The sequence below is a fragment of the Enterococcus infantis genome (assembly GCF_049166715.1).
In the GTDB taxonomy this organism is placed as follows: Bacteria; Bacillota; Bacilli; order Lactobacillales; family Enterococcaceae; genus Enterococcus_C; species Enterococcus_C leclercqii.
Genome location: NZ_JBMHFB010000002.1, coordinates 229,837 through 287,507 on the forward strand (window position 1 = coordinate 229,837; position 57,671 = coordinate 287,507).

The 57,671-nt window shown below is 43.4% G+C and carries 45 protein-coding genes and 1 other annotated feature (2 of these 46 only partly in view); of the genes, 39 read left to right on the forward strand and 6 right to left on the reverse strand.

Annotated features, from left to right (window positions below; all coding sequences use genetic code 11):
• The 10 genes from uxuA to ACOMA8_RS03720 form a co-directional block, all read left to right on the forward strand.
• Window positions 1–565 carry the 3' portion of a mannonate dehydratase gene (gene uxuA, locus ACOMA8_RS03675; RefSeq protein WP_421368608.1) on the forward strand. The gene continues 509 nt to the left of window position 1, outside the view, so only the last 565 of its 1,074 coding nucleotides appear in the window; its start codon lies beyond the left edge, outside the window; the stop codon is at window positions 563–565.
• A gap of 22 nt (window positions 566–587) precedes the next feature.
• Entirely contained in the window at window positions 588–1,223 is a 636-nt protein-coding gene (locus tag ACOMA8_RS03680; RefSeq protein WP_421368743.1) for a bifunctional 4-hydroxy-2-oxoglutarate aldolase/2-dehydro-3-deoxy-phosphogluconate aldolase, read from the forward strand.
• A gap of 139 nt (window positions 1,224–1,362) precedes the next feature.
• The gene (locus ACOMA8_RS03685) at window positions 1,363–2,085 is read left to right on the forward strand and encodes an HAD family hydrolase (RefSeq protein ID WP_421368610.1); all 723 of its coding nucleotides are present in this window, start codon (window positions 1,363–1,365) and stop codon (window positions 2,083–2,085) included.
• Window positions 2,086–2,090: 5 nt separating this feature from the next.
• Window positions 2,091–3,506 (forward strand): NADP-dependent phosphogluconate dehydrogenase, encoded by a 1,416-nt coding sequence (gndA, locus tag ACOMA8_RS03690; protein WP_421368613.1) that lies wholly within the window; start codon window positions 2,091–2,093, stop codon window positions 3,504–3,506.
• A 31-nt stretch (window positions 3,507–3,537) separates the two neighbouring features.
• Entirely contained in the window at window positions 3,538–4,488 is a 951-nt protein-coding gene (locus ACOMA8_RS03695) for a D-2-hydroxyacid dehydrogenase (protein WP_161899961.1), read from the forward strand.
• Between the two features lie 289 nt (window positions 4,489–4,777).
• Window positions 4,778–5,015: a binding site (T-box leader), on the forward strand.
• Between the two features lie 184 nt (window positions 5,016–5,199).
• Entirely contained in the window at window positions 5,200–5,868 is a 669-nt protein-coding gene (locus ACOMA8_RS03700; protein WP_421368615.1) for an amino acid ABC transporter permease, read from the forward strand.
• Complete coding sequence (locus tag ACOMA8_RS03705) at window positions 5,840–6,511, forward strand: amino acid ABC transporter permease (RefSeq protein WP_421368618.1); 672 nt, start codon at window positions 5,840–5,842, stop codon at window positions 6,509–6,511. Before ACOMA8_RS03700 ends, ACOMA8_RS03705 begins: the two co-directional genes overlap by 29 nt.
• Before the next feature lie 2 nt (window positions 6,512–6,513).
• A complete protein-coding gene (locus ACOMA8_RS03710; protein WP_161899958.1) occupies window positions 6,514–7,257 on the forward strand; it encodes an amino acid ABC transporter ATP-binding protein in 744 nt (247 codons plus the stop codon).
• A gap of 17 nt (window positions 7,258–7,274) precedes the next feature.
• Complete coding sequence (locus ACOMA8_RS03715; RefSeq protein ID WP_421368621.1) at window positions 7,275–8,126, forward strand: transporter substrate-binding domain-containing protein; 852 nt, start codon at window positions 7,275–7,277, stop codon at window positions 8,124–8,126.
• Between the two features lie 589 nt (window positions 8,127–8,715).
• Entirely contained in the window at window positions 8,716–15,600 is a 6,885-nt protein-coding gene (locus tag ACOMA8_RS03720; protein ID WP_421368624.1) for a Cna B-type domain-containing protein, read from the forward strand.
• 501 nt (window positions 15,601–16,101) lie between these two features.
• On the opposite strand, the gene ACOMA8_RS03725 is transcribed toward ACOMA8_RS03720, so the two are convergent.
• Window positions 16,102–17,589, reverse strand: coding sequence for an AcpB/EbpR/MafR family transcriptional regulator (locus ACOMA8_RS03725; protein ID WP_421368627.1), 1,488 nt, complete (start codon window positions 17,587–17,589; stop codon window positions 16,102–16,104).
• A gap of 1,108 nt (window positions 17,590–18,697) precedes the next feature.
• Here ACOMA8_RS03725 and ACOMA8_RS03730 point away from each other — a divergent pair.
• From ACOMA8_RS03730 to ACOMA8_RS03755, 6 genes are all read left to right on the forward strand, one after another.
• Complete coding sequence (locus ACOMA8_RS03730; RefSeq protein WP_421368630.1) at window positions 18,698–19,489, forward strand: AP2/ERF family transcription factor; 792 nt, start codon at window positions 18,698–18,700, stop codon at window positions 19,487–19,489.
• A gap of 337 nt (window positions 19,490–19,826) precedes the next feature.
• On the forward strand, window positions 19,827–20,012 hold the full coding sequence (locus ACOMA8_RS03735) for a hypothetical protein (protein WP_161899954.1): 186 nt from the start codon (window positions 19,827–19,829) through the stop codon (window positions 20,010–20,012).
• Window positions 20,013–20,395: 383 nt separating this feature from the next.
• Window positions 20,396–21,835, forward strand: a complete 1,440-nt coding sequence (locus tag ACOMA8_RS03740) for an MFS transporter (RefSeq protein ID WP_421368633.1) — start codon at window positions 20,396–20,398, stop codon at window positions 21,833–21,835.
• Entirely contained in the window at window positions 21,828–22,328 is a 501-nt protein-coding gene (locus tag ACOMA8_RS03745; RefSeq protein WP_237580445.1) for a YbaK/EbsC family protein, read from the forward strand. The genes ACOMA8_RS03740 and ACOMA8_RS03745 overlap by 8 nt, the downstream gene beginning before the upstream one ends.
• Window positions 22,325–22,651 carry a nucleotide pyrophosphohydrolase gene (locus tag ACOMA8_RS03750; RefSeq protein WP_421368635.1) on the forward strand — a complete coding sequence of 109 codons (327 nt, stop codon included), beginning with the start codon at window positions 22,325–22,327 and terminating at the stop codon, window positions 22,649–22,651. The genes ACOMA8_RS03745 and ACOMA8_RS03750 overlap by 4 nt, the downstream gene beginning before the upstream one ends.
• A gap of 162 nt (window positions 22,652–22,813) precedes the next feature.
• Window positions 22,814–23,230 (forward strand): DUF1801 domain-containing protein, encoded by a 417-nt coding sequence (locus ACOMA8_RS03755; protein ID WP_161899951.1) that lies wholly within the window; start codon window positions 22,814–22,816, stop codon window positions 23,228–23,230.
• 146 nt (window positions 23,231–23,376) lie between these two features.
• Here ACOMA8_RS03755 and ACOMA8_RS03760 read toward each other — a convergent pair whose 3' ends face one another.
• Window positions 23,377–24,777 carry a M24 family metallopeptidase gene (locus ACOMA8_RS03760; RefSeq protein ID WP_421368637.1) on the reverse strand — a complete coding sequence of 467 codons (1,401 nt, stop codon included), beginning with the start codon at window positions 24,775–24,777 and terminating at the stop codon, window positions 23,377–23,379.
• A gap of 291 nt (window positions 24,778–25,068) precedes the next feature.
• Here ACOMA8_RS03760 and ACOMA8_RS03765 point away from each other — a divergent pair, with 291 nt between their 5' ends.
• The 16 genes from ACOMA8_RS03765 to ACOMA8_RS03840 all read left to right on the forward strand — a co-directional run bounded on the left by ACOMA8_RS03765 (window position 25,069) and on the right by ACOMA8_RS03840 (window position 45,611).
• Window positions 25,069–25,515: a GNAT family N-acetyltransferase gene (locus tag ACOMA8_RS03765; protein WP_421368639.1), complete on the forward strand. Its 447-nt coding sequence runs from the start codon at window positions 25,069–25,071 to the stop codon at window positions 25,513–25,515.
• Window positions 25,512–26,141 carry a GNAT family N-acetyltransferase gene (locus ACOMA8_RS03770; protein WP_421368642.1) on the forward strand — a complete coding sequence of 210 codons (630 nt, stop codon included), beginning with the start codon at window positions 25,512–25,514 and terminating at the stop codon, window positions 26,139–26,141. The genes ACOMA8_RS03765 and ACOMA8_RS03770 overlap by 4 nt, the downstream gene beginning before the upstream one ends.
• Before the next feature lie 440 nt (window positions 26,142–26,581).
• Complete coding sequence (locus tag ACOMA8_RS03775; protein ID WP_421368644.1) at window positions 26,582–28,195, forward strand: glycoside hydrolase family 43 protein; 1,614 nt, start codon at window positions 26,582–26,584, stop codon at window positions 28,193–28,195.
• 12 nt (window positions 28,196–28,207) lie between these two features.
• Window positions 28,208–30,166: an alpha-glucuronidase gene (locus ACOMA8_RS03780; RefSeq protein WP_421368646.1), complete on the forward strand. Its 1,959-nt coding sequence runs from the start codon at window positions 28,208–28,210 to the stop codon at window positions 30,164–30,166.
• The gene (locus ACOMA8_RS03785; RefSeq protein ID WP_421368647.1) at window positions 30,159–31,319 is read left to right on the forward strand and encodes a GDSL-type esterase/lipase family protein; all 1,161 of its coding nucleotides are present in this window, start codon (window positions 30,159–30,161) and stop codon (window positions 31,317–31,319) included. Before ACOMA8_RS03780 ends, ACOMA8_RS03785 begins: the two co-directional genes overlap by 8 nt.
• A gap of 26 nt (window positions 31,320–31,345) precedes the next feature.
• Window positions 31,346–32,221, forward strand: coding sequence for a carbohydrate ABC transporter permease (locus ACOMA8_RS03790; protein WP_421368649.1), 876 nt, complete (start codon window positions 31,346–31,348; stop codon window positions 32,219–32,221).
• Window positions 32,221–33,105, forward strand: a complete 885-nt coding sequence (locus tag ACOMA8_RS03795) for a carbohydrate ABC transporter permease (RefSeq protein ID WP_161900039.1) — start codon at window positions 32,221–32,223, stop codon at window positions 33,103–33,105. The genes ACOMA8_RS03790 and ACOMA8_RS03795 overlap by 1 nt, the downstream gene beginning before the upstream one ends.
• Window positions 33,106–33,120: 15 nt before the next feature.
• On the forward strand, window positions 33,121–33,810 hold the full coding sequence (locus ACOMA8_RS03800; RefSeq protein WP_421368651.1) for a hypothetical protein: 690 nt from the start codon (window positions 33,121–33,123) through the stop codon (window positions 33,808–33,810).
• A gap of 19 nt (window positions 33,811–33,829) precedes the next feature.
• On the forward strand, window positions 33,830–35,152 hold the full coding sequence (locus ACOMA8_RS03805; RefSeq protein WP_421368654.1) for an ABC transporter substrate-binding protein: 1,323 nt from the start codon (window positions 33,830–33,832) through the stop codon (window positions 35,150–35,152).
• Between the two features lie 196 nt (window positions 35,153–35,348).
• Window positions 35,349–38,834, forward strand: a complete 3,486-nt coding sequence (locus ACOMA8_RS03810) for a glycoside hydrolase family 2 TIM barrel-domain containing protein (protein ID WP_421368657.1) — start codon at window positions 35,349–35,351, stop codon at window positions 38,832–38,834.
• Between the two features lie 24 nt (window positions 38,835–38,858).
• On the forward strand, window positions 38,859–40,490 hold the full coding sequence (locus ACOMA8_RS03815) for a glycoside hydrolase family 43 protein (RefSeq protein ID WP_421368659.1): 1,632 nt from the start codon (window positions 38,859–38,861) through the stop codon (window positions 40,488–40,490).
• A complete protein-coding gene (locus tag ACOMA8_RS03820; protein WP_421368661.1) occupies window positions 40,487–41,146 on the forward strand; it encodes an aquaporin in 660 nt (219 codons plus the stop codon). The genes ACOMA8_RS03815 and ACOMA8_RS03820 overlap by 4 nt, the downstream gene beginning before the upstream one ends.
• A 15-nt stretch (window positions 41,147–41,161) precedes the next feature.
• Complete coding sequence (locus ACOMA8_RS03825) at window positions 41,162–42,214, forward strand: Gfo/Idh/MocA family protein (RefSeq protein ID WP_421368662.1); 1,053 nt, start codon at window positions 41,162–41,164, stop codon at window positions 42,212–42,214.
• Window positions 42,211–43,287 (forward strand): Gfo/Idh/MocA family oxidoreductase, encoded by a 1,077-nt coding sequence (locus ACOMA8_RS03830; RefSeq protein ID WP_161899937.1) that lies wholly within the window; start codon window positions 42,211–42,213, stop codon window positions 43,285–43,287. The genes ACOMA8_RS03825 and ACOMA8_RS03830 overlap by 4 nt, the downstream gene beginning before the upstream one ends.
• A gap of 427 nt (window positions 43,288–43,714) precedes the next feature.
• On the forward strand, window positions 43,715–44,908 hold the full coding sequence (gene trpB, locus ACOMA8_RS03835; protein WP_421368665.1) for a tryptophan synthase subunit beta: 1,194 nt from the start codon (window positions 43,715–43,717) through the stop codon (window positions 44,906–44,908).
• A 364-nt stretch (window positions 44,909–45,272) separates the two neighbouring features.
• On the forward strand, window positions 45,273–45,611 hold the full coding sequence (locus ACOMA8_RS03840; RefSeq protein WP_421368667.1) for an ArsR/SmtB family transcription factor: 339 nt from the start codon (window positions 45,273–45,275) through the stop codon (window positions 45,609–45,611).
• Between the two features lie 78 nt (window positions 45,612–45,689).
• Here ACOMA8_RS03840 and ACOMA8_RS03845 read toward each other — a convergent pair whose 3' ends face one another.
• Entirely contained in the window at window positions 45,690–46,706 is a 1,017-nt protein-coding gene (locus tag ACOMA8_RS03845; protein WP_421368669.1) for an NADP-dependent oxidoreductase, read from the reverse strand.
• Between the two features lie 260 nt (window positions 46,707–46,966).
• On the opposite strand from ACOMA8_RS03845, the gene ACOMA8_RS03850 reads away from it, so the two are divergent.
• The 6 genes from ACOMA8_RS03850 to ACOMA8_RS03875 all read left to right on the forward strand — a co-directional run bounded on the left by ACOMA8_RS03850 (window position 46,967) and on the right by ACOMA8_RS03875 (window position 53,841).
• On the forward strand, window positions 46,967–47,650 hold the full coding sequence (locus ACOMA8_RS03850; RefSeq protein ID WP_421368671.1) for a metal-dependent hydrolase: 684 nt from the start codon (window positions 46,967–46,969) through the stop codon (window positions 47,648–47,650).
• Between the two features lie 101 nt (window positions 47,651–47,751).
• A complete protein-coding gene (locus ACOMA8_RS03855) occupies window positions 47,752–49,083 on the forward strand; it encodes a DRTGG domain-containing protein (RefSeq protein WP_161899933.1) in 1,332 nt (443 codons plus the stop codon).
• A 114-nt stretch (window positions 49,084–49,197) separates the two neighbouring features.
• Window positions 49,198–50,160, forward strand: coding sequence for a DHH family phosphoesterase (locus tag ACOMA8_RS03860; RefSeq protein ID WP_421368673.1), 963 nt, complete (start codon window positions 49,198–49,200; stop codon window positions 50,158–50,160).
• 195 nt (window positions 50,161–50,355) lie between these two features.
• On the forward strand, window positions 50,356–50,862 hold the full coding sequence (locus ACOMA8_RS03865; RefSeq protein WP_161899931.1) for a nucleotidyltransferase family protein: 507 nt from the start codon (window positions 50,356–50,358) through the stop codon (window positions 50,860–50,862).
• 434 nt (window positions 50,863–51,296) lie between these two features.
• A complete protein-coding gene (locus ACOMA8_RS03870; protein WP_421368675.1) occupies window positions 51,297–53,252 on the forward strand; it encodes a beta-N-acetylhexosaminidase in 1,956 nt (651 codons plus the stop codon).
• Window positions 53,253–53,322: 70 nt separating this feature from the next.
• Window positions 53,323–53,841, forward strand: a complete 519-nt coding sequence (locus tag ACOMA8_RS03875) for a GNAT family N-acetyltransferase (RefSeq protein ID WP_421368677.1) — start codon at window positions 53,323–53,325, stop codon at window positions 53,839–53,841.
• 134 nt (window positions 53,842–53,975) lie between these two features.
• Here ACOMA8_RS03875 and dapD read toward each other — a convergent pair whose 3' ends face one another.
• The 3 genes from dapD to dapA form a co-directional block, all read right to left on the reverse strand.
• On the reverse strand, window positions 53,976–54,692 hold the full coding sequence (gene dapD, locus ACOMA8_RS03880; RefSeq protein ID WP_421368745.1) for a 2,3,4,5-tetrahydropyridine-2,6-dicarboxylate N-acetyltransferase: 717 nt from the start codon (window positions 54,690–54,692) through the stop codon (window positions 53,976–53,978).
• Between the two features lie 42 nt (window positions 54,693–54,734).
• On the reverse strand, window positions 54,735–55,493 hold the full coding sequence (gene dapB, locus ACOMA8_RS03885) for a 4-hydroxy-tetrahydrodipicolinate reductase (protein ID WP_421368679.1): 759 nt from the start codon (window positions 55,491–55,493) through the stop codon (window positions 54,735–54,737).
• Between the two features lie 107 nt (window positions 55,494–55,600).
• Window positions 55,601–56,482 carry a 4-hydroxy-tetrahydrodipicolinate synthase gene (gene dapA / locus ACOMA8_RS03890; RefSeq protein ID WP_161899927.1) on the reverse strand — a complete coding sequence of 294 codons (882 nt, stop codon included), beginning with the start codon at window positions 56,480–56,482 and terminating at the stop codon, window positions 55,601–55,603.
• 241 nt (window positions 56,483–56,723) lie between these two features.
• Here dapA and ACOMA8_RS03895 point away from each other — a divergent pair, with 241 nt between their 5' ends.
• On the forward strand, window positions 56,724–57,671 hold the 5' portion of the coding sequence (locus ACOMA8_RS03895) for a M20 metallopeptidase family protein (RefSeq protein WP_421368682.1). The gene runs 210 nt beyond the window's last position; 948 of the gene's 1,158 nt are visible here — the first part of the coding sequence; it begins with the start codon at window positions 56,724–56,726; its stop codon lies off the right edge, out of view.

A 57,671-nucleotide genomic window follows, 5' to 3' on the forward strand; every position in this document is an offset into this window, starting at 1 on the left:
TGTGGCAATGTACGACGGTGTCACTGAAGAAGTCCTCTTTGAAAACTTGAAATACTTTTTAGAACGCATCATTCCCGTTTGTGAAGAGGTAGATGTCAAAATGGGGATTCATCCGGATGATCCACCTTGGGAAATTTTCGATTTCCCCCGGATTACGAAAAATCTCTCCGACCTGAAACGCATCATCGAAGCAGTGGATTCACCTTACAATGGCTTAACCTTCTGTACTGGCGCGCTAGGAGCTGATCCCAATAACGATATCCCGCAAATGATCCGAGAAGTCGGTCATCGTATCAATTTTGTTCATTTCCGTAATGTTGGCTTTTTGGGCGAACGGGATTTCATCGAAACGGCTCATCTGTCAACAGCAGGTTCGTTGGATATGGCAGCAATCATGGAAGCTTTGGTGGAGGTCGGTTTTGACGGAGTATTGCGTCCGGATCACGGGCGAACAGTCTGGGGGGAAGTGGCTCGGCCAGGTTATGGCTTGTACGATCGAGCGATGGGCCTGACCTATGCACAAGGGCTGCATGAAGCATTGACCAAAGCCAAAGAAAAGGCATAAGGAGGAAAAGACGTTGTTTGATATGAAACAGCATCCAGTGTATCTGGAGATGAAAGAAAAACGATTGCTGCCTCTTTATACTGTCACTCAGCTTGACCTGTTGCCGCTGGTAGAAAAAATTTTGGTAGACAATCAGTTACCGTTAATTGAAGTCACTTTCCGCAGCGAGTTAGCCGTTGAAGCAATCAAAATTTTAGCGAAATCTGGCAAGCTGCTAGTAGGTGCCGGAACGGTAAAAACTCTTGAGCAGGCTAAAGCGGCTGTCGAAAACGGCGCCAAATTTATCGTATCGCCGGCAATTGTTCCCGATGTTATCAGTTACTGTCAAGAACAGCAGATTCCGGTCTTTCCCGGCGTAGCCACACCAAATGACATTCAGCGAGCTTACGAGCTGGGATTAGATGTAGTGAAGTTCTTCCCGGCGGATATTTACGGCGGTTTGAAGGCAATCAAAGCTTTAGCGGGTCCATATTTTGAAATGGAATTTGTGCCCACTGGTGGTATTCATCAAGGCAATCTGCAAGATTACCTCGCCTTTGAAAAAATTCTGGCAGTCGGCGGTTCCTTTATCTTGTCTGAAGCACTCGTGGCCGCTGATGGTGGCGTCAAAGCCGCAGCTACAATTAAAGAATTGCGGCAGCTGACTAAAACCAATTAGGCAGAGGATGATTGGCTGACAGTGTCGAATCAGCGAGTCTTTGTAAAAATTTTAACCTCAGATGACTAGTGAACCATCAGACTTGATAGTAGTGGGGCAGATTCTGCCCCGCTGCTTTTGCTGCATAAAGGAGGAACAGATGAAAGCAATCGACTTATTGATTTTTGATATGGACGGCTTGATGTTTGAGACCGGCCGCTTGGCTTATCGAGCCTACCTGCGCTCAGCAGAAAAATACGATTACGAGATGAATCATCAAGTTTACTACCACCTAACCGGTCGAACGGAAGCTGCGATCCTTAAAGAGATGGCGGCTCTTTATGGAGAAGAGCTGCCTTACCAGCAGTGGCGTGGGGAAATGAACATCAACAAAGGCCTGATTTTTGCCGAAGAAAAACGAGTCTTCAAGAAAAAAGGCCTGGAGTCATTGTTACAGTATGCCAAAGCGTCTGGTCGCTTGGTGGCAGTGGCCTCTTCCAACCATTTAGAAAATATCCGCAACTATCTTGAGATTGAAGAGGTAGCCCCTTATGTCGATTTGATTATTTCAGGGGATGAAGTTAAAAAAGGCAAACCGGACCCGGAGATTTTCTTGACGGCCTGTAAAAAAGCCGAGGTAAAACCAGAACACGCCCTTGTATTGGAAGATTCCCGGGCTGGCATCAAAGCCGCCAAAGCTGCCGGGATTGCTTCAGTATTGATTGAAGACGATATCACCGATCTGCCGGTACGAAAAGGACGCTATCGACTGCAGCGGGATTTGGCCCAAGCGATGGTCTATGAAGCTGTTCCCGATTACATTTTTGAAGACTTGGATGAGGTAACGCACTTATTGCAAAAGACATTTGACGAAACGGAGTGAAGAAAATGGAACAACAAATTGGTGTCGTAGGGATGGCCGTAATGGGGAAAAATCTGGCCTTGAATATTGAAAGCCGCGGCTACTCAGTGGCATTGTACAACCGCAGTAACGACAAAACCGAGGAAGTCATCGCAGAGCATCCGGACAAACGTTTCAAAGCAACATACAGTATCTCAGATTTTGTTCAGTCTGTTGAAAAACCGCGGCGGATTCTGCTGATGGTCAAGGCGGGACCTGCTACTGATGCCACGATTAAGGACCTGCTGCCTTATCTCGATAAAGGAGATATCTTAATCGATGGCGGCAATACTTTTTTCCAAGATACCATTCGCCGCAGTGAAGAGCTGGCAGATTCGGGCATCAATTTCATCGGTACCGGCGTATCCGGCGGCGAGGAAGGTGCGTTGAAGGGACCGTCGATTATGCCTGGCGGACAAAAAGCGGCCTACGAACTAGTAGCGCCAATTTTGGAGCAGATTGCTGCTAAAGCCGAAGACGGGAGTCCGTGTGTCACGTATATCGGTCCTGATGGGGCAGGACATTACGTCAAAATGGTCCACAATGGTATCGAATATGGCGACATGCAGTTGATTGCTGAATCTTACGACCTGCTGCAACGAATTTTAGGCTTATCGGCAGCTGAAATGGCTCCGATTTTCAACGAGTGGAATCAAGGGGAACTGGACAGCTATCTGATTGAAATTACCGCTGACATCTTGACTCGAAAAGACGATTTAGGCACTGGTAAACCAATTGTTGAGCTGATTTTGGATGCCGCTGGTAACAAAGGCACTGGCAAATGGACCAGCCAGTCGGCTTTGGATTTAGGAGTGCCACTGCCGTTGATTACAGAATCTGTTTTTGCCCGCTTTATTTCTGCCTACAAAGAGGAACGAGTGAATGCTGCCACTCAGCTGACAGGCCCGACACCGAAAGGCTATGAAGGGGACCAACAAGAATTGATTGAAAAAATCCGCCAAGCGTTGTATTTTTCAAAAATTATGAGTTATGCTCAGGGCTTTGCTCAACTACGTACCGCTTCGAAGGACTATGGTTGGGAACTGGCGCCTGGAGAGATTGCCAAAATCTGGCGGGCCGGTTGTATCATTCGGGCACGTTTTTTGCAAAAAATCACGGAAGCTTATGAAACGACACCGGATCTGGAAAATCTATTATTAGATGATTATTTCAGTCAAATCACCGCCAACTATCAGCAGTCCTTGCGAGATGTGGTTGCCCTAGCTGTTCAAGCGGGTATTCCGGTGCCGACTTTCTCCAGTGCCATTGCTTATTTCGATTCTTACCGTGCCCCACAATTACCGGCCAATCTGATTCAAGCTCAACGGGATTATTTTGGAGCACACACCTATCAGCGAACCGATCGGGAAGGTATTTTCCACTATAACTGGTATACTGAGTAAATAAACCATCATCAAAAAATTGGAGGTAACTATGGAAAATATTCTCTTTTTACTCGGTATTGATGAAGACCAGCAGCTTGACTTCCAGCAACGATTTCCGCAAGCCCACTTCACCTTCACTGATAAGACTAGTGTAACGAAAGAACAGCTGGCAGAGGCAACGATCATTATCGGTAATCCGCCAGTGGGCCTGCTTTCAGATCAGTTGACGAATTTGAAGTGGCTGCAGTTGAACAGTGCCGGTTACGATGAATATTTGCAGCCGGGAGTTTTGCCGCCACAAACTATTCTTTCAAATGCGCGAGGCACCTATGGCTTGACGGTTTCTGAACATGCCTTGTCTTTGTGTCTAATGCTTATGCGCAAACTGCATCTGTATTTGCGAGATCAGCTGTCCCACGATTGGGCCAGAGAAGGCCGAGTAAAATCGGTTTTTGGTTCCCGTGTCGGAGTAGTGGGATTAGGAGACATCGGACGCAACGTCGCTACTCGTTTTTACAGCTTAGGGGCGACAGTGATTGGCTATGATATCGACTCTGAAATTCAACTAGAAGCAGTTGCCGAAGTTCGTCCCATGGCAACTATTGGTGAAACGGTAGCTGATCTGGATGTTCTCATCCTTTGTGCTCCTGCAACTGCAGAAACCCATCACTTGGTAGACACCTCGCTTTTGAATCAAGCCAAGGCTGATTTGATTTTGATCAATGTGGGTCGAGGCGATTTGGTGGATACCCCAGCTTTGATTGCCCATATGGAAAAAAACAGTGACTTTATGGCTGCTTTGGATGTGATTGATCCAGAGCCATTGCCTAAGGATTCCCCTTATTGGGATGTGCACAATTTAGTCCTGACACCCCACGTAGCCGGTGGTTTTCACTTGGATAAGACCAAGGAACTCTTCTTGGAAATCGCAGCAGGAAATCTCAAAGCCTTTTTCACCGAACCAGCAGCACTCCAAAACGTGATTCGTCGCGACAGTTAGTAAGCAGTGTGGTAGCAGTGCTTTTTCAAAATGAAACCAAGGAACACCGAACAATCGCTCGTTTCTAGAGCAGTTGTTCGGTGTTTTTTATATCCGAGGAAAAAGAGGGGCTGCGTTATTATCGAAGGAGAAATTAGGAAAATCAGTTTTATTTCTTTTAGATGTTGCGCTGATTTTTTGACAGAACTTAATGATAGGCAAAAACTATCACCAACGATAAAAAACACCAATCCCCCAGAGCGTTGCTTTTAAAATACTTGGATTATATAATAACTTCACAATCCAAATAGCAATCGCAGGGAACAGATGAGTACAAGACATAGCCTTTTAACAGAGAGTTTTCGTATGCTGAAAGAAAACAAAGGCATTTCTTGGAAGATGGTCTGGGAGCATTTTTTCGTAAGAGCACGTTTGCTTGAGCGAAAAGCGGAAGGGCCGTTATCCCTAGAAGTTGTCGCATAGTTCGGCACAAAGGCTGCAGTATTTGCGGCAAACAAAGGTGGTACCGCGACCAGATCGCCCTTTTAGATAAGGGGGTCTTTTTTTTATAGTTTTTTTGCAAGGGGGATTGGCTAGATAGGTTGGGTCAATTGCCTAAAACTACTATTAAAGAAGCTAGTTGGATGTTGGATGCACAAGAAGTCGGTACTCATCTAGTTTTAAAAAGACGGCAGGCTATAGACAAATGCCAGCTTAGAAAGGAAGTCGAACATGGATTTTCAACTCATTTTCCAACAGATACCACTGTTTGGAAAAGCATTAGTTCTTACGGTTAGTTTAGGAGTGGCGGGGATTTTCCTATCCTTAGTGGTAGGCTTTTTCGTAGCCGTCAGCCGCTTTTTCCAACTCCCGATTTTGGCTAGGCTGGGCACTATTTACACCGAGCTTTCCCGCAACACGCCATTATTGATCCAATTGTTTTTTCTGTATTACGGTCTGCCAAAAATCGGAATTTCTTTGGAGAAAGCAACTGCTGCCGTTATTGGACTCACCTTTTTAGGTGGTTCATATATGGCAGAAGCTTTTCGCGGGAGTTTTCAACAAGTTCCTAAAGTTCAAGTGGAGGCGGGGAAGTCTCTGGGCTTTTCCCGCTGGCAACTGGCTAGCCAAGTGATTTTACCGCAAGGACTTCCCTTAGCAATTCCTAGTTTAGGTGCCAATGCCATCTTTTTATTGAAAGAAACCTCGGTTTTTAGCGCCATCTCTATCATGGACTTGACCAATACTGCAAAAGATCTTATTGGCATGTACTACATGACGCGGGAGTTTCTCTTTTTGCTGGTGGTCAGCTACGGCGTAATCTTGCTGCCGCTGATTTTACCGCTGCATTTGTGGGAAAGGAGGGTCCGCCATGCCACAGGGAATCAGAATACTCTTTGAAGGAAACAATCTTCAGCGCTTGCTGCTAGCGTTGGTAGAAGTAATCAAGTTGTCAGCAATTTCGCTTGTGATTGGACTGCTGCTAGGTGTTTTTCTGGGAATCCTCCGAACAGGGAATAATTCCCTGGTTAAAGGGCTTCTCAAAATCTATCTGGAAATTTTTCGAATTGTGCCATTGCTGGTGTTGCTCTTTGTTTTCTATTACATCTTGCCGGAAGCTACCGGAGGCTCGATTTCAAAAGAAGTCGTCTCCCTTTTGGTCTTCGTTCTATGGATATCAGCGGAAATGAGTGACCTCGTCCGCAGCGGCATTCAATCGGTCAGTCTTTCTCAAGTCGAGAGTGGGCGTTCACTAGGGTTTTCTCGAGGACAGCTGTACCGCTATATTTTGCTACCCCAAGGGCTAAAGCAGATTATTCCCATGACGTTAAATCTAGTGACCCGGGTGATCAAAACTACTAGTTTACTGATGATGATTGGCGTGGCAGAGCTGATTCGAGTAGGTACTCAAATCATTGAACATTACACGGTTACAATTCCGACGGTTAGTCTGTGGATTTATGGTGTCATTTTTATCTTATATTTTATGCTGTGTTACCCACTGAGTTGGTTGGCGCAACGGTTAGAAAAAGAGGAGGGCTGACCATGGCAGAAATCATGTCTGGCAAGGGCATCACAAAAAAAATTGGCAATAAGGTGATTCTTTCTGAAGTGGATCTAGCCATCGAGGAAGGGGAAGTCGTGGCATTGCTGGGTCCTTCCGGCAGTGGTAAGAGTACCTTGCTTCGCTGCTTGAATGGGCTAGAAACGATTGCTTCTGGTGAACTGTTTTTTGATGGAAACAAGATTGAACGAAGCGAAAAGAATTGGCAACAGCTACGGCAGGAAATCGGAATGGTTTTTCAAAGCTATGATCTTTTTCCGAACAAAACAGTGTTGGAAAATCTCCTGCTGGGACCAGTAAAAGTACAAAAACGAGAGCCAAAGGAAGTTGAACGAGAGGCGCTGGACTGGCTGGCACGAGTTGGTCTGAAAGAACGGGCGCAGGATTATCCCCGCCAACTTTCCGGTGGTCAAAAACAGCGGGTCGCAATCATACGCAGTCTTTGCATGAAGCCCCGTCTGATGCTTTTTGATGAAGTAACAGCTTCTTTAGATCCAGAAATGGTGCGAGAAGTATTAGAAGTCATTTTGGAGCTGGCAAAAACAGATAAAACACTTTTAATCGTAACCCACGAGATGTCATTTGCTCAGCAAGTGAGCGATCGCGTTCTGTTTATGGCAGAAGGCAAAATTATCGAAAATTCAGCAACACCGGCCTTTTTTTCCGGGCCACAAACCAAACGGGCGCGAGACTTTCTCCAAAGTCTTGACTATACAAACTTATAAAAAGGGAGCGAATGAATATGAAGAAAAAGGTATTGTTGAGTATTTTGTCTATCCTCACCATCGGAAGTTTGGCAGGCTGTGGGTCAAGTACTGCGAAAGCCACCAAAAGCAATCAAGAAGAAGCGTCGTCTGTGACTGCTATCAAGAAACGGGACAAGCTGAAAGTTGCTGTTTTTGGAGACCTTTCCCCATACGGATACTTGGATGAAAAAGGTGAAAACCAAGGCTATGATGTGTACTTGGCTAAGCAATTGGCCAAAGATCTGCTGGGAGATGAAAATAAAGTTGAATTTGTGGTCGTCAACGCCGAAGAACGAGTAGACGCTTTGAAATCTAACAAGGTTGACATCGTGTTGGCCAACTTCACTAAAACACCCGAGCGAGAAAAAGTCGTGGATTTTGCTAATCCTTATATGAAAGTCGGCATCGGCGTGGTCTCTTTGAAAAAAGCGGCTATCACTTCTCCAGATGCCTTGTCAGGAAAAGAGCTGATCGTGACCAAAGGAACGACTGCTGAAACCTACTTTACTAAGGAATATCCTGACGTCCAGCTGGAAAAATACGAATCTAAAAGCCAGCAGTTCCAAGCGCTGACAGATGGTCGAGGGGCAGCATTGGCAGATGACAACACCTACTTGTATGCTTGGGTCAAAGAAAATCCTGACTATGAAGTGGGAATCAAAGAAATTGGCGAAGTCTCTACCATCAATCCTGCAGTGAAAAAAGGCAATGAGACACTTTTGAAATGGGTCAATGAAGACCTTGATAAACTTTCCGATGCCAATTTCTTTGAAACAGCCTATGACGCGACGTTGAAGCCGTTTTTTGGAGCAGATATCAAGGCCTCAGACGTCATTATTACCAAATAGTAACTAACAAATGCTTAATGAATAGCTGACTTATGATGGCTGAAATACAGGCTGAAATAACCACTGTGGTGAAAAAAAGAGTCCAGTTAATAATAAAAATCAGAGCTGCCACTTGTGAAAGTGGAGGGCTCTGTTTTTTTTTGTAGGAAGCTAATTCAACTGCTTTTAATGAAACAAAGCAGAGAAGCAAACAGAAGATGATAATTTTGCTATTTTCTTTGAATAGTAAGTGGTTTTGTCGTGTTATGGATTAGGAGTTTCTTTTGTGTTGTAAGGCTATCTAGAAAGTCAGGAGACGGCCTTTTCCTGGCTTGTACAGATTGAGTTGGCCCCGAGAAAGCTACAATTTTCTCGGGGCTGTTTTTTTATACTTTTTTTAGTTAAACATGCAAATTTCCGATAAAAACAATTGTTGAAATCGCGATATATATGATATGTAGCAGGTTTTCATAAGATGCTAGTCTCATCTTGGCTATTTGGGTCAATGGGAGCAGTGGCATCTTTTTTACTTTCTAAAAAAGAACAAGATGAGAGGAGAGCGTTTTATGATGAAAACTGTTGGTTCAAAACAAAGAGGGGATGAATTAAGGTGAAAAATAAGAAAAGCATTTCTATTTTATCAGTAATTCTATTGATGATTCCATTTATCCAGAATCTATTTACTGGAATCACTGCGATTGCGGCAACTAAGACAGCTCTGGAAAGTATCGCGCTTATTCACAATGATTATGGAGCCACGACATTGCGCTATGAAGTGAATACTGATGAAAAAGAGATTGATTGGCAGTATACAGTGACAAAAACAGCACAAACGACACCGACTCAGTTCGGAATGAAATTAGTATCTGCTGGTGAAACCGTTCCGATTCAAGCTCTTCAAATAGAAGATGGCAACTACGAAGTCAAAGATGGCTGGTTAACACAAAAACAGCCGACTTTCGAAGCGCTGACGAAGCAAGTGGTTCACTTTAAAACTAAATTAGTTGAAGAAGTAAATATCTCTTCAGCGATTTGGCAAAAAAATGACCAAGGAGAACAAGTCAATTTATTAGCGGATCAAAATCCGGTGAAGGTAGTGATTTCGTCTGCAAACGTGCAAACATCCTCCAAGTCAACAACGGAAACAACAAAAGAATCGATAACAGAGGAGTCAAAAACGACTGCCACTTCTGAAAAACAGGAACAAGCAACGGACGCATCAAAATCTCCTGAGAGCCAAAAGACCCGTGTTTCTGAGGATAAAAGAGAACAGGAAGAGGAAACTGGTTCAAGTGAGTTGGCAGATTCAGTTGCGCCGGCTTCTGAAGTAATTGCAAAAGCTGAAGGTCGAGACATTACTGAATTGCCAGGAGCAGAAGCCTTGTTTGACTCCGAGGAAGGCAAGACAATTTTTAGTGAGGCGGAGTTGACAAAGGATGGTCAGCCCATTGACGGGATGGATATCCAAGTAGATGATAATCTGCTTTTGCAATATGAATGGAGTTTGCCAGAAGAGCTGCGAAAACATATCCAAGCTGGCGACTATTTTGATTTTAAACTTCCTGACAAATTCGTTATTAACGCCGAACAGCTTACTGGATCACTGACTGATAGTGAAGGGCGTGTTTACGGAACCTTTGTCATTAACAAAGATGGTACCGTGCGAATTACGTTTACTGATGAAGTTGAAAAAAATTCCGGAATTAAAGGGAAATTGAATGTCGCCGGAAAAGTAGATAAGAATAAAATTGATGGACCCGGCGACACAGAAATCGATGTTCCCTTTGTTGATGGAAGTGATCATGAGACGCCTAACATCGTCGTTCCAAATACAAAAGCTATCTCTAAAAAAGTCGTTTCTCAGTCTAAGAACGATGAAATTGTCGACAACAAAGCCATGGTTCGTTGGGAAATAATTGCCAACCAAACAGCAAATACAATGACTAATGGTCAATTGACTGACTGCTTACCAAAAGGTGCCACCTATAAAGGTAATCTAACAGTGATGGAATATGATGTGGATTTAGCGACAGGAAAGCTGATTGAACCAGGAAAGGCCATTACCCTTACCCCGAGCTTTGATAGTAATGGCAATCCGGTATTCAAATTTCCGTCTCCGACTAAAAAAGCATATAAGGTGTCTTTTGATACGGCCATTGATTTGGATCAATACGAAAGTGCCGTGAATCCCGAAGATCTCAGTGCGACAGTTACAAATAAAGCAAATCTAACTTCAGAAGAAACAAAAGAAGTGGATGCTTCAGCTAGTGCTACTTTTGGGTCGTCTAGTGTAATTAAAAAGAGTGGGACTGGGATAAAAGATGGAGTGGCTTCTTGGCAGATTACGTTTACAAAATCGGGAATTGACATTCCTGGAGGTACGACTTTCATCGACAAAATTGGGCAGGGACAGATTATGACTGATCAAAATGGTCGTGAACTTTCAGTCAGTGAACTACAGGACATGCTCCAAGCAGAATTCACCAAAAATGGTAAAAATGCGGGTAAAACAATCAAAGTCAGCAAAAATTCAGATGGTTCTTACCGATTAGAATTTCCAGAAGGGATTGCTGACAGCTTTGATTTGACACTGTTTACTTCTGCTAAGGGGGATGCACACCAATATACCAATAGTATCTCTTGGAACGGGAATGACTCCCATGGCGAAAACAATGTTGAGCAGCCTAAATCTGGCATAGTCAAAGAAAATGACAAAGGACAAAATGCTGGAGGCGTCATTTCTTCAGATAAAAATGACGGCATCGTGAATTGGACGATTAAGATAAATTCAGAACATGCAACCTTAGACAAATGGCAGCTTACAGATAAACTAAAAAATTCGACATGGAGCAAAAAGCCGACTGATGTTCATCTTTTTGAAATCGTGAAGGGTGTAGAAAAAGAAGTAGACCCCGCAACATATACGTTGACTGAAATAACGGATACGGGATTCACCCTCGCTTATGATAAGAAAACGGCAAGTGAGTTTGTAATTCGTTTCCAAAGCATATATGACAAGAATAAGTGGGACCTGAATGTTTCAAATGATGCTGCCTATAACTTTACCCAAGGAGATAAGACGTGGTCTAGCGGTGATGACAGCAGTTTTAAGACACCGGGAGATCAGCGGGCGCAAGTGCAAGGAAGCAAAGGGGGCGAGTTTAACGCCATAAATAATACTGTTACTTGGCGAATCAAACTCAACACGAGTCATATTCCTTTAGGTGATCAAGCGAAGCTAACAGATCCGATTCCAGCCGGTCAAACCTACAATGGGGACGGAAAAGTTTACAAAGAAGATGGTCAGACCCAAGCAACAGGATTTTCTGTTTTGGAAGAAGCGGGTAAAATAGTAGTCACTGGTTTTCCAAAAGGATCAACAGCAGCTTACGAGTTTGTATTTACTACAACTGTTGCAACGGAAAATGGCGAAATTGCAGTGGGAAGCGCCAAGAACACAGCAACATACCAAGACGATCTCAATAAAAAATTGCAAGTATCTGCCAGTGTGGATTACACCAAAAATGCCGATTATGTAAGCAAAACGGATAATTATGATAGCAAGCAAGACCTATCCACGGTTCATTACGCTATTGAGGTAAACCCGGGAAAACTGACATTGAAAAACGTCAAGCTGGTGGACAGCAAGTGGGTGAATGTCAAAGTTATTCCTTCGACATTGAAAATTAGTGATAGTGAAGGAAACGATGTCACGGACAAGTTTAAAACGACTTTTGCTGAACAGCAATTTGAAATTGATTTTGGCAATATCAGTGAGCACTATAGGGTGACCTATGATAGCAAAATCAATTTTGTTGGAAATCCTGGTGAGAACGTTCCAGTAAAAAATACAGCTACAATCACTGGGGATAATATCGACAAAGAGTCTGGCTCAGACAGTGAAGAGTTGGTTGTCAAAGTACCAGATGCCGGCGGGACGGCGCAAGGTGAAGTACGTTCCTTATTGATAAAAAAAGTCGACCAAGATAGTGGCGAAGCAATATCAGATGCTGTTTTGGCATTGTATCGTGGTCCAGTTTCTAATGGTAAATTGGTAGCCACTTGTCAAACCGATGAAAAGGGAGAGGCGACTTTTGACAACCTAACATTTGATGACTATACCCTTATCGAAGAGACCCCGGCAAATGGGTACTATATTAGTGACGAGCTGAAAAAAGGAATCGTGGTAACTATCGACGAGAGCTCTGATCCTAAGGCCGGTCAGATGATGAAAGTAGTCAATCAGCGACTAGGCTCGCTTCATTTAACAAAAGTAGCAGCAGAAGATACCAATAAAGTGTTGGCAAATGCCACATTCAAACTTTATTATGCAGATGCAACGACGCAAGTCACAACGAATGGTCTCGGACAAGCAATCGGTGAAGGAGAAGCACACACCTTCACGACGGATGCAGAGGGTACTTTGTCGATCACAAACTTGATTCCGGGAAAATATTTGCTCAAAGAAATTAGTGCTCCTGACGGATATCATTGGACTGAAGTAGACACTCAGAGCACAGTTGCACCTGGTGAAACGACGGAAATCACTATCGAAAATCAATTGAATAAGGGCCGTATACAGCTTCAAAAAGTCGATCAAGACGGTCATAATTTAGCTGGAGCAAGTTTTACGTTAAGTGATGGTAATCCAAAAAATGACGTGATAAAGACTTCTGGACAAGATGGGATGGTCTCTTTTGATCTGGAAGCAAATAAAGTTTACACCATTACAGAAACAACAAATCCGACTGGCTATTCAGGTAGTTTTAAACTAGAAAATATTCGTGTAGTAGCAGACGGGAAAGTTGTCTATGGCGAACCTGCTGTCGAGTATTCCCCTGCTAATCCGCTCAAAGTGACAAACAACTTGCTTACCTTAGATATCAAGGGTGAGAAGACGTGGGCATTGGCTGGAAACGATGCTGCGTTAGTTTTGCCTGCCAGTTTAAAAGTTACTTTACTGCAAAATGACACAGTTTATAAAGAAGTCATCACAACTGCAGCCAAAAATTGGAAATATTCGTTTGCAGATTTACCAAAAGTGAATCAAAAAGATGGAAAAGACTATGTTTACAAGGTAATTGACAAGGTGGATGGCTATACGACAAAGTATGGGGACAATCCTTATGACCTCATCAACCAACTGGAGACAACTTCTCTTTCAGGAGAAAAAACCTGGGATCCTTTAGCAGAAACATTCGACGTGATTCCAGATGCCGTTACCATTCAGTTACTTTACAGTGAGGATCAGGGAGCTTCTTGGCAACCTTTCTTCCGAGATGGACAGGAGCTCAGCTATTCAGCTACCGCCACTGAAGGATGGAAGTACCACTTTGACAATCTACCGAAGTATAACGGCAGTGGTGACAGCTTGACCTATAAGGTACAAGAAATTGATGTGCCGGGCTTTACACCAGAGTCAAAAGATGGGCAAAACCTTTATAATAAAATGGAAACGACCTCAATTGCGATTAACAAATATTGGTCAGATTCTGATAACTATTACGGCACTCGACCAAGTGCGCTTGATTTTACCTTGATGGTGAAAGAAGGTGGCAAATGGAAGAGTTTTGCAGAAGTCTTCCATAGCGATAAAACCATTCATCTGAAGGGGTCTTCGACTACCTGGAAGGGGACGTTTAAAGAATTACCGAAATATGACAAGTCAGGTAACTTAATCCAGTATGGTGTGAAAGAAAATCTATCTGGTTTAACAAATGTCTATATTCCAAATGGCGGGAAACAAGGAGATAGCCAACAGCTTGAAGAAGCAGCCCAAGGGGCAACTAGTCTGTTCACCAATAATCTAGCGACGGTTTCAATAACAGTCAAAAAGTCCTGGTCAGATTTTGACAATCGCTTTGACAGTCGCCCGGATCGAATCGCCTTTCAGTTATATGCTTGGCACGAAGGTGAGTCTGAAGCAATGGCTAAAGCTTTTGGAACACCGACAAACCATTCCGGAATTTTCGATATTGCCGGCCCTAACTTTGAACCGCTGACCATCGTCGGATTGCCTGAATACGACCAGGAAGGCAATAAGATGCATTACAAGGTTGAAGAGATCAATATACAAGAAAATTATTCTCAAACGCCAGGTTATGAAACTGATGGATCGGATCTGACGATTGTTAATGAGTTATTGACTACGGATATTACAATTAACAAACAGTGGGATGACAAAGGAAACTCAAGTAGCAATCGTCCTGAAATTACGCTGGCACTTTATCGAAATATCCAAGGAGAAAAACCAGCACTTATGACAGACAATCTCGGGACGGACTACACCCGAAAAATCCCCGCTGGTTCTACTGCTGAAAACTGGCAGGTGACATTTGAAAATCTGCCTCGAAAAGATAAGTTAGGGCACGATTACATTTATTCTGTTAAAGAACTCACCACCACAAATAACTACCAACAAGACCAGCTTTCAGCCTTAACGGTCAAAAACAGTTTGCTGGTGACAGACGTGCCTGTTATCAAGCAATGGCAGGATAACGGAAACGATTTTGGTTCCCGACCGCAGTCTATTGAGTTTTCACTTTATTACAAAGTGGGGACCGCTGAAGAAAAACCATTTCTCAACGAAAAAGGTGAACCAGTCAAAAAGGTGATTGATGAAAGTACAGCTATATCAGACAGCCAATGGCAGTACACCTTTACGAATTTGCCAAAATTTGATATCCAAGGTACCGAGTATGAATACTTGGTTCACGAGACCCGTACAGACGAAAACGGGCAAGAAATTATGCCTAATTATGCGGGTCAGGAATCTGGAACAATCATGGTAAATCGACTGGTAACGACAGAGGTTACCGGAGAAAAGACTTGGCAGGATGAAGAAAATCGGTTTGCTTCCCGACCAGAAAGCATTTATGTGCAACTGTATCAAAACGGAAAATCATTAGGTACAGACTATCTTCAAGAGGTAAGTAAAGGGCAAAATGGTGGGTGGAAATATCGCTTTACTGATCTGCCAAAAAGGGACGATGCAGGTAAAGAATATAGCTATTCTGTTAAAGAAGTGAATCCCCCTAAAAACTACCAAGTATCAGCAGACGGAATGAGCCTAATCAACACCCTGATCACCACCGAAATTTCTGGAGAAAAGACCTGGAAGGATCAACAAGATGTAGATGGACTGCGACCAACTAAAATCACAGTGGCGCTACTACAAAATAATAAGATTATCCAGCGAACGGAAGCAAGTGAGACAAGTGGTTGGCGCTACTCTTTCGGGAAGTTGCCTACTTATGATCAAAACGGTCAGAAGTATCAGTATACAGTGATTGAAGAAAGTATTCCAAATGGTTACCAGGCAACAGTTGATGGATTCAATATTACCAATACCCACACGCCGGCAGGTAAGAAAGAACGTTTGACCTTACCTAAAACAGGTGAAGCAAACAGCAATTGGCTGCTGCTTACCGGTATTATATTGGTGAGTTTGGCTATTTGCTTGAAAATGGTTAAACGCAAAAAGAATTCTCAATAACGCTAAGAAGTATTAGAAACGGAGCGATGACAATAAGTTGAGTCACCGTCCTCTGCCACGAACACTACCAAATGTGAGATCCCAAAAGCCGATGACCTTCCATTAAAACTATTGGAAGATCGTCGGCTTTTCATTGCTAAAAATTTCAAATGTAGACTTTCTTTGATTTCATCAAGCTAAGTCAGTGTCATTCACTTTTTTGGGGATGTTCTCTTTTTGGACTAAGGCATAAAGAGTGTCACAAATTTTCCTCATTCATATACTTTATTGTTAATTGTGGTTAAACATAAGCTGTTTAGCACTTGGAAATTACGTATGTTACATTCCTTTTTTAGTATGGACTAATAAGCAGACTACTGAGCCTAACAAAGCCAACCGCTGCCAATGAGCTTTAAAAAAATCAGCTTGTCTTTTGTTTGTGGTTCACGTTTGGTAATGGTGCCTTAAAAGAAGAGGTAAACAGAGTTATCATCTATTTTTACTGAGCAGATTTTTAGCGACTTAAGTAAAATTTGTCAACTCCGTCAACAGTCGGTTTAGCGCCGCTAGATCAGTCGTGGTTCTCAACTCATTGGCTAGGTAAAGTCGTTTGTAATCATAGTCAGTGGCAAATAACATACTGTCGGTGATTAGCAAATCATAGAAAGTCTCTCGTTTGGCATTTTCACAAATCAGCTGGAACTTACCGGAAAATACATTACGAATACGCTCTGTCACGATATTTTCTTGAAGGGGATCTACACCATAAACAACACCGATTTTGAGGGTTCTTTCCGAAAATTTTTCCATCTGGTTAATGAAATATAAGTGGTTGCGTACAATAAATAGACGGCTAGCTGGAGGCAATGGTGTTTCCAAAAAAAGTTCTATTTGAGTAGTGATGGCCTCAGCAAGTTCAAGATTGGGGCTGGCGATGGTGTTATTGATAAAATAGCTGAACAGAAATTCTTCTTCAAAGAAGGTCATGATCCCAGAAAAATGGCAGAGACTGCTGTGAATCTGGGTCAAGTAATATTTCCAACTGCGCATGAAGTTTGAATCGATCCCAGCAAGCTCGATGCGGTAGGCTGTCTTCACTTGGTCAACTACTAAATCATTGAGCAGACGTACTTTCGGATCGAAGGTTGGCCAGTAGCTCTCTGGAGAAGCTGGCAAATCACCCGGTGAAAAGACCGACATGGAGGTGAGAAAAAGGTAAAGAAACTGTGTGAGTTTCTGATGGTTGCTAGCGATTAGTGAAGGAAGGCAGTCTTTTGCCGTCTGTCCGACAATATGATAAAGAGGATCAGTTTTGGCAGATTCTTGCCACTGTTCGACAAAAACAGGTCTATCCTCAGCGAATGGTTGACGCTGTTTCAATACTTTAATCCACAAAAAAAGTTTAATCCGATTGCTTTCAGAAAAGCGGTAATCCAGTCGCGTTTCCAACAAGTTAAGAAATGCGTAGCTTTCACGATCTACCAGTTGCAAATCTAATTGTTCAGCTGGGATTCCGCGCCAAAATAGTTGAAAAAAGAAATACACAATTTGTAATGGTTCGCCTGCCAGTTGCCGCTTTTTAATGGTGATATTGAATTCTGCCAGGCTTTGATTCAGGCGACCAATCTTACGATAGACAGCTGCTTCACTGAGAGCAAGGGTATCTGCCAAACCAAGAATTGAAAAGCGAGAGTGTTCGAAAAGATAGACGAGTAGCTGGTAATCCGCCGATCGTTGTAAATAAGCGTAATACAGTGGTCGTAAATCAGCATGATCACTCTTTTCAAAGCGTATGAGGTCTTTTTCAGGCTGTAATTGAATGGATAAAGGAATGTTATGGTTCTGAAGCTGTTCTCTCAGCCCTTCAATATTGTTTTTAAAAACGAAGCGAGAAATGGATAGCGCATCCATTATATCTTGGGAAGCTAGTTCCGGGCCGTTATCTAATAGATATTGCAGGATTGAGATTTGAATGCGATCATTCTTTTCGATTAATTGGATTAGATTCATTGGCATTCCTGCTTTCTGTTTATGGTGGTCATTGTCGGTAACCATACTCTATTTAAAATGTTACCTGTTTCCCAAGCATTTTGCTATTCTTTTAGACAAAGTTTTGAATTCTTGAAATGATCGGATATCTGGCAGCTGGACTTGTTGGCGTTAAAAAATGGAACAGTGAAATCTATTTTGAATTCATTGATTTTGGAAAATATTTGATAAAAAAAGGGGGGGAAAAGAAGCTATTCTAATATCAGATACCCGACCTCAGGGCATTACCTATGAAGCTAGTCCGTTATTTACCTTTCAGTCTCCCATTACTACTGATACCCTAACGGCTAGATGACAAGGCTGTCGGCGATTCCCCAGCTGACAGCTGTTTTTATGTTTAAGTGAGGCCGCCGCCACTGATAGAACGATTATTTTCCATAAAAATGCGTACATAAGTCAACTGAAAGCAAGCCAGGAAAAAAACTGGTGGGCAATGAACTAAGCATTTTAGTGAGAAGGATTTCTAGTGGGATGAGTGCTGTTTGCAAAGTCACCAACCGAGAAGGTATGGATAAAAAGCAAGGAGAATCGGGCAGTTTTGGTTAACTATCAGACTTTAGTTAAGGGGGTACCTGCTTGTGAAAAAAATTGCTGATAGAAAATGGATCGTTTACGAGCTGGCACTGTGGTCTATTTATGGGGGACTGTTGCTGCTGGCGTATGTTTTGATTCAATGAAAGGCAGTTGAGAATGATATCAACTTTTTAAATCAGTAGAAGTGGAGAATAGAGTAAGAAGCCTTACAAATAGCAACCTAGTATCCAGCGTATTCAGCAAATATCTTGAGCTTAAGAATGTCTCTCTCTTTGTGAGGGGCCCCTTGTGAAATCCGCTAATACAAAAGCAAGTCTTCATAATGTAAGCATTAATAACTGTTCTCAATGCTTAAAAATCATAGCTGTCACACTATCTCCTAAGTGACGGCTGATAGAGAAATTTGGAGGAAGCAATAAATGTTCAAAGCAGTCAAACTTCAGTTGAAAAACAGAAAACCAGCAGAGCCGAAACGTCCGGAAATTATCAAAGTATCTGGTGGTGTTGCCCGAAAAGGCACAAGGGGGACAAGCCGGTGACGTTGGCGTTAAGGGAGATTGTCGGTAGCCGTTTTAGCCATTTGACGGTCATATCGGCCTATCGCGATGAGAAGAGCCGAATCAAATGTCTTACACAATGTGATTGCGGAAGACAAAAAGAGTGCTTTTATACTAATTTAAAGGCGGGTCGGACCCGTAGTTGTGGACATTTGGAACGGGAATACCGTGAGAGCTGCATCGAGATGACTGGAGAACAGTTCGGCGAGTTGACGGTCCTTGGAAAAACAATGCACCGCAAAGAAGGCTGCATCGTCTGGCAGTGTCGCTGCAGCTGTGGTGAGGAAATCTATGTTTCTCGGAGACAGTTAATCCGAGGCTATGTTACCGCTTGCCCACACCATAAATTAAAACAGCTAATTGGTCAGCGTTTCAATGAATTGACTGTTTTAAAATTCAGCGAGAATGGCGAAGAAGTATTCTGCAGGTGCAGCTGTGGGAAACAGCTGTGGGTTGGCAAAGGTAATTTGCTACGAGGACATACCAAAAGCTGTGGGCATTTGGCATTGGCCGACAATCTTCCCCGAGTTGATGGTGTAGTTACCTGTGCATTGAGAAGAAAAATGCCCAAAAACAATACTAGCGGTGTCACTGGTATCAGTCAAACTCGCGACGGTAGATGGGCGGCCTATCTCACGTTTAAAGGTACTCGTCACTCATTGGGTCTCTTCGATGACAAAGAGGAAGCCGTGCGTCAACGTAAAAGTGCTGAAAGAAAATACTTTGAACCCTATCTTCAAAAGGAACAATCACAAAAAGATGCCAGTTGAGTTGCTATGGGTTTCTATAGATTCGATGCAATAAATGAGACAGCGTAGTAGCAAAAACACTTGGATTTGACGATAAAATAGTAAGAGTCGCTGACGAAAAGAACAGGCGGAAGGTTCCTGCTGTTCTTTTCATAAAAGTCGTGGTCCTGCATCAGGAGACGAGACGTTGCAAGCAATCTGGCAAAAGAGATATGTGGGCCAAGACGTCTACCGGCTCACTGTTCACAAAAAATCCATCAATCCATCTTCCAAAAATTGGTCGCTGCTGCGCTGCTTTCATTGCCATCACTAGGATTGTCCAGTACACTGATAAAAACGAGTGAAAGGAAGTGTCTTTGTGAAAGGAACGAAATATACTGTTCGCACGGTTATCGCAGGGATTTTATTTTACTTTATTTTGTCTTTGTTATTTCCTAAGATGAATCTGCTGGTGCAAATTTTGTGTGCATTCGCCTTTTTCTTTGCCATCTTGTGGTTTATCCCGGGAGTCCGAAAATTCTTCATAGGACCGCCGGATAAGTGATCGTCAAAGGATGATGAGTTTCGAGATGACCAGTTTTACTAAACACGAAAATAGGTTGTCACAAGAAAAAAACGTTTGATTTAAAATACTTAGTAGCCTCGGCTGACGAAATTAATGGTTGGCACAAAGAAAAAGAATACCCGGAAGAACCCGTCAAAAAGGCGGCGACTTCCGGGTATTCTTTTTTGATGGTCAAATCTTAGCATTCATTTTCATTAATGCTAAGAGAAAACATATGAAATTTTCTTGGAAATAAACTATACTATAACCTGCTCATGATACATAGTCTCACGAGTATGACGTGGAGCGGGGGTAGTTTGCAGGGCTGTGGCCATAAGCTATACTGTTCTTAGCTACACGGTCAATAGAAAGGAAGTCCTGTTATGCATAGTTATCAAGAAGATACGAAAGTTCAAAAAAATCGCTGGTGGATTTTGATTGCCGTATCTATGTTTACCTTCATGTCCACGCTGGACGGCAGCATTGTCAACATTGCACTGCCTACCATCTCAAATGACATGGGCGTGCCAATGAATCAAGCGGAATGGGTGGTATCCGTCTACCTGATGATCGTCTGTTCTTGTTTGCTGCTGTTTGGTAAAATTGGCGATAGCCGTGGGAAAATCAAAGTATTTCGGATCGGTACGCTGATCTTTGTCTTGGGCTCGCTGTTGTGTGGGTTCAATCATTCGCTGGGGTTTTTATTGTTCGCCCGGGTGGTGCAGGCCATCGGTGCCAGCATGACCATGGCTACAAATACCGGAATTATCACAGAAGTCTTCCCCATACATGAACGTGGCCGGGCATTGGGTGCCATCGGTGCGTTTGTTTCATTAGGCTCGATTGCCGGACCAGGTCTTGGCGGTGTGATTTTGTCCCAATTTTCTTGGGCGTACATTTTTTGGATCAATGTACCAGTGGGAATCATAACGATGTTGATTGCTGAAAAATTCTTACCAAAAGATATCACCATGAGCGGCCACGCAATCGACAGAGGGGGCTTTGCTGCCATTGCGGCTACGATTATCAGCTTTTTCGGAGCAATTTTTTTGGGGCAAGAAAGTGGCTTTTTCCATCCAGTCCCCCTTGTACTGTTCGCAATTTCAGTGATTGCCTTTGTCAGCTTTTTAAAAGTTGAAAAAAAAGCAGCCTTTCCATTGGTTTCTTTCGGTATTTTTAAGAACAAAATTTTTACCATGAGCTTGATTACAGCCTTGTTGATTTTTTCTTCCAACTTCTTCGTCAATGTAGTGATTCCGTTTTATCTGCAAAATGCCCGCGGGTTGAGTCCTAGCTATGCCGGACTGTTGATGATGGTCTTTCCTTTGATGATGGTCGTCGGGGCGCCTTTAAGCGGCTACCTGACCGATCGGGTTGGCCCGGAGATTTTGGTATTAGTAGGCTTGGGCTTATTGTCAGTGACCCAGGTTATGTATATGTTTTTGTCTGTGGACTCTCCTTTGTGGCTGTACATTGTCGCTACTGCTATCATGGGTGCCGGCAATGCCTTGTTCCAGTCCCCCAATAATACGATGGTTATGAGCTCGGTCACTATCGAAAATTTGGGACTGGCAGGCTCCATGAATTCCTTTGCCCGAAATTTGGGGATGGTTATCGGGATTTCGCTTTCTACGACGGTCTTATATCAAGCGATGTCTGCTAAGATGGGCCAACGAGTAACTAACTATATCGCAGATCGGCCGGATGTCTTTTTATATGGAATGAAGATTACCTTTTTAGGCAGCTTTGTTTTGTGTTTTGTTGCCTTTTTCCTGACTATCTGGCGTATCAAAAAACAAGGAGGTATTCAGAAAAATGTCTGAAAAAACTGCTGTTGAAGAATTTTTGGAAGCCAATGGAGCTGCGTATGAACGCGTGGAATTTCCCTGGACGATGGAAGACGAAGTGGCGCGTCTGAAAGCCGAGGAACTAGCTATCGACACGAGCACTATCTTTAAGACACTAGTGCTCAAAGGCAATAAGACAGGCCCTGTGATTGCTTTGGTACCATTAGATGCACGACTTGACTACAAAAAGACTGCGAAAGCCACTGGGAATCGCAAACTTGGCTTTCCACCGATGGACTACGTTTTAGAGGCTACCGGCTATGAACATGGCGCCAACACTCCCATCGGTATAAGAATGCAACATCCAGATTATGTCCAGATTTTCGATACTTCTGTCAAAAACCATCAAGAAATCTTAGTATCAGCCGGCGAAATCGGCGTCAGTGTCAGAGTCGCCGTGGATGAACTAATCGTTCTGGTAAAACCACTGGTGGCAGATATTTTGACTCAGGAGGAGGCAAAAGCATGACAGAAGATACTGCTACCAGCATGGCCAAGATTAATGCCTTTCGAGATGAACGCAACTGGCGTCCTTTCCACAATGAAAAAGACTTGGCGCTATCTATTTCGCTGGAAGCTGCTGAGCTCTTGGAGTTGTTCCAATGGAAGACTGCAAAAGAAGGAGTCGCTGATCTGGAGCGCGTCAAAGAAGAATTGGCGGACGTTCTGATCTATTCCTACATGATGGCTGATAATCTAGCCCTCGATATCGATGCCATCATCGCTGAAAAACTGGTAAAAAATGCCGTGAAATATCCGGCACCTGCAAACAAAAAAGTCGTAGAGCGTTGAACAAGCTCCTTGCTGCTAGTAGTTTCTTCACTAACTTGACAGCAAGGCGCTTTTTTGTAGCCTGCCGTAAATACTGGCTTAAAAAACTTGTGACGAGTAAGCTAATAATTACCGCAGCTCTATAAAGACCCGGTATACTGGTTATAAAAGGGGGAGAGGCAAATGACAGAACCGGTATTGCGTCCGTTGCAAGCAGACCCGGCAACTTTCATCGAAGAAATTGCACATGCCCGCAAGCAGGAGGAAGCTTGGCAGTTGACTGCGCTGTTTACTGAAGTTACCGGATTTGAACCGATTCTTTGGGGCGGTGGGATTATTGGTTTTGGAACGTATCATTACCGCTATGATTCCGGGCGCGAAGGGGATGCTCCCCTGGCAGCTTTTGCTCCCCGCAAAGTGCGGCACAGTATTTACGTAGAACCAAAATTTCCGGAAAAAGAGGAACTTCTCACACGTTTGGGGAAATATAAAGCCTCTCTGGGTTGCATCTATGTTAATAAATTAGCAGACATTGATTTAGCTGTTTTGCGGGAATTGTTGGTTGCTTCCACTGCTGAAACATTGCGAAGGTATGGCTGACAGCTAAGACACTTTTTTATTGAGCCAGCTGAAACTGGATTTATGCAGGCTTTGCTGGTCAAAGCATATCCTTTATAAAAAATAAGAAAGGTTAGTCTCCTTGGTACGTAACTGGTACAAACCAAAGAGACTAACCTTTTTAGTTACTACTGTGCTTGCCAAACCACCACTTGATCATGGGCCAAAAGAAATGGCGGCAGATAAGCTACCAGATCCGATAAAGGCAATAAATCTACGTGAATGGCAATGCCTAGTTCATTGATCAGATAGTTACGACGTTGCTGGATACGCTGCCAGAGGTGTGGGTACTCCTTTTGTAATTGGCTTTGCAGCTGTTCATCGGCCAATAAGAGACATTCTTCCGTACTTGTTCCCTGGTAACCCGCCACTGACGGAATGAGGTCTAGCTGCATCAGCATGCCACTTTGCAGCTTCTCAGTCGATTCTTCATACACTGGGGAAGCCAACCATTCTTCATCGGCTGTCAAATGGCCAGGATTTAAATGCCAGCCATAGACGGCTTTCGGATAAACAGTCTCTACTTGTTGATACAGCTGCCCGCCGGTGATACCGATTTTAGCAGACTCTAGCCAAGCACTTACAGCTGTGAAGTATGGATAAACCATTTTTTCCAAGTAATCTACCTGTGCTTTTGGCAATTGTGTAACATTTTCTACCGCAAATCCGGTTCGACTGGATAAGCCCCCTTTGTAGCTGACTGTCAAAGAGACGGGATCACCGATACGTACTTGCTTATCAGTGGGGTAAAAATTCGCATTTTCAAAACGTTGACCAGTAGCAGCAATCGTTACAACGTTGTTCAACTGCCCTTCTTGATTTAAAAGAGCCCCTAACTGTCTCTCTGATACGCCAACTTCCAATCGAGATAAAGCCGCATACATCCCTTTGGAAGCCAGTTGGGCGCCGTACTCGTAATGGGCGATTTCATTTGGGGTATTGCAGCGGCGAGCACCACCATCACCAATCAATAAGTGTATTCCATTGCTAAGTCCAGCTGTAGCAGCAGCTTGTTGCACTGCTGCTACGATGAAATAGGGCAAATCCAACATTGGTAGAGCAGATTCGTTTTTGGTCTGTTGTGGTGCTGTAAACATTTTCCAACCCACTAAGCCTAGTTTTTTCAACTGTGAGGTAATCCCACAAGCTTGTAAGATTTTTGTTAAATCCACTGGGCCATCCATTGGTTGGTTAGGCAATGAAAATAGCGGATAGTGGTGAAGCTCTCCTTTTAGACGAGCGTGCTTTACCATTTTGAGATTCTCGTTGCCCATAATATAATGGGCCGTTCCATCTGCGTGTAAGACCAGCAAAGCCTCTTCAAACCGAGGGAAAAAGCCAGTCAGATACTCAAAATTACTTCCATGTTCCTTATCCGCATAAAAGATCAATGCTTCAAATTCTGTTTGGCGCATCTGCCGCAAAACTTTTTCCAGCCGTTGCTTCATGGTCGCCTCAGTCAAGGGTACCGGCGCAATCTCGGAGAAAGCCGGTGGTGGGGCAACTTGTTTCAATTTTGGGGTCCTCATAGAAAGCCTCCTCATTTTTTTCTTATCTTAAAGATACCATGCTGTGAAAAACTTGGCGATGGTTTTTGGAGCCTGGAGGAAGAGTCCAAAGCTAAATTTTGCTCTTTTTGGTTTCTATGCAGCCGCCTATTACACCTCAGCACAACATTTTCTATATTTTGCTCTACTAGCGTATAATCAAGGGGAGGAATCGGACAAGTTTTTTAACAATGACAGTCGAGTGAAACTGCAGTAAATTTGCTCCTTTTGTCGATATGTAACTAACCCTGCCGCAAAATAGGAGGTATATAAATGCTAATCAAAAAAGACGCGCTGCAAGAGGACTATCCGGTACTGATAGAATTGTGGCAACGGTCGGTAGCCGCGACTCACGACTTTATTTCGAGAGAAGTATTGGCAGAAATCCGTCTAGAACTGCCACGCTATTTTTTGCAAGTAGATTTGCAGATGTGGTATGACAGAGAAGAACTGATCGGCTTTTCCGGAACCCTTGATGACCGTTTGGAAATGCTGTTTTTGGATCCGACAGTCCGCAATCGAGGGCTGGGCAGCCAGATTATCAGTCGATTGAAAGATGAAGCCGGTATTCAACAAGTTTCTGTCAATGAAGCGAACCGCGGGGCTCTTTATTTTTATGAAAAAAATGGTTTTATCGTAACTGGCCGCTCTGAAGAAGACGAACAGGGCCGTCCTTATCCAGTGTTGCATCTGTCACTAAAAATGGGAGATGAAAAATGACAAGTACAGAGATAGAAGAACGACCCGCTCCTTTGCCAGACAAGGTGGTTACTAAACGACTGCACTTGCGTCATTTTCAACAAACTGAAGGGGACATAAAAGCAATTCAGAAAATCTTCGGAAACAAGGAAATCAACACTTTCTTACCTTGGTTTCCTGTGAAAAACTTCGCAGCCGCACAGCAATTTTTTGAGGAGCGAATGGTGCCGGTTTATGATGAGAAGATAGGCGCATATTACGCAGTGTGTTTAAAGGAAGATCCCTCCGGCAGGCCCATCGGTTATGTGACTGTGTCAGGCATTGGTGACAGCCATGATTTGGGTTACGGTTTACTACCTCCTTGGCAAAATCAAGGAGTGATAACCGAAGCCGCAGCGGCAGTTATCAAAGAAATGACGAGTCATCACTGGCAATATGTTACGGCTACCCACGACATTAAAAATCCGGCCAGTGGACGTGTGATGGAAAAACTAGGACTGAGTTATCGTTATTCGTACAATGAACAATGGCAGCCTAAAAATAAGCGGGTGACCTTCCGTTTGTATCAAAAAAACTTTCATCAACAAGATTGGACCTACCAAGGCTATTGGAATCGTTACCCGGAACATTTTATTGAAGGGGTATAACATTAGAGAAAAGCTAGCTTTTAATTACCTAGTATTTTTTGGGGAATTATAATTTAAAGAATATAAAAATAGGAATAATGAGTGTATTGCTTGGAAGAGCGGAGAAATAATCTCTGCTCTTTTTTTTCGTAATCATAGTCTTCAGTCGATATCTGAAAATGAAAAAATCATCGAAACGGATACAAGTAAATAAGAGGTCAAAGTAAAAAACAATTGAAATAATCTATTAGGAACAAGATTAAAAATAGCTGAAAGCGCTTGACATTCTACCGGCAAACTTATATATTAGGATGTAAGTTAGTTTGGTGTACGAATTAACCTATTTGTGACTTTCTTATATCTTCGGCTATGAAGCAAAGGACGTTTTTGATGAAAGACGAATAACAGGTTTACCTATTTTTAATGAGATAAAGTAATCCAACACTTGGGAGAGATGTGAAATGAAAATTATCAACCCTGTATTGAAAGGCTTCAATGCTGATCCTTCGATTATCCGCGTCAAAGATACCTATTATATTGCAAACTCAACGTTTGAATGGTTCCCAGGAGTACAAATTCATGAATCTAAAGATTTAGTTCACTGGCAATTAATCACTCATCCTCTTGATCGGACTAGTCTTCTTGATATGAAAGGCAATGTAGATTCAGGTGGAATTTGGGCACCAGATCTTTCTTATGCGGATGGTCTTTTCTGGTTAATCTACACTGATGTAAAAGTAACAGAGGGGGCATTCAAAGATTGCATCAACTATTTGACCACGGCAAAAGATATTCGCGGACCATGGTCTGAACCAATTAGGTTAAACGGAGTCGGATTTGATGCTTCATTATTTCACGATGATGACGGCAAAAAGTATTTGTTGCAAATGGAGTGGGATCACAGAGAATACCATCACCCTTTCAATGGCATAAAACTAACGGAGTATTCAGTTGCTGAACAACGGTTACTTCCGGAAACAGCAAAAATCATTTATACCGGGACAGCTGTCAAGCTAACAGAGGGTCCGCATCTCTACAAAATACGCGGACAATATTATCTTTTTGCGGCTGAGGGTGGCACAGTTTACAGTCATCAAGAGATAGTTGCTCGCTCAAATCATCTGTATGGACCGTATGAAACGCAGCCTGAGACCTTTCTAACTGCTTTTTTCGATGGGGATAACCCGTTACAAAAATGTGGTCATGGCTCACTGATAGAAACACCTGAAGGAGAATGGTATTTCGCACATCTGACTGGGCGACCTTGGCATCATGCGACTGAATCACATCATGATCCGAGAGGTTGGTGCACGCTAGGACGTGAAACTGCTATTCAAAAAGTAATTTGGAACGAAGCTGGGTGGCCGATGATTGTAGGTGGTAAACAAGGCTCAGTGGAAGTTGATGCACCGAAGGGAGTTGTTTTCCAACCTTATCCAGAGGTTCAACCAATTCAAGACCATTTTGACGAGTGTACACTAAATATCAACTTTAATACTTTAAGGATTCCTTTTTCTGAAAGGATGGGATCTTTGGATGTAAACCCCGGCCACTTGAGATTAATTGGTCGTGATTCATTGAGTAGTTGTCATGAAGTCAGCTTTGTGGCGCGTAGATGGCAGGCATTTGAGTTTGAAGCTGAAACGAAGGTAGACTACCAACCATTTACTTACCAACAAATGGCAGGATTGGCTAACTACTATAACTCTAAACATTGGTCCATGATTCAAGTTACTTGGCACGAGACCCTTGGGAGGGTTATCGAGGTAACGGAGAATAACCGGGGCGTATTTACCAGCTATTTAAAAAATGACGCAATTCAAGTTCCTGAAGGAGCAAGTGTATGGTTTAAGGCAATCATCAAGCAGGACCATTATAACTATGCCTATTCATTTGATGGAATTACTTGGCAAAAATTACCAATTGATTTGGATGCAGCTGTGCTCTCGGATGATTATGTGCTGCAGACTTATGGAGGGTTCTTTACCGGTGCGTTTGTAGGTATGGTCAACATTGACTATTCAGGTTACGAATTACCGGCTGATTTTGATTATTTCAAATATGAAGAAAAGTAACAGGAGGAAGTCATGAAGCTGAATCGTGATGCATGTTGGCTAGAGACACAGGTAGCGTTGCCTGGTTTTGACAGCTTTTCAATCAACGGAAAAACTCCGGTAACGGCAGTAATCAGAGAAGAGATGCAACATTTGTTCCAAGGTATAAACGAAACGGATAAGGGAAAGCTCTCATTTGAACTCATTGAAGCACAGCAGTTGGGCAAGGAAGGCTTTCAAGTTGCTGTTTCCGATGAAGGAAAATTGAACATCCAAGCTCAAACTGAAATAGGTTTGCTTTACGGGATGTTTCAAGTTTACGAGAAATTGCGGTGTGAGGGGGGAATTTACCAAGATTTTCACAGCGTACCAGACCAAGCCCTTCGAATGATCAATCACTGGGACAATATGGATGGATCGATTGAACGAGGATATGCTGGTGACTCGATCTTTTTCAAAGATGGAAGCTTCCGTAGAGATTTCAATTTGGTCAGACAGTATGCACGGCTCTTGGCCTCTGTAGGAATCAATGGTGTAAGTATTAACAATGTAAATGTTCATCGACTAGAAACCCGCTTAATTACCGAAGAACATCTTCCAGAAGTAAAAATGATTAATGATATTTTTGCTTCATACGGAATAAAGACATTTCTGTCCATCAATTTTGCCGCTCCGAAAAAGATTGGTGGCTTGGATACAGCCGATCCGCTGGACAGTGGTGTAGTCGCATTTTGGAAAGAAACAGTGGCAAACATCTATCGTGTGATACCAGACTTTGGTGGTTTTGTTGTGAAAGCTGATTCTGAAGGAGAGCCTGGCCCCTTTGCCTATGGACGAGGACATGACGATGGCGCCAATCTTTTCGGCAGCATACTGAAAGAATATGGGGGATTGTGCATTTGGCGCTGCTTTGTTTATAACTGTGCTCAAGACTGGCGAGACCGCAGCATCGACCGCGCTCGTGCGGCATACGACCACTTCTTGCCGTTAGACGGTAAATTTGAAGATAATGTGGTTCTTCAGATTAAACTAGGACCGCTAGATTTTCAAGTAAGAGAGCCAATCTCACCACTGTTCGGTGCTTTACGAAATACGAATCAGATTATTGAGTTTCAGCTGACGCAGGAGTATACCGGTCAGCAAAAAGCTATTTATTACCAAGTGCCTGTCTGGAAAGAAGCGCTTGACTTTGATACTCACCATGACTACGAGCCTAGTGTAGTGAAACAATTGATAAAGGCTAACTCACCAGTGCCAGAACATTCCGGGATCTGTGCTGTTGGTGTCGTAGGGATGGATCGTAACTGGACGCATCACAAACTAATGCAGAGTAATCTTTACTCTTATGGACGGTTAGCTTGGAATAATCAGCTGACTAGTGAGTTGTTAGCCAAGCGATGGACCCAGTTGACATTTACTTCCAGCAGTCAAAAAGCACAAGAGAAGATTAGTGAACTCTTAGGGACTTCTCGCGAAACCTATGCACTGTATAACGCACCCAATGGCGTAGGTTTCATGTGCCGTCCGAATCACCATTATGGACCGGATATCGATGGTTACGAATACGACCGCTGGGGAACATATCATTTTGCAGACCGAAATGGGATTGGAAATGATCGTACTACTCAGGGAACCGGTTTTGTTGAACAATATGCACCTGCTCGTTGCCACGAGTTTAACGAGCTGACGACTTGCCCGGATGAATTGCTACTGTGGTTCCATCATGTAGGGTACGAACACCGACTAAAAAATGGTAAAACGCTGATTCAGGATATTTATGACAATCATTTTGAAGGAGTCGAACGAGTTGAAGCCTATCAAAAGACTTGGTCGGAACTGAAAAATGAAATTGCACCGGCAGATTTTAAAAATGTAGAAGAACTTTTGAAGGAACAACACCGCATGGCTATTGAGTGGCGAGATCAGATCAATACTTACTTCTACCGAAAATCCGGGATTGCCGACAATCAGGGACGTAAGATTTATGCATAAGCCAGTGCAAGAGGAATGGACGGATTTTTGGAGCGGCTGCCAGCAGGATTATCGCTCGTGGCCTTCGAAAATTTGGCAAGATCAACAACTGATTACATTGAAATTGTCAGTAGATACCGAACAGATCAGGATTCGTTTTTCAAATCGTTTCGGTGTAGAGCCAATTCACTTTCAATCTGTGCTGCTCTCTGTGCTTCTACCGAGTACAGGTGAAGTAGCGAAAGTGCCGGTTCTGATTGATGGAAAAGTAGAGATTAAAATTTGTCCCGGTTATCAACTTATCAGCGATCCTGTTGAAATAAAGATAGCAGCAGATACTGTCATAAGAATTGAGACAAAACTTGCTGAACCGGTGGCCCTTACCAGTGGACTAGTTATGTATTCTCGTCAAATCGCGAAGGTTTCAAACATTAGTAAGGAAAAAGAAGTTTCGCAAAAACACTTGTTTCGCATGGTAGCAGAAAATCCCAAAATGCAATTCATTTATGGGGTTGCAGGCATTGATTTGCCGCAAAAGATTGTGAAAAAGAAAGTCGTTTTCTTTGGAGATTCTCTAGTTCAGCAAGGGTTTATTACAGATGGCCTACAACTACGTATACCAAAAGATGACTATCTAAACATAGCTTTAGTAAATCGTGGGATCGGGGGTAGTCGGATTTTAACAGCATCCGATCCAAATATAGATCCATATGAGCGGCATGGTCGTTCTGGGTTGGAACGCTTCGAGACCGATACTTTCTCCACCGGCGCAGTGGACAGTGTGATCGTGTTGCATGGAATCAACGATATTCTCACGGCATATAATGATTCTGGAAAAGAACATTTTTCATTGGAAAATGTAATCTTTGGATTGAAACAATATGTAAAACTTGCTCATAGCCATGGAGCAGCTTGTCAGCTATGTACGTTAATGCCCTTTGGACGATCAATTTTTTACTCTGACAAATTGGAGACCTTGCGACAGTCTGTCAACGAGTGGATTCGAACAGCAAAATTTGCAGATGGATATTTTGATTTAGACCTGGCAGTGGCACAAGCGGGTAACCCGCAAAATTTGGATTTACGTTTTGACTCTGGAGATGGTATTCATTTGAACATGTCCGGTGGCCAAAAAGTAGCCGCCGCAATAGATATAGATAAACTACAGCAGTAGGGTGGATCAGAAGGGAGCAGATAAGAATGAAAAATGAAAAAATGGGGTATGTTTACATATTGCCCTGGATTATTGGTTTTTTTCTATTAACGATTTGGCCGTTTGTCAGTTCTTTGTACTATAGCTTTACCGATTACAACATGATTGCTGAACCAAGTATTGTAGGAATACAAAATTACTTGAAACTATTTAGTGATCAGGAATTTGTGAATTCGCTGATTGCAACATTGAAGTATACAGCAATCACGGTGCCGGTTCAGCTTGCGTTTGCATTGTTCATCGCCTTCATTTTGAACTTTAAGTTGAAAGCGATTAACTTGTATCGGACAGCGTATTATATTCCCTCACTTTTAGGGGGGAACGTGGCGATTGCGATCCTTTGGCGATTCATGTTTCAACCAGACGGCTTTATCAATACATTTTTGGAAACATTCGGGATTTCACCAGTTTCTTGGTTATCTACCCCAGGAGGTGCGATGGCAGTTATCGTCTTGCTGAAAGTTTGGCAGTTCGGTTCCTCAATGTTGCTGTTTTTGGCAGCACTTAAAGAAATTCCGCAAGACTATTACGAAGCAGCATCGATTGATGGAGCAAGTAAATTTAGAACCTTCTTCAGTATTACTGTTCCGTTGATTACACCGACGATTTTCTTCAATTTAATAATGCAGTTGAACAATGCATTACAAGAATTCAACGGTCCTTATCTGGTTACAGGGAAAGGCCCACTAAACTCGACTTACCTGACATCGATGTTCATTTACGATAAAGCTTTTAAATCCTTCGAAATGGGCTATGCCAGTGCAGCGTCATGGGTGCTCTTCTTGCTTATTGTAATTGTTACGCTAGTGGTATTTGGTTCTCAAAAACGTTGGGTATATTACTCTGACGGAGGTGGTAAATGATGGAAAGTAAGATTCAATATAGCCCTCGACAAAAAGCTGAGCGGCGTAAACGACGGTTGTCCTCCGCAGTTCGCTATCTGGTTTTGACAATCGTCGCAGTGGTTATGATTTATCCAATTCTATGGCTAGTGGGTGCATCATTCAAAACCAATACGGAGATTTTCACAGAAATTGGTTTTATTCCAAAACGAATTGATTTCACTCCGTATATTGAAGGCTGGCGAACGAGAACTGAGTACACGTTTACAACCTATTTTGCCAATACCTTCAAAATCGTTATTCCAAAGATTATTTTCTGTCTGATTTCTTCAACCTTGACTGCATATGGGTTTGCACGATTCAATTTTAAGTTTAAAAATGTCCTTTTCGCACTGTTGATGGCAACCATGTTTTTACCAGCGGTGGTTACCCGGATTCCCCTGTATATCTTTTGGAAACAATTTAACATGCTGGATACCTACATTCCGTTGATTGCCCCGACAGTCTTTGCTCAAGAACCATTCTTTGTTTTTATGCTGATTCAATTTTTACGATCAATTCCGAAAGATTTAGACGAGGCAGCAACTATCGATGGTTGTAACTCATTCCAAATTCTCTGGAGAATCTTGTTGCCACAATTGAAGCCGGCATTAATTTCATGTATCATTTTCCAATTTGTATGGAGTTTCAATGACTTCTTAGGTCCGTTGATCTATATTTCATCTGTTGACAAATACCCAGTAGCTTTGGCATTGAAGATGAGTATTGATACTTCCTCTGGTGTAGTGGAGTGGAATCAGATTTTGGCCATGTCTTTAATTTCATTGCTACCAGCGTTGATCTTGTTTTTCAGTGCTCAAAAATATTTTGTTGAAGGTGTCACTTCTTCCGGTATCAAAGGATAAAGAAAAGGTGAGTTTATGAAATCAGTTATGGATAACATCACAAAATGGACAGTGAATGGGGTAACAGGGTTCTATCATATTTTGATTGCGAACACTTACTTTATCTTGTCAAATCTGTTAGGTCTGTTGACACTGCTTTTGTTTCAGATGACAATCAATAATTTGGTGTTATTTGTTCTTCCACTTTTTCTGCTGCTGCAAAGTATTCTGATGCAGTTTCAGATTATGCCCGAATTAGAGAGCTATTCACTTAAGCGATATATGAAAATGTACCCACGAGTTTTGGGGAAAAATTGGCAAGTACTGGCGATAGCTACTGCGGCGATCTTATTAATCATAGCGGATATTCATATCCTGACTACGTTTCAAGATACCCAATTTTTAATTGCCGGTTTGTTGATTACGTCTTTCTTCTTAATTAACTGTATTTTGTTTGTACTTTTGATTCAAACGAGGAAAGAAGCTGAGGAGTTATCGCTAGCCAAAAAGATTCAATCTGGACTATTGCTGAGTTACCGTTTGCCATTAGTTACTCTTTTGAATATGTTTTATATCGGAATTGCATGTTTATCGATCCAATTTGTTGCTGTTTATTATGTTGTGTTTATAGGCGGATTTTTGAACCTGCTTATATGGAAAAATCTTCAAAGAAGATTTTCCTTAGCATTATATTTTGAACAGATTACTGTTCAAAATAAAAAATGAAAGAAAAGAGGAAGAGAACATGAAAAAATGGAAAAAGATTGGGATTACTTTGTTGACAGCTTTGACGATGACTGGTGCATTGACTGCTTGTGGATCCGCTAAAAAAGACAGTGCATCCTCCGATGGTGACGTTACTTTACGCTTTTGGTGGTGGGGAAATGATGATCGCCACCAAGCAACTTTGAATATGATTAAAAACTTCGAAAAAGAAAACCCAGATACAAAGATCAAAGCAGAGTATGTGGGATTCGGATCTTTGGAAGAAAAAGTAACAACGATGCTTACTGGCGGAGAAGCGACCACTCCGGATATCATCCAATTGGATCGTGCGCAAGTGGCTCGCTTCTCTCCGGATGGGGATGGTTTTTATGATTTAAGCAAGATTAAGGAAATCGATCTGTCTACTTATGACGAAGAATTTTTGAAAACTGGTCAATTTAACGGTGTTCAAAACGGGATTCCTCTGGGGAAAAATGTAGTTTCTGTCTTGTTTAATAAAACTGCTTTTGACAAATTGGGGGTAGAAATTCCTAAGACTTGGGATGAATTAAAAGAAGCCGCTGCGAAGTTCCCTGACGGATCATATCCGCTAGTGTTACCAACACCACGCTTTGGAACCGGTATTTATTTGCAACAGATGACTGGTGAAACCGAGTTCGACGAAAAAGGAAATATGAATTACAACAAAGAAGACTATAAAGCCGCTTTGAAATGGTACATGGAAATGGTGGATGCCGGTGCCTTTAATTCACGAAAAGATTACCTGGAAAATGTCGGAACTGAACCTGTTTCATTGGCACAAAATGCCAAGTTTATCAAGGGCGAATACGCTGGTGTGCTGGAGTGGACTGGTGGAATTGCTGGGAACGAGCAAGCATTAAAAGATGCAGATCAGGAATTAATCGTGGCAGATATGTTGAAAAATGACGATGCCAAAGGTGCCTTTTCAATTGCAAAACCAACATTTTTGTTAGCAATAAGCAAATTTGAAAAAAATCCAGAACAGGCTGGAAAATTCGTCAATGATTTTATCAATGGTAAAGAAGCCAATGAGATTCTTGGTGTTACACGCGGGGTACCAGCTTCTAAAGATGCGGCACAGACTTTGATTGATGCAGATATGATCCAAGGGGCTGTCAAACAAGGCTATGAATACTCTCAAAACGTTGAATCATTGAATGAAACTGTCTTTTATGAAGATGCAACATTGCAAACGATTTTATCAGATGCTTTGGAAAATATGGAGCTGAATGGTTTGTCTTTAGACGATGCAACTGATTATGTTTACACCAAGACACAAGAACAAGCTGAAAAACTTAAATCCACTTATAAGCTGAACTGATTTTGCAAGTCTTCTGAGGCTAGACTTAATAAGGGGAGCAGTGACTAAGAAAATCCCCCGGCAATTGTAGTTTGCCGGGGGATTTTACAAATTAGGGTTGCTTACTTCTACTGCACATAGTATTTGAGTTAACATCCATAGATCATAAAATAGCAGAAGGATGATTTGGTACTTTAAATGAGAAAGGACTTTATACATGAAAAGACTTTTTTTAGACGGTTGGTTATTCCAAGAGCGAGAGTTGCAGCAAGATTTTTCTTTTACTGAAATGGTGGTAAATGAAGGTTATCAACGGGTTGAAATGCCTCATGACTGGTTGATTTATGACGTAAACAATCTGTACCGTGCTAGTGAAGGCTGGTATAAAAAAGAGTTCATTTTGACTAAACAGTCGGAGCGTGTCTATTATTTAGAATTTGACGGCATTTATATGGAAGCAGAAGTCTACTTGAATAATCAAAAAATTGGGGAGTGGAAATATGGGTACACCCCACTCATTTTACCGTTAGGAAATCTGATCAGCGGATTAAATACCCTCTATGTCAGAGTAAAACATGATTCGCCTAATTCTCGTTGGTATTCTGGTGCAGGAATCTATCGGAATGTTTGGTTTCACGAGGTGCCGCAACTTCATGTGCCGCCTGAAGGCCAATATCTTCATAGTGAGCGAGTAACCCCTGAATCGGATACTTGGCAATTGACGGTACAGACTACACTCAGACAGCAGGAGGTAAGCTATCTACCTGGCTCGGCAGCTTTACGAATTGAATTGTATAAAGAAGGCAAGGTAGTTGCTGAAGAAACGAGACAGTTAACCCTTACTGATAGAGAGCAAACGGTTCACCAACAATTATCGGTGACCAATCCCCTTCTTTGGTCACCAAAAGAACCGCAACTCTACGAACTTCGCACAACTTTAGCAGAGGATGCAGCATTTTTCGGGAAATCTGCGACAGATTGTGTATTGCAGACGCTAGACCAGAAAACAGGCTTTCGCGAGATTCGTTTTGATTCTGATGACGGATTATTTCTAAATGGGCAGCATATGAAAATTCGAGGAGTGTGCCAACACCATGACCAAGGCGCGTTGGGTGCAGTGGCCAATGAGGCTGCAATCCGCCGACAATTGATAATTCTAAAGTCTATGGGTGTCAATGCTATTCGAACGGCGCACAATCCTTTTTCTCGCGAGTTTTACCAGCTAGCAGACGAGATGGGATTCTTGGTACAGTCAGAGTTTACCGATATTTGGTTGCATCCTAAGAATCAGAAGGACTATAGCCGTTTCTTCGATGAGTGGGCGGATCTGGATGTCGCAGCATGGATTAAACGAGATCGCAATCATCCTAGCGTATTTATGTGGAGTATTGGTAACGAAATTTATGATACACATGGGCGTGAGGATGGTCTGATTACAACGAAACGACTGATTCGTTTGGTAAAAAAATATGATCCGCTTCATAATGCTTACATTACCTTCGGATCTAACTATCTACTTTGGGAAAACAGTCAAAAGGCAGCGAACTTGCTTGAAGCAGTCGGCTACAATTATGCAGAAAAGATTTATGCTACACATCATGAACGATATCCAGACTGGGTAATTTATGGAAGCGAGACATGCTCGGTAGTACAAAGTCGAGGCGTATATCACTTTCCACTGTCACAAAGCATGTTGGCAGATGATGATTATCAATGCTCAGCGTTGGGGAATAGTCGAACCAGTTGGGGAGCTGATAGCGTAGAACGCTGTATACTAGACGATCGTGACACTCCGTACTCACTGGGACAATTCATTTGGGCGGGATTTGATTATATTGGTGAGCCGACTCCTTATGATACTAAAAATTCTTACTTGGGACAGATCGATACCGCGGGTTTTCCTAAAGACGCATATTATACTTTTCAAGCCGCTTGGACAGATTATAAAGAGGCTCCAATGATCCATCTGTTTCCATACTGGGATTTTACGAAAGGGCAGCTTATTGACGTGCGAGTCTGCAGTAATGCACCTGAAATTGAGCTGTTTTTTGATGGAAAATCGCTGGGAAAACGACAAAATGACCCACTTCATGGGGAGCGTTTATTACATGATTGGCAACTTGAATACCGACCCGGACAATTGAAGGCAGTCGCTTACGATTATGAGGGGGATATCATCGCACAAGACTGGGAAGAAACATTTCATGATGCCTACGCTTTACAGATGAAACCAGATAAGACATGGCTAACGGGAGACGGCCGTGACCTATGTTTTATTGAAATCAATGCAAGTGACAAAACGGGAAGACTGGTCAAAAATGCTAATAATGAAGTGACTGTTGAAGTTCAAGGTGCGGGCCGTTTAGTCGGGCTGGATAATGGGGATAGCACTGATTTTACCGCCTATAAAGGTAGTCGTAAGCGAATGTTTAGAGGAAAGTTGCTGGCAATCATTGCTCCCTATGACAAAACTGGAAACATCAGCATTACTGTTCGAAGTGTAGGTTTGAGTGAGGCACAGATAGATTTGACTGTCAAAAAAGCAGTCATTCAGGAGGGCGCAAACGACTACTTCACTGAATTACTGACCCAACCCTTGCCAAGCTTAGAGAAGGTTCCAGTACGTAAGATCCTTTTAGATAAAGCAGAACGTATTGATGGCACCTATCTCATTACTGCTGAATGTCTACCAAAAGCTGCACAAAAGCCGCAGCTCTTTTGGCGACTGACGGATGAAAAGGGAATTGATAGCGATATTGGAGAAGTAATCGAGCAAGAGGATGGGCTAATCGTCAAGCCACAAGCTAATGGAACTGCAATTGTTCGATGTGGCGTAAAAAACGGCAAAAAGCATCTTGATTTTTATGAGACGTTGCCATTGGCTTTTTCTGGTCTGAAGGATAGTAAACTCAATCCCTATAAACCAATTTCTGGTGGACGTTATACTCGCAGTAATGTACAGCTCACAAATGGTAATGAGCGAGGTATCGCAACTTTACGGGATGGAACTAGCTGGGTAGTTTTTGATGATATTGACTTCGGCAAACGAGGTGCGAATCAGATGACGCTCTCCTTATTCCCTTTGGAACCGAATCCTTTTGAAATTGAGATATATCAAGGCTATCCGACTGATTCGGACAGTCAACTTATGACAACCGTGATTTATGATAGAGGGTCTGTTTGGAACACGTATCAAGAGCAAACCTACCAACTACCTAATCGCCTTTCAGGAGTTCAAACAATGACCTTTTCTTTCAAGCAGAAAGTTCATTTCAAAGAATTTGTTTTTGAACCATATGAGCGAAGCTTTGAAAAAGTCTCTGTTTTGGAAAATGATGGGATTTATGGAGACAGCTTTGTAATCAGTGAACGGGCTATTGAACAGATTGGGAATAATGTGACGCTGACTTTTACAGATTTTAACTTTGGTGAGAGTGGGGCATCAGCGATAGAAATCCGTGGTGAGGCACCGAAAAATGATAATTCAATCCAAATCAAAGTAAGTTCTGCTGAGGGAACGGAACGCTATTTATTGGATTTTCCTGCTGGCAGTCTATCTCAAGTGAGGAGCTTGGCCTTTGAACATTTACTAAAAGGCAAACAGACAGTCGAATTCATTTTTTTACCAGGCTCATTCTTTAATTTTGAATGGTTCCGATTTATGCCAACAGATGTTGCTATGAAAAAACATGCTGATGTTTAGTGAGTGTAGATGAGGAGAAATGTTATGAAAATTATTAATCCTATTTTAAAAGGATTTCATCCGGATCCAAGTATTTGTCGCGTCGAGGATGACTACTATATTGCGGTATCCACATTTGAATGGTTCCCAGGGGTTCAGATTTATCACTCAAAGGATCTAGTTAACTGGCATTTGATCAGTCGCCCATTAGCACGGACTTCACAGTTAAATATGTTAGGAAATCCGGATTCTGGAGGTGTTTGGGCTCCTTGCTTATCCTATGCGAACGGGCGCTTTTGGTTGATTTATTCGGATGTAAAAGTGGTTGAAGGGGATGTGTTTAAAGATGTCACGAATTACCTAGTAACTTGCGAAAGTATTGACGGCGAATGGTCCGATCCCATTTATATGAACCAATCCGGATTTGATCCGTCACTTTTTCATGATGAAGACGGTCGCAAATATTTCGTGAATATGGTCTGGGATTTTCGGCCAAATAACCACCGCTTTTTTGGAATTGTACTTCAAGAATACTCGCAGGAGGAAAAGAGTCTGGTCGGAGAACGTAAAGTAATCTTTAAAGGAACTGATCTTGGTTTGACGGAAGCTCCCCATCTGTACAAGATTGATGGCTGGTATTATCTTTTGACAGCAGAAGGGGGAACCCAATACGACCATGCTGCTACTATCGCTCGTTCCCGCAGCATAGAAGGACCTTATGAAGTTCATCCAAACAATCCGTTCCTAACTTCATGGGGAGATCCTCGCAATCCGCTACAGAAGGCTGGTCATGCGTCATTGGTACAAACAAAGACTGGCGATTGGTATTTAGCTCATTTGATTGGAAGGCCCATAAAACCGGAGAAATTCAAACTATTAGAAAACCGTGGCTATTGTCCGTTAGGTCGAGAAACGGCACTTCAAAAAATTGAGTGGCATGCAGGATGGCCCTATGTAGTTGATGGTCCATTTCCAAGTTTAGAAATCGAAGCGCCAAATATTCCAGAAGTCAGCTGGCGGCCTGATCAAAAAACTATCGATCACTTTGACAGCGAAAGGCTCAATCCTACATTTCAAACTTTACGGCTGCCTTTTAGTAGTGAGATTGGCAGTTTGACGGAACGCATAGGATTTCTGCGACTTTTCGGTCGAGAATCGTTGCACTCACAATTTTATCAAGCATTAGTAGCTCGTCGCTGGCAGGCGTTTTCGTTTGAAGCAGAAACTTATTTAGAATTTGAACCCGTTTTTTTCCAACAGTTTGCTGGTTTAATTTGCTACTACAATACCCAAAACTGGGTCAGCTGTCACTTGACCTGTAATAATGAAGGGCAAAAAGTATTATCTATAATAGCATGTGAGCATTTTAAAGCATCTGCTCCGATGGCAGAAGAACTCTTATTGCCAGAGGATTTAACAGGAATTTATCTTAAAGTTAAGGTAGAGGAATTAACCTATCATTTTTCATATTCTTTGGATGGATTTGAGTGGATTCGTTTGGCACCTGTATTTGACAGTTGGAAACTATCGGATGATTATATTCAGCAAGGAGGTTATTTTACCGGGGCATTTGTGGGAATACATTGTGTTGATTTGACTGGAGATCGCAAAGCTGCCGACTTTGATTACTTTAGATATGAGGAAACCATAGTGCTTGAAGAAAGGGGAGGCGGATGAGTTTGTTAGGAATGATGCATTTGATTATAGGGGAGGCCGTGAGCACCTTTTTGCTGCTTTTTCTGGGACTCGGACTGACCCAATTTGATTCGCAAGCAACCCAAAAGAAAATTGCTAGTTACTGGGTAATTGCTGTTTTCATTGGAAACGTTGTCGGGCATCGTCTAGGTTCAGCAAATATGAATCCCATCTTTTTATTTCAGGATACGATTCTCAAACAGCATTCTGCGTTGGCTTTCGTTCTTGGCATTTTTGCTGAAATGCTCGGGGCCATGGTAGCCGTTATCATCTTACTAGGGCTTCCTTCAGCCAAAAATAAACAATTGCAGGACTATGCGGCTGTTGCAGGAGCAATCAGCTGCAAAAAAGCGATGGTCTTTGAAGCAGCTGCAACTTTTTCTCTTTTGTGGGTCAGCAAGACAGCAGCCTCTTTTACCTCAGGATGGACCAATTTTTTTATTGTCAGTCTATTTATCGGTGGACTTGTATATTTTGTTGGTCCACTGACTGGAGCATCTTTGAACCCGGTTAGAGACTTGGTTCCCCGATTGCTGTATGTCAAAAAAAGTAACCGCTGGCCAGAAATAAAAAACAGCCTAGTCTCTTCAACAGTGGCGCCCATTCTTGGCGGTGTTTTATTTATAAGCTTTTTTTAGCAGGAGGAAATAGGTATGCGATTGGTAATCATTGGTTATGGTAATATGGGACAGCGCTATGTCAACGAATTGATGGAAGAACCTTTAGAAAATGTTCGAATTTACGGAGTACAGACCGGTAATTCTCAAAAAGCTGCGAACATTATTGGGAAATGGCCTGAACTGAAGGTGTTTGTAACTTTTCAAGGGGTGCTGCAGGATCCGTTGGTGGAGGGTGTCTTAATTGCAACGCCGAATCGGTTTCACTTTGCTATGGCCAAGGAGGCCCTATTAAAAAATAAACATGTCTTAGTGGAAAAACCAGCAGCAATTTCGGAAGATGAGATTATGGAACTGACCAACCTGAGTGAAAGCTGTGGGCTAATTTGCGAAGTGATGTTTCAATCGCGATTTGATCCTCTGGTGAAAAGAATGAAAGAATTATCGGGGACATTGGGTAGACTTCAACGATTTCAATGGAACAATCCACAGTATTACCGAGATGCCGCCTATTTTCTTGAGGGAAGTTGGAGTGGGACTTGGGTGCAAGATGGTGGGGGCATACTTTTGAACCAAGCTGTCCATCAAATTGATTTACTCGATTTTTTATTTGGTTCTCCTAATGAGCTGGTTAGCAGCATCTCTTTTGGGAAATATCGTAACATTGAAGTCGATGATGAAGCTTTTCTTATTTTGCGGTATCCGAATGGTTTGACGGGAACCTTTATGACCAGTTTCGCTGAGCCTCTGGGAAAAGAGTCTGTGGAGCTTGTTGGAGAAAATGGGCGCTTAGAGGTAGTGGGCAATCGGCTAACCTGCCAATTGATTTCAGGGGAGACTTTTACTGAAACGTTTGATGAACCGAAGCAATGGGAAAAAAATCGCCATGAGCTGATTCGTAATTTTGAATTAGCTGCTCGAGGTTCACAACAATCTCAAGTACCAGTTGCAGTAAATCTCAGAGCATTAATGTTAATTCATGGAGCTTGGTTATCAAGTTGGCAACGGAAATGGATCCATCTACCTTTACAAAATGAGGAGTATTGTGAAGGTTTTCGGCAATATATGAAGGAGGATAGCAACAAATGAGTCAAAAAAAGATTGTTATCGTAGGGAGCGGTTGGCGTGTAGAAAATTATTTGAGGATTCTTGCTCATTTGAAAAAAGACTTTCTTGTACAGGCTGTTGTCACACGAAATCCCGAAAAAAAGCGTCTATATCATGAGTTGGGCGTAGTATGTGTTTCAGATATTTCGGAGGCATTGACAACTGGAAGTCCGGATTTCATTCTGCTGTGTATCAACATGAATGTTCAAGCAGAAAAGCTCCTTGAATTATTATCTTTGGAACTGCCACTTTTGGTGGAGACTCCATTAGGTATCAATGGGTCACAACTGGAAATGATCAGTCGACATCCTAAAAGCCGCCAATACACTCAAATAGCCGAGCAATATGCGATGAGACCGTTGCAAAAAGCACAGTTACAATTAATCCGTAAAGGAGTAATCGGCGTTCCACAATCAGCTCAAGTATCTTTGACTAATAATTACCATGCTTTTAGCTTGCTAAAAGCTTACTTGCAAAATCCTGGGAAACTACTTTCAGTTCAAGGCAATCGTTTTACGGTCGACTCGAGAAGTGGCTTTTTGCGAGATCAAGATACTGATGGAAAAAACCTGGTCACAGAGGCACGTACGATTGGTATTGCCACTTTTGAAAAAGGTGCTGTGGGCATTTATGATTTTGAAGGAGATCAGCACCGCAGCTATACGCGCTTTTCACATTTGTCCATCAGAGGTGATAAAGGCGAAATCAATAATGAAGAGATTCGATATGTATCCGAACCGGGTATACCTTCATACGACAAACTCTGGCGAATTCAGCGAGGCATCAATGAAAATATGGAAGGGAGCGGTCTAAAAGGCATTCAATTCCAGGGTGAATGGCTTTATAAAAATCCTTTTTCAGATTTGCCATTTTCTGACGACGATATCGCAACGGCAGAAGTCATGCTGGCAATGGCGCAATTTTGTGAGACCGGAGAAAGTTTTTACAGTATCGATGAAGCCATTGAAGACATGACCTTTACTCTTTTATTAGAAGCATCTATCAAGAGTGGTCAAGTTGAGAAAATCAAGAATTCTCCGCAAAGTGATAGTTAGTTGTTTGTTTTTTTATAGATGTTAGCACAAGGTGGTCATTATATTAGAAAAATTCGATTAGTTTTTTATCAAACAAATTAAAAAATATTCTTGCAATTCAGAATTTATCTTGCTATACTTTGAAACAACTTCTTAAAGAAATGGGGAAACACACATGAATGCACGTCAAACTTTTACATACTGGTGTAACTGGCATAGTTGAAGTTGCGTGTATGCATGGGCATAGATGCAGCTTTGGCGTACGCGAAAGTCATCTATGCCGGTCGATAACGATTTTCCAGGACCGGAGCGCTGAAAAGCCTGCCGGTCCTTTTTGATTCTAGATTCCGGTAGTCGTTTTGGAGAAGAGAGACTGTTGCTGCGTCGAGCCATTAAGTAATGAGTATTCAATCCAGTAAAAAACAAAACTAAAACGGGGGAATCAATCATGGAGAAAATCAAAGAAATGCAGGGTTTTTATGGAGAATTTGGGGGACAATTCGTGTCGCCGGAGGTCAAGCAAGCATTGGATGAAGTCGCGGTGGCTTATGAAGAAGCAAAACACGACCCAGCTTTTCAAGCGGAATATCGGTCCTTGCTAAAAGAATATTCAGGGCGGGAAACACCCTTGTATTATGCGGAAAAACTTACAAAGCAGCTAGGCGGCGCAAAAATTTATCTGAAACGAGAAGACTTGAATCACTTGGGGGCTCATAAGCTGAACAATGTTTTGGGGCAGATGCTGTTGGCAAAACGAATGGGTAAGACACGAATGATTGCGGAGACTGGTGCCGGTCAACATGGTGTGGCAACAGCTGCCGCGGCTGCCCGTTTTGGGTTTGAATGTGTCGTTTATATGGGAGCAGAAGATGTGGAGCGCCAGAAGCTGAATGTTTTTCGGATGGAAATGCTAGGCGCGAAAGTTTATCCAGTGACGCAAGGAACGCAAACACTAAAGGATGCAGTGGATGCGACTTTCGCCGATTTCGTGGAAAATCTCGAGGATACCTTTTATATCTTGGGCTCTGCTGTAGGTCCCTATCCTTATCCTATGATGGTAAAAGATTTTCAAAAGGTCATCAGTGAAGAATCCAAGCGCCAGATTTTTGAAAAGGAAGGGCGGTTGCCGAATATGGTAATTGCTTGCGTCGGCGGTGGCTCCAATGCAATCGGCTCTTTTGCAGATTATATTGATGAAAAAGATGTGCAGTTGGTAGGTGCCGAAGCTGCCGGTGAAGGCATTGATACAGACCGTCATGCGGCTACTATGACTATGGGGACGATTGGGGTATTGGACGGCATGAACACTTATGGGATGTTTGACGATGCCGGTAATGTGGCACCGGTTTATTCTATCTCTGCTGGTTTGGATTACCCAGGGGTCGGGCCTGAGCATGCCTACCTGAAGAAAAGCGGCCGTGCAGAATATGTGCCAATCACCGATGAAGAAGCGGTTCAAGGCTTTTTGACTCTTTCAAAAGCAGAAGGAATCATCCCTGCTATCGAGAGCTCCCATGCGGTAGCCGAAGCAGTCAAACGTGTCCCACAAATGGACAAGGACCAAATCGTGCTGATCACTATTTCTGGCCGTGGGGACAAAGACGTCGAACAAATTGCGAAATATCTGGGTATCGAGCTTTGATCAATTCCCCAATAGTACGACGAACAGCTTGTCTAAAAGGCAGAGAGCAAGTGACCTCGAAGGACCGGCTTTGCAAAAACTGTTTTGAGAGGGTGCACAGAGCAGAGCAGCTCTGTTTAAATCAGTAAAAGAGGTTCCATTCTCCAGGAGAAACTCTCCAAGAAACTCCGGAGTTTTGATAACAAACCAACAACAAACCACCGCACTTTCTGCAAATGACAGAGAGACGGTGGTTTGTTGTCTCTTAAGGGAGCAACGTAGACAGCAGTCTAATAGAAGCCAGACATTTCCTGTTTGACCTTTTCTTTGACAAGTCAGGCAGCGGGTGATTAAATGGTTTAAAAATATGGACGGAGATGCGACGATGGCAGATTTTAAAAAGTTGCAAGGAGAATTTATTGATGCCGCTGATTTCTTAGTAGCTTTGGGAGATGAAAAACGCCAGGCGATTATTTTAACCTTACTGGAAAAAGGATCCTGTGAGGGTCTACGGGTGACAGAGCTGACGGAGGCTACCAAGTTATCACGTCCGGCGGTATCTCACCATTTGAAGATTCTGAGGGATGCAAAATTAGTGGATTACCATAGTGTCGGTACGAAAAATTACTATTATTTTAACCATGACACGACGGAGTTAAAAAAGCTGATGACACTTTTGCAGCATGTGATGAAAATCATGTCAGAGGGTAGCGAGACTCAATGAAGATGCTACAAGATTAGCTGGCTTACTTTTGTTGGATGCGTCAAATCACGCTATTTTGGGAGCAACATGTCTATTTTCTTAGTCAGGAATCATTTGCAGAAGGATTTTGCCGCGAGCGCCTCCAGAACCAGAATAGGTAAAGGCCTCCTTGATTTTCGTAAAGGGCAAGACACGGTCGATCACTGGCCGCAGCTTGCCGGCTGTGATCATTTCCCCCAGCTGAGTCAGCTGGTCGCCGTCAGGTCTCATAAATAGAAATTCATAACCAACACCGGTATCCTTTTCCAAGCGGCTTAAACGATGGCTGGCTAGCCGGAGCGCTCCGATTTTCCAGGGGGACAATCCGTATGCTTTTGCAAAACGGTGGTTGGGCAAGCCGGTGATGCTGACGACTTTGCCACCGGGTTTGACGATGGTAAATGCTTTTTCTAAAATTTTGCCGCCTTGTGTGTCGAAAACATAATCATAATCTGTTATTACCTCAGAAAAATCCTGTTGGCGATAATCAATCACGAAATCTGCGCCTAACTCTTTTACTAATTGAAAGTTGTGGCTGCTAGTCGTGGCGGCGACAAACGCCCCCAGTGCTTTTGCAATCTGAATTGCGACAGTACCGATTCCACCAGAACCGCCTTGAATCAAAACTTTCTCACCGGGCTTAATCTGCATGATTTCTTGCAACGCCTGGTAGCTGGTAAGGCTTACTAAAGGTAATGCTGCAGCTTCCGTGAAGGAAAGCATGTCTGGAATTAAAGCGAGGTCTGTTTGTGCTGCGGCTAAATATTCAGCGAAGGTACCAATCCGATTTTTTTGAACGCGACCATAGACACGATCACCAACTTTAAAACGAGTTACCGCTGGACCGATGGCAGTTACAGTACCGGCAAAATCGCTGCCTAAGATCAGCGGAAAATCATAGTGAAGCAACATTTTTAAGCCACCGTCTTTGGTTTTTAGGTCGATGGGATTAATAGAGGCTGCCGCCACTTGAATCAGCACATTACCAGCTTGTAGAGCAGGACGCGGCAGGTCAACGATTTCGGGGAATTCTTGCTTATAAGCAGAGATTACCGCGGCTTTCATAGTTTGTGTCATATAAGTTTGCCTCTTTTGGTTTATATTTTTAAACGAATGATGGCTGTAGTTTATTTCTTTGGTTTAAATAAGTCAACCAAGACAACTTGTCAGCGGTTTCTGATTCACTGCCGCAAGTAGAAAAAGCGTTTTCCTGTCCGCAAATTCTGTTTTATCTGTTATAATAAATCTGTTACATTACCCGACAGTAACAGGAGCTGGCGGAAGCGTAAAGCTGTTTTTCCTGTCAATTAAAAATTTAAAAACGGAGGGCAATGATTATGGAAGTCACCTATCACGGGCACTCAGCCGTCTCAATTGTTACTGCAACTGGTACGCGGATAGTTATCGATCCTTTCTTTAGTGGTAACCCCAAAGCCGATATCTCGGCTGATGATGTGGGTGCCGATTATATCTTGCTCACTCACGGACATTCAGATCATATTGGCGACATGGTGGCGATTGCCAGAAGAGAGTCGGCGACAGTTATCGGGATGGTAGAAATCTGTCACTATGCGGAATCTTGGGGTGTTCAAAAGACTCATGGCATGAATCTTGGCGGGAGCTTTGACTTTCCCTTTGGTCGGGTCAAATTGGTTCCGGCTCTGCATAGTTCCGGTTTGGAAGTCGGCGGGAAGATGCTTTATATGGGCGAACCTGCGGGCTTGATTCTGGAAATCGACGGAAAGACAATTTACCATGCCGGTGATACTGCTTATTTTCGTGATATGGAATTGCTGGGCGAAGCATTTGCTATTGACCTGGCTTTGTTACCTATCGGCGACAATTTCACGATGGGACCTGCAGAAGCGGCAATGGCTGCGACTAGCGTACAGGCTAAAAAGGTCGTGCCAATCCATTACAATACCTTTCCCGTGATTCAGCAAGATCCTCACCAATTTCTGGATTTGTTGCCTCCAGGAGTCGGGCAGATTATGCTCCCCGGGGAAACATTGATTCTATAATCATCTTGTAGTGATCCCCTCCATTGCGGCGTCTGGCGTTGAAGCAGCTTTTCAATGCTGGACTTGCCAACCATCTATATAAGAGAAAAGAGTTGAAGCAGTTGGCTACGAAACACGACCTTATTTTAAATCATATTGAAAGCCTACCTATCGGCGACCGTATCTCGGTGCGCGGAATTGCCAAAGCGCTGAGCGTTAGTGAAGGCACGGCATACCGGGCCATCAAAGACGCAGAAAACATCGGTCTGGTTTCCACAATTCAACGGGTAGGAACTATCCGAATCGAACGAAAATTAAAAAAACATATTGAACGTCTGACGTTCGGTGAAGTGGTTCAAATCATCGAAGGGGAAGTCCTGGGGGGCGCTGCTGGACTGAACAAAGTTTTGAACAAGTTTGTCATCGGTGCGATGAAAGAAGAAGCTATGGAACGGTATATTACCCCCGGCTCTTTGATGATTGTCGGTAACCGAGAAGAAGTCCATCGTCTCGCATTGGAAGACGGTGCGGCGGTGTTGATTACCGGGGGCTTCGGCACTTCTGAAGAAATTGCCCAACTGGCAGATAAAGTGGAGATGCCGGTTTTAAGCACCACCTATGATACTTTCACGGTGGCTACTATGATTAACCGAGCCTTGTCTGATCAGCTGATCAAAAAAGACATCATGCTGGTTTCAGATATTTATGTGCCCCTTGAGAAGACCTTGTACCTCAACAGCCAAGAAACTGTCAAGGAATACAAAAAACTTGCTGAAAAATCCAGCCATTCCCGTTTCCCAGTCGTCAATCGGAGCATGCGCTTAGTGGGAATTGTGACTGCAAAAGATGTGCTGGAAAAACCCGATAAGACATTGATTGAACGAGTCATGACCAAAGATCCCAACTTCGTCAAACGGGAGATGAGTGTAGCTTCTGTCAGTCATCAGATGATTTGGGACGGCCTGGAAGTGATGCCGGTAGTTTCTGATGATTTGAGTTTGGTAGGGCTGGTGTCTCGTCAAGACGTTATGAAGGCGATGCAGCTGGTACAGCGGCAGACTCAGATGTCCGATACCATCAGCGATCAGATTACCGGAGAAATCCAAATGATTGATCACGATGCAGAGGGTCGTAAAAAAGAAATGCCGGAATTCGTCTTCACAGTTTCTCCACAGATGGTCAATGAAGTGGGGACGATTGCATTTGGCGTATTGAACGAAGTCGTCGCCAATGCCGCAAAACGAACCTTGTATCTCAACCAACGTCGCAACACTTGGATCGAGCAGGTGAACTTGTATTATTTCCGTTTGATTCAGTTGGAAAGCCAACTGGTGATTCGTCCCCGGATTCTTGAGCTGGGTCGTCGTTCCGGTAAATTGGATATCGAGATTTATATCGAAAATACGTTGGTAGCAAAAGCAATCGTGGTTTGCCAAGTGTTGGAGCGGCCTTGATTTTCCCACAGTCTGACGAAAAGTTCGTAATCAAGTGCAACAGTCGTAAACAGTAAATTTTTTCGACAGTTGTTTTTACAAGCTAAGCAAATATTTGAAAAGAGGCAATTAAGTATGAGCAGTATTCGACAAGAGATTTTAGAAGCAATCAAAAAATATGACCGAATCATCATTCATCGCCACATGCGGCCAGATCCCGATGCCATCGGCTCCCAAGTAGGTTTGGCAGAAGTTTTGCGGGCCAGTTTCCCGGAAAAGGAAATTTACCAAGCTGGCGGACCAGTGGAAGGACTGGATTATTTGGCAGTGATGGATGAGGTTGCTGACGAAAAATACGAAGGTGCGTTGGTGATTGTGACAGACACTGCGAATGCCCCTCGGGTTTCTGATGACCGTTTTACACGGGGAGCCATGCTAATCAAAATTGACCATCATCCTAACGACGAACCTTATGGGGATATCGTGTGGGTAAACACCAAAGCTTCCAGCTGTAGTGAAATTATCGCTGATTTTGCATTTTCTTTCCCAGATGATTTAGCGATGTCAAAAGAAGCGGCACGACTGCTTTACGCCGGTATTGTTGGTGATACTGGACGTTTCTTGTACCCAGCTACTACAGCTCAGACATTGGAGCTTTCCGGTCGGCTATTGTCTTATGGATTTGACGCTGCCAAATTAAATCGACAGCTGCAGCAGATTTCTATGAAGGTGGCACGACTTTCCGGCTACCTGTACCAAAACATCGAAGCTGATGAAAACGGCGCAGCCAAAGTGATTTTGCCAAAAGAATTGCTGGAGGAGTACGGGGTGGCAGACTCAGAGACCTCACATCTAGTTTCGTTGCCAGGAACCATCGATGTTCTCTTAGCTTGGGCAATTTTTGTTTGGCAACCAGAGGGCTACTATCGGGTACGTCTGCGCTCTAAAGGTCCGGTGATTAACGAAATTGCCAAACGTCACCATGGTGGTGGTCATCCGCTGGCTTCCGGGGCGAATGCCCGTGATCTGGAGGAAGTTGCCGAAATTTATGGTGAAATTCAAGCAGCGTGTCGTGAGTTTAGAAACAGCACAAAATAAGGATTAGTAAAAAGCTGGTTTAGTTCTGATTCTGTCGTTGTGTCTCAGGTAAAATAGTGCTGTTTTCCAATGGTTCCATTGCTTTGCCACTGATAAACGAGCGACCGCCTATCGTTAAGAAAATGACAAAAAAGGGCAGCAGCTGGTAACGGTAGCGGCTGTCTTTCCTACATAGAAAAAATAATGGAGGTAGTTATGGATTTTGAGTTGTATCATGAGTTTTTAGAGGTGGCCAAAACATTGAATCAGCAGGGGATTATCCCATTGTTATCTGGATCGTTAGGGGTGGAGCAGGTTACCGGCGTTGATTTTTATCCAGATGACATCGACATTTTGGTGCCGGGAGATCCTCGGGGCTTCGATGAGGTTTCTGCAGAAGAAATGATTCAGCAGTGGGAGGCTATCGTTGCCCTCATGGCGAAGCTTGGGTATCGTTTGGAAGATCTTCATGAACATAAATTCATCAGAGATAAGGTCAAGATTGGTTTTGGCGTGATCGAGACCTTACCGGGATTTGCGGGCATTCCTTTGGCAGAGTTGCCGGAAAAAGTCGATACCGGCGCTCATTTTTATCTACCCACACAGCAGCAGTTTTTACAGCTTTATCAGTCATCGCTTGAAGACAGCTACCGCCAAGATCGCAACAACCACAAAGATTTGGGGAAAATCACCGTTTTAGAAGAAGTATTAGGAAAACGGTAATGGCTTTGCGACCGCGAGATACTCCTTGTATTAGCGCGGCTTTTTATAAAAAAGTTCAGCAATAAGAAGTGATTCATAGAGCCGGCGATCTCACTTGAGGTGGTCGGCTTGGTCATGGAGTAGTACAATGGCTCCGGGCAATAGTACTAGTTTCTGCGGCTTTTATTACGGTTTAAAAAAGAGGTGTGAACTTCACTGAAATGAATGATTAGCACAGCTTGGGAAAGAACGGATCGAGATTCTTCTGATTTTCTCAGCTTTTGATGGACAATCTGTAGTTGTTAGCGGAGAAAAGATAGAACAAAAGAGCCGGTTATAGTTTGGCATGTCTAGGCCTAGGATGGGCAAATAATTAATACATGAGGAATTAGCAAACAGCTGAGTCTGTCTAAAGAGTCAGCTCTTACTGCAGATTTTCTGAGATGGAGGGCATTATGCATTTAACAGCAAGTCAGGCTCGCAACTTGGCCTATATCAAAAATTTGGGAATTCAACTGCCGGCTTTGGGTACTGTGGAAGTTAGTTTGTTTCAGAATGAAACGCTGTTGCCAGTTGAGCAGCGGATTTTGATTACTACAGAAGCAGGGGTCACGAAAATTCAGTTGTCGTCGGAATTTCTTTTCTATCGGGCCGTATTTATCGGCTTGCCACGATTGGCGCAGTCCAAAGAAGGTCGTTATGAGGAACGAACTTCTATTGTGGAAACCAGTTTTTCATTGGATGCCTCTCGCAACGGAGTGATGAAAGTCGCTGTCGTCAAGGAATTTATTGCAAGGCTGGCACTTTTGGGATATAACACCCTGTATCTTTATACGGAAGATACCTATCAAGTACCTGGTCTACCTTATTTGGGATATTTACGAGGGGCCTACACCGCTGATGAAATCAAGGAAATCACAAGCTTTGCTGCTGATTTTGGAATGGAAGTGGTACCGGCAATCCAGACATTGGCTCACTTGACTCAGTTTCTGAAGTGGCCGGCAAGTGAAGCTCTAAAAGATGATGCCAATACGATGTTAATCGGAGAAGAGGCAACGTATGAAGCCATTGATCAAATGTTGGCCGCCTGCAAAGACATGTACCAGACAAACCGGATTCATCTGGGAATGGATGAAGCTTACCAGGCCGGACTGGGCCGTTATTTGGCACTACATGGTTACAAAGATCGTGTCACTCTGATGTTAGAGCATATGAAACGGGTATTGGACTTGTCAGTGAAGCATCAATTGAAAGCTGAAATTTGGAGCGATTTTATATACAAGCTCTTGGATAAAACCAAGGCTGACCGCTATTATAACCCCTTGGCCCAAATGGATCCTCAGGAAATGAGCCGGTTGCCTCAGGGGTTGACCTATGTTCATTGGGATTACGGTTCAGAATCAGTGGCTGAATATGAGCTGGTGATCCAAAAGCACTTGGCATTTTGTGATCGGGAACACTATGTTCTGGCGAGTGGCACGCATATTTGGAATCGAATCGCTCCAAATCACGGAAAAACCCAGAGAATCATTGCTGCGGCATTGGCGGCAGCTCGTAAACAGCAGATTAAAAAGGTGATGCTCACCACCTGGGGAGATGACGGCCAGGAAACAGAGCACTGGCATGCCCTGCCAGGCGCAGTGGCGTTTGCTGAAGGTGTTTATGCCAATCAAAAAAGTGGAACTGTAGAAACGATTCTTGACAATTTGTTGGGTGCCGGCGCGGGCCAACTGTTGACGGAGCTTAATGCTTTCGATGAAGTGGATAATGTAACTGCCGGGAACCCGAACATGACAAACATCAGTAAGCTATTGTTGTGGCAAGATCCGCTGACAGGAATCTATGATTGGCATGTTGCGGCTCACAATGAACAAGCACCACAAACTTTGGGAGCTTACTATCGAAAATTGGCTGAGAAATTGACGGCAGCAAGTGACCAAAATTCTGTTAAGAAAGGGCAAACAGCGATCCATGAAACCAGCACCTCACAGACTAGTCCTTTCATGGAATTAATTCGTCAACGCTATCAGTTGCTGGCAGAAGTTTTAGCGGACAAGGCTGAACTGGGCTTGCGATTGAGGGCAGCCCGTTTGGCAGAAGATCAAAACCAGCTCCTTCAGATGATCACGGCGCTCACTAATTTAGCAGAAAAAGTAGAGCGCCTCTGCTTTGTCCACGAAAAAATTTGGTCTGCCACCTACAAGACTTTTGGCTGGGAAGAATTGGAGCATCGCTACGCCGGCACTGCCCATCGTTTGAAAACTACAGCCCGTCGGTTGTCAGATTATCTTGCAGGTTCAGATGAGTTGGCAGAATTGTTGGAAAAACGGCTACCTTTTTGTGAGGGGGACAATCCTATCGAAATCAGCGGCTTTGGCTACCGCCAGGGATCTGTTACCGGCTATAATTAATGAAAATCGGTGGGGGAGTGCTGGACTAATCAGCGGCTGTTCATTCGATGAATACAGAGGGGCGCAAGAAATGATCAGAAAATTAACTGAGTCTGACTGGGAAAAGTATCAAGCATTGCGGCTTTACGGTCTTAGAGAAGCACCGATGGCCTTTGGTGCCGATCCCATCGTAGAAGAAAGCTATACGAAACAGCGGGTAGTCGAAAGTATTAAAGAATCAGCCGGCAGTTTTGCTATCGGTTGGTTTGATGAGCAGGAAACACTGTTGGGAGTCATGCGTTTTTTTCGGGAAACAAATCGTAAAACAGCGCACAAAGGCCATATTCGTGGAGTGTATGTGCATCCGAAGCTTCGTGGACAGGGGATTGCGACTAAACTATTTTTGTTTTTACTAGCAGAAGCTACCGGACAAACAGGTCTGCGACAGGTTCATGTTGCAGTCAATACAGAAAATTTTTCAGCAAAAGCCTTGTACGAAAAAATGGGATTTGTAGTCTATGGAAGGGAACCGGCTGGACTATTGGTTGAAGGGCACTTCTATGATGAACTGCTGCTGATTTTGCAGCTAGAAGGTTTTAAATCAAAGTAAATTAAAAAGCTCTTATTTTTAAAAGGCAGCCGTTATTTAGGCCACCCTGCTAAAAAAGCAGCAGTTGCACCGTTTTGCGGTAGCGACTGCTGCTTTTTTTCCGGTAAATCAGATTTTTTATTAAAAAGCCTGAGTCATCCTCGTAAATCATCCAAAAATTCGGTTTTAGCGGCGGTTTTTTCGTCTTTCATTTTGATGATTTTGGCAGGGGAGCCGGCGACAACTGCGCCAGCTGGAACATTTTCGGTGACGACGGAACCCGCAGCGACCACCGCTCCCTGACCGACTCGCACCCCTTCTAACACCACGGCATTGGCCCCAATCAGGACGTCGTCTTCCACGATGACCGGAGCAGCTGATGGCGGCTCGAGGACGCCAGCCAAGACAGCGCCGGCACCAATATGAGCTTTTTTGCCGACGGTGGCTCGAGCCCCGAGAACGGCGCCCATGTCGATCATGGAGCCTTCACCAACGACGGCACCGATATTGATAATCGCTCCCATCATGATGACCGCATGTTTACCAATTACTGCCTGGTCACGAATAAAAGCGCCAGGCTCGATGCGGGCATCGACGGTGGTGAAATCCAACAATGGAATGGCTGAATTGCGGCGATCATTTTCCAGGTAACTTTCACTGATTAGTGCCCCGTTGATTTCCAGAAAAGATTGCACCGGTTTTTGGTCACCGACGACAAACCAAAAGGTGCCGGTACCAAAAAGTTTGACGTTGGCTACTGGTATTGCTTCACTAAGATCTCCTTGCAAATAGGCTTTGATGGGGGTCGTTTTTTCAGCATTTTTGATGTAGCGGGCTAGTTCATAAGGATCAGAAATTTCCATGTGGATCACTCCCATTTTCAAGATTTAGATCAGGTTAGATTAAGACCTGAGTCAGCTTTGATTGAGCAGGTCTTGCATGTCGTACAGGCCGGCAGCTTGATCTGCTAAAAAGACGCCAGCTTTCAATGCGCCGTTAGCAAAAATATCTCGAGACAATGCGGTATGCTTGAGCTCGATGATTTCATCCGGACCAGCAAACAGCACGGTATGCTCACCTGGAATCGTGCCTCCGCGTACCGCATGGATGCCCATCTCATTCAGCGGATTTTCTAATTCCAGACCGTGACGGCCATAAATGTAGGTTTTCGGCTGGAGCAGAGAATCGTTGATAGCATCAGCCAAGAGCAATGCAGTACCACTGGGGGCATCTTTTTTCTGATTGTGGTGTTTTTCGATGATTTCTATGTTGAAGTCGGCTTCTAATGCCGGGCTTACAGATTGCAACGCTTTGATCAACACATTGATGCCCACTGACATATTAGCCGAGACAAAGACGGGGATAATTTTTGCGGCTACTTGTAACATCGCTTTGGTGTCGGTATCCAAACCGGTAGTAGCTACAACCAGTGGCAGTTCCCGATCCACGCAGGCATTAATCAGCGCAGGTACAACGGAATGATGGGAGAAATCAATCACGACATCCGCCTCTTCTGTGATTTCGGCAGCTGTGGCATAAACTGGAAAATCTGCCGGAATTTCTGGATGCTGATCAATTCCTGCAACCACTGTCAACTGCGGATCAATAGCAATCTGGGCTTGTAAAACCTGACCCATCCGACCGTGAACGCCGCTTAAAATGATTTTTTTCATGTAAATTCCTCCGTTTCATTATCAAAAAAACAGCAGGCGGATCGGCCGGGCGCGTGCATGCTCGGCAGCGAGTTCCGTCTGCTGCAAAGAGTTTGTGTTTTCCAAAATTACAACAGACCGTATGCCGTCATTTCCTGTTTCAACAAGTCTAACGTATCTTCTTCAGGTGTGTCCAGCGGAAGGCGGTAGTTCATGTCACATTTGCCCAATAAGGAAACCGCCGCTTTAACCGGTACTGGGTTGACTTCTTTGAAAATCGCTTGAATTAATGGCAGTTGCGCCAACTGCGTCTTTTTAGCTGCCTCCCAGTTTCCCTCAAGGTAATCATGGACCATTTTAGAGGTTTCTGCCGGTAACAGGTTGGCAATGGTTGAAATTACCCCGCTGCCGCCTACTGATAAAAGCGGCAAGACTTGGTCGTCATTGCCAGAATAAACTTGGAAGTTTTCATCCGCCAATTTGCAGACTTCAACAATCTGAGAAATATTGCCACTGGCTTCTTTAATTCCTTGGACATTGGGAATCTCCTTGAGGCGGGCCACCATAGCCGGTGTTAAGTTCAGCCCAGTACGGCCGGCAATCGAGTAGAGAATCACCGGCAGCGAAACTTTCTCACAGATGGCTTCGTAGTGTTTGATCAGACTTTTATTTGTGGCTTTGTTGTAATAAGGAGTCACCACTAAAAGTGCATCGGCCCCCACACGTTCGGCTTCCACAGACAGGTGGATTCCGTGCTGAGTATCGTTAGAGCCAGTCCCGCCGATAACGGGAATTCGGCCAGCAACTTGTTTGACCACGGCTTCGATAACGGCGATGTGTTCTTCATCTTTTAGTGTTGATGCTTCTCCTGTCGTACCGCAAGCGATGATGGCGTCGGTACCTTGTTGCACATGCCATTCCACTAATGCTTTCAGTTGTTCAAAATTGACGGACCCGTCTGCATTCATCGGTGTGACCAACGCCACGCCCGCCCCTGTGAAAATCCCCATTGTAACCCAACCTTTCTTTTTCTACTGACTAGGTTTCGTAAAAGACAACGCCAGCCATGTTTGCTCAGTGCCGCCGATGCATCAGCAGCGCCTGCAAATTTTCATCAATAAATTTGAAAACTATTCTGAAAATGATTTTTTTTACAAAAAATCTCGATATTACATGGATTATACAATATAATAGGATGAAATATCACCATTTAACGAAAAAAAACACAATTTTTTCACAGGAGGCGGCAGTATGGAAATCGAAGAAACAATCCGAGGATACCTGCCGGAGGTGATTCGGTGGCGCAGAGAACTGCATCAGATTCCAGAGTTGGGCCTGGAAGAATTCGCCACAACAGCATATTTAAAGCGAGAATTGGAACAACTGGGATTTACCGATATTCGACAGCCGCTGACGACTGGACTAGTAGTAGTACTGGAAGGGAGCCAACCGGGAAAAACAATCGCCTACCGCACAGATATCGACGGACTGCCGGTGACTGAAATGACGGGGGCAGACTTTGCTTCTCGCCATTCAGGAAAAATGCACGCCTGTGGGCATGATGGGCATATGGCAACCTTGCTTGGTTTTGCCAAATTTTTAATCGAACATCCTGAAACAGTTTGTGGCCGGGTTGTCTTATTGTTTCAACCAGCTGAAGAAGGCCCCGGTGGAGCGCAATTATTGATTGATGCTGGTGTTTTAACCGACCTTGGAGTGGAGCAGATTATCGGTCTCCATGTATTTCCGGAGTTTCCTTCTGGTGTGATTGCTTGTCGGCCAGGAGCAATGATGGCAAGAAATGGCGAAGTCACCATCACTATTCGTGGGGTGAGTGCCCACGGGGCGCAGCCTCAGCAAGGGCAAGATGCCATCTTAGCCATGAGCGGCGTCGTTCAGGCACTTCATACAATCGTTGCCCGAAATCTGTCGCCATTGGATGCAGCGGTTTTGACATTCGGTAAGATTTACGGCGGAGAAGCCATGAATATCATTCCTGGTCAGGTGACGATAGAAGGAACGATGCGGGCCTTTTCTGATGCGGTCTATGAAACGTTGGTGAAGAGGATCGAAGAAATTGCTGCGGGAGTGGCTGCCGGATACGGCTGTGAAGCAGAGGTCGTATTTAACCACATGTATCGGGTCGTGGACAATGACCCACAACTTGCGGCTATGCTGGCAGATATTGCCGGTGCTAGT

Bases quoted from the DNA above. Each gene is read 5' to 3' on its own strand.
- ACOMA8_RS03680 (WP_421368743.1), top strand. From the start codon at position 588: ATGAAACAGCATCCAGTGTATCTGGAGATGAAAGAAAAACGATTGCTG.
- ACOMA8_RS03685 (WP_421368610.1), top strand. From the start codon at position 1,363: ATGAAAGCAATCGACTTATTGATTTTTGATATGGACGGCTTGATGTTT.
- gndA (WP_421368613.1), top strand. From the start codon at position 2,091: ATGGAACAACAAATTGGTGTCGTAGGGATGGCCGTAATGGGGAAAAAT.
- ACOMA8_RS03695 (WP_161899961.1), top strand. From the start codon at position 3,538: ATGGAAAATATTCTCTTTTTACTCGGTATTGATGAAGACCAGCAGCTT.
- ACOMA8_RS03700 (WP_421368615.1), top strand. From the start codon at position 5,200: ATGGATTTTCAACTCATTTTCCAACAGATACCACTGTTTGGAAAAGCA.
- ACOMA8_RS03705 (WP_421368618.1), top strand. From the start codon at position 5,840: ATGCCACAGGGAATCAGAATACTCTTTGAAGGAAACAATCTTCAGCGC.
- ACOMA8_RS03710 (WP_161899958.1), top strand. From the start codon at position 6,514: ATGGCAGAAATCATGTCTGGCAAGGGCATCACAAAAAAAATTGGCAAT.
- ACOMA8_RS03715 (WP_421368621.1), top strand. From the start codon at position 7,275: ATGAAGAAAAAGGTATTGTTGAGTATTTTGTCTATCCTCACCATCGGA.
- ACOMA8_RS03725 (WP_421368627.1), bottom strand. From the start codon at position 17,589: ATGAATCTAATCCAATTAATCGAAAAGAATGATCGCATTCAAATCTCA.
- ACOMA8_RS03740 (WP_421368633.1), top strand. From the start codon at position 20,396: ATGCATAGTTATCAAGAAGATACGAAAGTTCAAAAAAATCGCTGGTGG.
- ACOMA8_RS03745 (WP_237580445.1), top strand. From the start codon at position 21,828: ATGTCTGAAAAAACTGCTGTTGAAGAATTTTTGGAAGCCAATGGAGCT.
- ACOMA8_RS03750 (WP_421368635.1), top strand. From the start codon at position 22,325: ATGACAGAAGATACTGCTACCAGCATGGCCAAGATTAATGCCTTTCGA.
- ACOMA8_RS03755 (WP_161899951.1), top strand. From the start codon at position 22,814: ATGACAGAACCGGTATTGCGTCCGTTGCAAGCAGACCCGGCAACTTTC.
- ACOMA8_RS03760 (WP_421368637.1), bottom strand. From the start codon at position 24,777: ATGAGGACCCCAAAATTGAAACAAGTTGCCCCACCACCGGCTTTCTCC.
- ACOMA8_RS03765 (WP_421368639.1), top strand. From the start codon at position 25,069: ATGCTAATCAAAAAAGACGCGCTGCAAGAGGACTATCCGGTACTGATA.
- ACOMA8_RS03770 (WP_421368642.1), top strand. From the start codon at position 25,512: ATGACAAGTACAGAGATAGAAGAACGACCCGCTCCTTTGCCAGACAAG.
- ACOMA8_RS03775 (WP_421368644.1), top strand. From the start codon at position 26,582: ATGAAAATTATCAACCCTGTATTGAAAGGCTTCAATGCTGATCCTTCG.
- ACOMA8_RS03780 (WP_421368646.1), top strand. From the start codon at position 28,208: ATGAAGCTGAATCGTGATGCATGTTGGCTAGAGACACAGGTAGCGTTG.
- ACOMA8_RS03785 (WP_421368647.1), top strand. From the start codon at position 30,159: ATGCATAAGCCAGTGCAAGAGGAATGGACGGATTTTTGGAGCGGCTGC.
- ACOMA8_RS03790 (WP_421368649.1), top strand. From the start codon at position 31,346: ATGAAAAATGAAAAAATGGGGTATGTTTACATATTGCCCTGGATTATT.
- ACOMA8_RS03795 (WP_161900039.1), top strand. From the start codon at position 32,221: ATGGAAAGTAAGATTCAATATAGCCCTCGACAAAAAGCTGAGCGGCGT.
- ACOMA8_RS03800 (WP_421368651.1), top strand. From the start codon at position 33,121: ATGAAATCAGTTATGGATAACATCACAAAATGGACAGTGAATGGGGTA.
- ACOMA8_RS03805 (WP_421368654.1), top strand. From the start codon at position 33,830: ATGAAAAAATGGAAAAAGATTGGGATTACTTTGTTGACAGCTTTGACG.
- ACOMA8_RS03810 (WP_421368657.1), top strand. From the start codon at position 35,349: ATGAAAAGACTTTTTTTAGACGGTTGGTTATTCCAAGAGCGAGAGTTG.
- ACOMA8_RS03815 (WP_421368659.1), top strand. From the start codon at position 38,859: ATGAAAATTATTAATCCTATTTTAAAAGGATTTCATCCGGATCCAAGT.
- ACOMA8_RS03820 (WP_421368661.1), top strand. From the start codon at position 40,487: ATGAGTTTGTTAGGAATGATGCATTTGATTATAGGGGAGGCCGTGAGC.
- ACOMA8_RS03825 (WP_421368662.1), top strand. From the start codon at position 41,162: ATGCGATTGGTAATCATTGGTTATGGTAATATGGGACAGCGCTATGTC.
- ACOMA8_RS03830 (WP_161899937.1), top strand. From the start codon at position 42,211: ATGAGTCAAAAAAAGATTGTTATCGTAGGGAGCGGTTGGCGTGTAGAA.
- trpB (WP_421368665.1), top strand. From the start codon at position 43,715: ATGGAGAAAATCAAAGAAATGCAGGGTTTTTATGGAGAATTTGGGGGA.
- ACOMA8_RS03840 (WP_421368667.1), top strand. From the start codon at position 45,273: ATGGCAGATTTTAAAAAGTTGCAAGGAGAATTTATTGATGCCGCTGAT.
- ACOMA8_RS03845 (WP_421368669.1), bottom strand. From the start codon at position 46,706: ATGACACAAACTATGAAAGCCGCGGTAATCTCTGCTTATAAGCAAGAA.
- ACOMA8_RS03850 (WP_421368671.1), top strand. From the start codon at position 46,967: ATGGAAGTCACCTATCACGGGCACTCAGCCGTCTCAATTGTTACTGCA.
- ACOMA8_RS03860 (WP_421368673.1), top strand. From the start codon at position 49,198: ATGAGCAGTATTCGACAAGAGATTTTAGAAGCAATCAAAAAATATGAC.
- ACOMA8_RS03865 (WP_161899931.1), top strand. From the start codon at position 50,356: ATGGATTTTGAGTTGTATCATGAGTTTTTAGAGGTGGCCAAAACATTG.
- ACOMA8_RS03870 (WP_421368675.1), top strand. From the start codon at position 51,297: ATGCATTTAACAGCAAGTCAGGCTCGCAACTTGGCCTATATCAAAAAT.
- ACOMA8_RS03875 (WP_421368677.1), top strand. From the start codon at position 53,323: ATGATCAGAAAATTAACTGAGTCTGACTGGGAAAAGTATCAAGCATTG.
- dapB (WP_421368679.1), bottom strand. From the start codon at position 55,493: ATGAAAAAAATCATTTTAAGCGGCGTTCACGGTCGGATGGGTCAGGTT.
- dapA (WP_161899927.1), bottom strand. From the start codon at position 56,482: ATGGGGATTTTCACAGGGGCGGGCGTGGCGTTGGTCACACCGATGAAT.